The sequence below is a fragment of the Zunongwangia pacifica genome, from assembly GCF_023499215.1.
GTDB classification, from domain to species: Bacteria; Bacteroidota; Bacteroidia; order Flavobacteriales; family Flavobacteriaceae; genus Zunongwangia; species Zunongwangia pacifica.
Genome location: NZ_JAKHSK010000022.1, coordinates 1 through 57,671, shown reverse-complemented (window position 1 = coordinate 57,671; position 57,671 = coordinate 1). Strand labels below are relative to the sequence as shown.

The 57,671-nt window shown below is 36.7% G+C and carries 37 protein-coding genes and 1 pseudogene (1 of these 38 running past the window's edge); 10 read left to right on the top strand and 28 right to left on the bottom strand.

The genetic code is table 11. The features are described 5' to 3' along the window. Positions 1-708 carry the 5' portion of a glycerophosphodiester phosphodiesterase family protein gene (locus L1967_RS14675; RefSeq protein WP_249602257.1) on the bottom strand. Its footprint begins 162 nt before the window's first position, so only the first 708 of its 870 coding nucleotides appear in the window; it begins with the start codon at positions 706-708; the stop codon falls past the left edge of the window. A 476-nt stretch (positions 709-1,184) separates the two neighbouring features. On the opposite strand from L1967_RS14675, the gene L1967_RS14670 reads away from it, so the two are divergent. The 3 genes from L1967_RS14670 to L1967_RS14660 all read left to right on the top strand — a co-directional run bounded on the left by L1967_RS14670 (position 1,185) and on the right by L1967_RS14660 (position 4,871). Further along, the gene (locus L1967_RS14670; RefSeq protein ID WP_249602256.1) at positions 1,185-1,376 is read left to right on the top strand and encodes a hypothetical protein; all 192 of its coding nucleotides are present in this window, start codon (positions 1,185-1,187) and stop codon (positions 1,374-1,376) included. Positions 1,377-1,793: 417 nt separating this feature from the next. Next, on the top strand, positions 1,794-4,238 hold the full coding sequence (locus tag L1967_RS14665; RefSeq protein WP_249602255.1) for a DUF4114 domain-containing protein: 2,445 nt from the start codon (positions 1,794-1,796) through the stop codon (positions 4,236-4,238). Between the two features lie 99 nt (positions 4,239-4,337). After that, the gene (locus L1967_RS14660) at positions 4,338-4,871 is read left to right on the top strand and encodes a YfiT family bacillithiol transferase (protein ID WP_249602254.1); all 534 of its coding nucleotides are present in this window, start codon (positions 4,338-4,340) and stop codon (positions 4,869-4,871) included. Between the two features lie 76 nt (positions 4,872-4,947). Here the strand turns inward: L1967_RS14660 and L1967_RS14655 are convergent, their stop codons facing one another. Continuing rightward, complete coding sequence (locus L1967_RS14655; RefSeq protein WP_249602253.1) at positions 4,948-7,008, bottom strand: tetratricopeptide repeat protein; 2,061 nt, start codon at positions 7,006-7,008, stop codon at positions 4,948-4,950. A gap of 149 nt (positions 7,009-7,157) precedes the next feature. Between L1967_RS14655 and L1967_RS14650 the strand changes: the two genes are divergently transcribed. Together L1967_RS14650 and L1967_RS14645 are read left to right on the top strand one after the other, a co-directional pair. After that, the gene (locus L1967_RS14650; protein WP_249602252.1) at positions 7,158-8,405 is read left to right on the top strand and encodes an oligosaccharide flippase family protein; all 1,248 of its coding nucleotides are present in this window, start codon (positions 7,158-7,160) and stop codon (positions 8,403-8,405) included. 160 nt (positions 8,406-8,565) lie between these two features. Continuing rightward, positions 8,566-9,765 (top strand): glycosyltransferase, encoded by a 1,200-nt coding sequence (locus L1967_RS14645; protein WP_249602251.1) that lies wholly within the window; start codon positions 8,566-8,568, stop codon positions 9,763-9,765. A 10-nt stretch (positions 9,766-9,775) separates the two neighbouring features. Here the strand turns inward: L1967_RS14645 and L1967_RS14640 are convergent, their stop codons facing one another. The 3 genes from L1967_RS14640 to L1967_RS14630 are packed head-to-tail and all read right to left on the bottom strand — an operon-like array spanning position 9,776 to position 15,634. After that, on the bottom strand, positions 9,776-11,329 hold the full coding sequence (locus tag L1967_RS14640; RefSeq protein WP_249602250.1) for a cellulase family glycosylhydrolase: 1,554 nt from the start codon (positions 11,327-11,329) through the stop codon (positions 9,776-9,778). After that, positions 11,319-12,545 carry a hypothetical protein gene (locus L1967_RS14635; RefSeq protein ID WP_249602249.1) on the bottom strand — a complete coding sequence of 409 codons (1,227 nt, stop codon included), beginning with the start codon at positions 12,543-12,545 and terminating at the stop codon, positions 11,319-11,321. Before L1967_RS14635 ends, L1967_RS14640 begins: the two co-directional genes overlap by 11 nt. Continuing rightward, positions 12,545-15,634, bottom strand: coding sequence for a hypothetical protein (locus tag L1967_RS14630; protein ID WP_249602248.1), 3,090 nt, complete (start codon positions 15,632-15,634; stop codon positions 12,545-12,547). The genes L1967_RS14635 and L1967_RS14630 overlap by 1 nt, the downstream gene beginning before the upstream one ends. A 176-nt stretch (positions 15,635-15,810) precedes the next feature. On the opposite strand from L1967_RS14630, the gene L1967_RS14625 reads away from it, so the two are divergent. After that, entirely contained in the window at positions 15,811-17,010 is a 1,200-nt protein-coding gene (locus L1967_RS14625) for a response regulator (RefSeq protein WP_249602247.1), read from the top strand. Positions 17,011-17,121: 111 nt separating this feature from the next. Here the strand turns inward: L1967_RS14625 and L1967_RS14620 are convergent, their stop codons facing one another. Then, complete coding sequence (locus tag L1967_RS14620; RefSeq protein ID WP_249602246.1) at positions 17,122-17,880, bottom strand: endonuclease/exonuclease/phosphatase family protein; 759 nt, start codon at positions 17,878-17,880, stop codon at positions 17,122-17,124. A 208-nt stretch (positions 17,881-18,088) separates the two neighbouring features. Here L1967_RS14620 and L1967_RS14615 point away from each other — a divergent pair, with 208 nt between their 5' ends. Further along, positions 18,089-18,964, top strand: coding sequence for a DUF808 domain-containing protein (locus L1967_RS14615; protein WP_249602245.1), 876 nt, complete (start codon positions 18,089-18,091; stop codon positions 18,962-18,964). Positions 18,965-19,073: 109 nt separating this feature from the next. After that, entirely contained in the window at positions 19,074-19,283 is a 210-nt protein-coding gene (locus tag L1967_RS14610) for a hypothetical protein (protein WP_249602244.1), read from the top strand. 419 nt (positions 19,284-19,702) lie between these two features. Here the strand turns inward: L1967_RS14610 and L1967_RS14605 are convergent, their stop codons facing one another. The 19 genes from L1967_RS14605 to L1967_RS14515 form a co-directional block, all read right to left on the bottom strand. Then, positions 19,703-21,658, bottom strand: coding sequence for a cellulase family glycosylhydrolase (locus tag L1967_RS14605; protein ID WP_249602243.1), 1,956 nt, complete (start codon positions 21,656-21,658; stop codon positions 19,703-19,705). A 960-nt stretch (positions 21,659-22,618) separates the two neighbouring features. After that, positions 22,619-24,841, bottom strand: a complete 2,223-nt coding sequence (locus L1967_RS14600) for a tetratricopeptide repeat-containing hybrid sensor histidine kinase/response regulator (protein WP_249602242.1) — start codon at positions 24,839-24,841, stop codon at positions 22,619-22,621. 656 nt (positions 24,842-25,497) lie between these two features. Then, on the bottom strand, positions 25,498-26,583 hold the full coding sequence (locus L1967_RS14595) for a mechanosensitive ion channel family protein (RefSeq protein ID WP_249602241.1): 1,086 nt from the start codon (positions 26,581-26,583) through the stop codon (positions 25,498-25,500). 651 nt (positions 26,584-27,234) lie between these two features. After that, positions 27,235-28,791: a glycoside hydrolase family 43 protein gene (locus tag L1967_RS14590; protein ID WP_249602240.1), complete on the bottom strand. Its 1,557-nt coding sequence runs from the start codon at positions 28,789-28,791 to the stop codon at positions 27,235-27,237. Between the two features lie 31 nt (positions 28,792-28,822). Then, positions 28,823-29,224 (bottom strand): alpha-glucosidase domain-containing protein, encoded by a 402-nt coding sequence (locus L1967_RS14585; RefSeq protein ID WP_249602239.1) that lies wholly within the window; start codon positions 29,222-29,224, stop codon positions 28,823-28,825. Between the two features lie 10 nt (positions 29,225-29,234). After that, complete coding sequence (locus L1967_RS14580; RefSeq protein ID WP_249602238.1) at positions 29,235-31,154, bottom strand: glycoside hydrolase family 97 protein; 1,920 nt, start codon at positions 31,152-31,154, stop codon at positions 29,235-29,237. 15 nt (positions 31,155-31,169) lie between these two features. Beyond that, on the bottom strand, positions 31,170-32,531 hold the full coding sequence (locus tag L1967_RS14575) for a glycoside hydrolase family 43 protein (RefSeq protein WP_249602237.1): 1,362 nt from the start codon (positions 32,529-32,531) through the stop codon (positions 31,170-31,172). Between the two features lie 7 nt (positions 32,532-32,538). Next, positions 32,539-34,473, bottom strand: a complete 1,935-nt coding sequence (locus tag L1967_RS14570; RefSeq protein ID WP_249602236.1) for a glycoside hydrolase family 97 protein — start codon at positions 34,471-34,473, stop codon at positions 32,539-32,541. A 12-nt stretch (positions 34,474-34,485) separates the two neighbouring features. Beyond that, complete coding sequence (locus L1967_RS22290) at positions 34,486-35,490, bottom strand: family 43 glycosylhydrolase (RefSeq protein ID WP_262917450.1); 1,005 nt, start codon at positions 35,488-35,490, stop codon at positions 34,486-34,488. Then, entirely contained in the window at positions 35,453-35,806 is a 354-nt protein-coding gene (locus L1967_RS22285) for a family 43 glycosylhydrolase (protein WP_262917449.1), read from the bottom strand. Before L1967_RS22285 ends, L1967_RS22290 begins: the two co-directional genes overlap by 38 nt. Before the next feature lie 12 nt (positions 35,807-35,818). After that, positions 35,819-37,567 (bottom strand): glycoside hydrolase family 43 protein, encoded by a 1,749-nt coding sequence (locus tag L1967_RS14555; RefSeq protein WP_249602235.1) that lies wholly within the window; start codon positions 37,565-37,567, stop codon positions 35,819-35,821. A gap of 54 nt (positions 37,568-37,621) precedes the next feature. Beyond that, positions 37,622-38,779 carry an alpha/beta hydrolase-fold protein gene (locus tag L1967_RS14550; RefSeq protein ID WP_249602234.1) on the bottom strand — a complete coding sequence of 386 codons (1,158 nt, stop codon included), beginning with the start codon at positions 38,777-38,779 and terminating at the stop codon, positions 37,622-37,624. Between the two features lie 14 nt (positions 38,780-38,793). Next, on the bottom strand, positions 38,794-39,906 hold the full coding sequence (locus L1967_RS14545) for an alpha/beta hydrolase-fold protein (RefSeq protein ID WP_249602233.1): 1,113 nt from the start codon (positions 39,904-39,906) through the stop codon (positions 38,794-38,796). Positions 39,907-39,916: 10 nt separating this feature from the next. Continuing rightward, positions 39,917-42,604, bottom strand: coding sequence for an alpha/beta hydrolase-fold protein (locus L1967_RS14540; RefSeq protein WP_249602232.1), 2,688 nt, complete (start codon positions 42,602-42,604; stop codon positions 39,917-39,919). A gap of 1 nt (position 42,605) precedes the next feature. Further along, positions 42,606-45,218 (bottom strand): xylan 1,4-beta-xylosidase, encoded by a 2,613-nt coding sequence (gene xyl3A, locus L1967_RS14535; protein ID WP_249602231.1) that lies wholly within the window; start codon positions 45,216-45,218, stop codon positions 42,606-42,608. Then, complete coding sequence (locus L1967_RS14530; RefSeq protein ID WP_249602230.1) at positions 45,211-47,673, bottom strand: glycoside hydrolase family 95 protein; 2,463 nt, start codon at positions 47,671-47,673, stop codon at positions 45,211-45,213. Before L1967_RS14530 ends, xyl3A begins: the two co-directional genes overlap by 8 nt. 429 nt (positions 47,674-48,102) lie before the next feature. Further along, complete coding sequence (locus L1967_RS14525; RefSeq protein ID WP_249602229.1) at positions 48,103-49,569, bottom strand: RagB/SusD family nutrient uptake outer membrane protein; 1,467 nt, start codon at positions 49,567-49,569, stop codon at positions 48,103-48,105. A gap of 11 nt (positions 49,570-49,580) precedes the next feature. Continuing rightward, positions 49,581-52,613, bottom strand: coding sequence for a SusC/RagA family TonB-linked outer membrane protein (locus L1967_RS14520; protein ID WP_249602228.1), 3,033 nt, complete (start codon positions 52,611-52,613; stop codon positions 49,581-49,583). Positions 52,614-53,196: 583 nt separating this feature from the next. Further along, positions 53,197-53,448 carry a DUF983 domain-containing protein gene (locus tag L1967_RS14515; protein ID WP_249602227.1) on the bottom strand — a complete coding sequence of 84 codons (252 nt, stop codon included), beginning with the start codon at positions 53,446-53,448 and terminating at the stop codon, positions 53,197-53,199. Between the two features lie 187 nt (positions 53,449-53,635). On the opposite strand from L1967_RS14515, the gene L1967_RS14510 reads away from it, so the two are divergent. After that, entirely contained in the window at positions 53,636-54,514 is an 879-nt protein-coding gene (locus L1967_RS14510) for an AraC family transcriptional regulator (RefSeq protein ID WP_249602226.1), read from the top strand. A 38-nt stretch (positions 54,515-54,552) separates the two neighbouring features. Here L1967_RS14510 and L1967_RS14505 read toward each other — a convergent pair whose 3' ends face one another. Next, the gene (locus L1967_RS14505; RefSeq protein WP_249602225.1) at positions 54,553-54,930 is read right to left on the bottom strand and encodes a winged helix-turn-helix transcriptional regulator; all 378 of its coding nucleotides are present in this window, start codon (positions 54,928-54,930) and stop codon (positions 54,553-54,555) included. Positions 54,931-55,012: 82 nt separating this feature from the next. Here L1967_RS14505 and L1967_RS14500 point away from each other — a divergent pair, with 82 nt between their 5' ends. Next, positions 55,013-55,840, top strand: coding sequence for an alpha/beta hydrolase (locus L1967_RS14500; RefSeq protein ID WP_249602224.1), 828 nt, complete (start codon positions 55,013-55,015; stop codon positions 55,838-55,840). A gap of 69 nt (positions 55,841-55,909) precedes the next feature. Here the strand turns inward: L1967_RS14500 and L1967_RS14495 are convergent, their stop codons facing one another. Next, on the bottom strand, positions 55,910-57,019 hold the full coding sequence (locus L1967_RS14495; protein WP_249602223.1) for a GAF domain-containing protein: 1,110 nt from the start codon (positions 57,017-57,019) through the stop codon (positions 55,910-55,912). A 539-nt stretch (positions 57,020-57,558) separates the two neighbouring features. Beyond that, a pseudogene (locus tag L1967_RS14490) lies at positions 57,559-57,671 on the bottom strand (IS5 family transposase); the annotation flags it as partial.

The window sequence follows — 57,671 nt, the reverse complement described above, 5'->3', positions numbered from 1 at the left end:
CTTCTTATAATTCTGCTGTACTTTTTTAATAAAAGTAGGATTTCGATCACGCTCTGAATTTCCTAAGTGAACAATATCCGGATTTACATTTAGCATTGCTCTTTTAATAGCTCTACGATTCATACTCACCTTTGTCATTCGCATAGCAGAAGGTAAAAATTTATTGATTCTTCTCATTACATAATACCTGCTTTCATAAAACACCACAGAATTTACTGCATCGTACTCTTCAATAACTTCAAGTACTTTTTTCAAGTCTCTGGTTTTTAATTTAAGATCTAAATCGAGCAAAATTTTGTTCTTGCTCAACACCAAAACTTCAGCAAGGCTTGGGACAGAAAAAGGTGTTTCGTTCCCCTGTTTATCAACTAGATTAAATTCGCAAATCTCTGCATAAGTAAGTTTTCTTATTTTTCCTGTTCCGGTGGTCGTTCTATCGATAGTTTCATCGTGCATAAGAATAGGAATGCCATCTTTAGTTATTTGAACGTCGATTTCTACCATATCGATATGATGATCGATGGCATCTTGAACTGAAGGAATAGAATTTTCTGGATAATTAATATGCATTCCTCGATGTGCAGCGACCAGTATTATCGATGGCGAAGGATTAAAAAGACCTTCTCTTGCGTAGTCGAAAGCACTAAGATCCTGCGCTTTACTACATTCAAAAATTAAAAATACTATGAATAAAATTTTGTATCTCATTATCCATAAAAATTACTTAGATACTATCAATACTGTAAAACACCCCTTAAAGGGCTTTATCACCAAACCTAGCTTTTTAAACTACCTTAAATTATGACCAATGTCATTTATCTGTTCACTATTTTTTCTTTTCTTCATGGTCTTAAAAAAGCAGGAAGAACTAACTTCTTCCCGCTTTTGTTAATGCACTAAACTCTTAGATATGAAGAAAAGTTTTTTGTCAAAACAAAAATATTCGAAAGCATAGCATTATAAGTTATACGAAAGTTACCAAATGTTAAGTCAATATTAGGCTTGCTGCCCTTTTTTACTGCTTCCAGAAGCATGATTTAATAGGAAAAAAAAATTCACTTAAAAGCTTATAAAATCTGCTTTTATATAGTAACATTGCGCCGAAAAAATTTCGGCCTCAGGCTACAATAAAAGTATGCAAACAAGCATTAACCTTACAGAGTATTATATAAAAAAAATGAAAAATGAATAACAAGACATTTAATCTAGAAATACTGGAACCTATAGACTTCGAAAATCCTTTTATCATCGAAAGTCTTATTAAAGAAAGAATGTTAAGTCACCTGGATGGTGAATACCATATTCAATCTGTAGATCTTTCTTTAAATAGACGCGACAACTATGTACTTATCGTAGTGGTTAACCTTATAGATTAGCTTATTTAATAGAAAAGGCCTGTACTTTGTAAACTACCTCAGTAAAACCTATGGGGCATTTAATCTCGATTATCGAGTAAAGTACAGGCCTTAAAAAATAATAGTTCGTTTTTAACCCTGCCTTTACCATCTATTTTTTATTGATTATCCGTAATTTTTAATAATTCGTTTTTTCGTCATTCCGTTCCGATAGCAATTGTAGATAAGTTCACCTGCCGGACGGGCAGGTTCCGGGTGACCATTCACTATTATGATCTATTACAGACATTCAAAATTTTTTAATATAGTTCCCTATTCTTCCAACTACAATTCATCCAAAATATTACGTCATTCACCGATAGCAAAAAATAGCCTGTCGATTTAAGGAATATAAAAGCCTAAAGCTGATCTATTTTCGTTGTATAAATCAGCCAGGTTATGAAGCCAAAATTACTTTTAATTAGTCTTTTAGTTTCCTTTTTTGCTACTGCCCAAAACTATCAGTTTTTAGGAACTTATGATAGCCAGGGAGTACCAGATTATTTAGATGGCCGTGATGACATAAGTACAGAGACCATGCAAATGATTATGGATGCCTTACCTGAAAGTTATCCGGTACCAGAATATAATCCGCATTACATTACAGCAGGTTATGACACCAATCTAATATTAGATAAAGACGCTACTGTTTGGGTGACTTTTGTAAAAGAAGGTGCCGGCTACAAAAATATACTGGGATTTTACACCTATAATATTAATGAGCCAAAAGGGTCTAAACCTGAGCCAAAGGACATTACGATCATCTTCCCTAACGTTTCTGAAGCTGGTTCTGGCGGTGGACTTTATGCCGGTGATCGGGTAAAAATAGGAGACTTTAAAGCAGGTACCGGGATTGGCTGGGTATTGCTGGCCAACGGATGGAAAGGTTACGTTACCGCCGGGCAATGGCAGTTATTTTCAGATCCCGACTATAACCCTGAAGCCGATCCAGATTTAAGACATCACAATGTATTACTAGCCGATCCAGAAAATGAAAGAGTAATTCTTGGCTTTGAAGATATTAGACGTGATTACGCCAGTTGTGATCAGGATTTTAATGATGCGCTCTTTTATGTAACCGCCAATCCTTACGATGCGATAAGAACTGCAAATTTTGTAGACATTAAATCGGCTACAGATGTAAGTTCTGCCAACGTGGGTGGTTTGGAAAGCAATGGAAATTTAGCCTCGTTAATCGCTAAAAGAAATTTTAACCGAATTAAAGAAAACAATTTTAAAGATCATAAACGTAAACAATCAAAATATAAAGCTCAGGGCCAATTCATGAAAAACTCACTGGTGAATCTGGAATCCCTACTACCAGAAACCGGGATGTTTGGTTCTGAGCAATCTTATGAGTCTAGCCCAGAAGATCTTCTTTCGATTACCAATGCGAAAGAGATTTTCTCGGTAGATTATTACCAGGGTGATAAACGTGTCGCTGCCGCTTTAGCAACCTTAACCGATAATGGCATTTACGATCATTCTAAAGTAATTTGTGACCGACTAAACAGCTCTAGTTTAGAAGATATTAGAACGATAAAATTAGCAGGACACGAGATTATTATGATCAAAATGCTTAGGGCAAGCGGGCAAGTAGAATATGCACTTAATTTTTCTGTTCAGCTTAATGGATCTGGCGGAAATAAATTATATAGCTTCTGGAATATTGGTGATTATCCAAAAGGAAATTATGCAAACTTCCAAATTTGGGGAGGCGCTATGGGACAGGTGAGCACTTTAGCTAAGCACGTTATCGACACGTTTAAAACTGCAAATGGTTTAAGTTTTAATACAGAAGAAAGCGATATTCCCAGTGTTTTTGTAAAAAAAGGAATTTATAAAAACGGACAATTATATCTACGCCTTAAAAATAATTCTGCTGCTACAGGTATTCATGTTCAGGGAAAAATTCGTTCTACCGAAGTTGCTCCGGAAACCGAATTCAGTAAAAACATCTCTTTAGCTTCAGATTATGAAGAAGAATTGGTTGTAAATGCAGGAAGTTTATTTGATGTTGGGTTAGAAATTCAGGGCAATAATTCGCCAAAAGCAGACGCACTTTATTTAGCCGATGGTCCCTGGGGAATTGATTATGCCGATACTGAAACACGAATTAATACTTTTAGTAAAGAAGAGGCTAATTTGGATAGTTTCAGTAGTAATTCTTATCAAATCGAGAGAAATGTAGCTATAAATGGTGAGCTCTATGGAACTTTAAATGTTTTCAGAAACATTTTGGCCGGAGATCAACAATTTTATACTGATGGTTTTGAAGCCTTAGAATTTACTACAAAAAGCAATCTTCCGATTGAAGTCATTTTAGTAACCGAAGGCTTAACAGACTGGAATAAAAGATATCGTTACGCCATAAACACCAATGAAGAAGGAAAAATGTACAACCTAAGATTATCAGATTTTCGCAATGATGCTGAGAGTTTTAAAGGCGAAGCGTTAAAAGGAATAGTATTTTCAGTACAGGGGAATTATAGTTCTTTTCAGCAATTTAATGTAAACATCGAAAATGTTCAGTTTACCAATTTTAGGGAAATTCCTTCACAGGAAAATCCAATTGCAGTAGTCGACACTCCTGTAAAGAAAGCCTATAATTATCCCAATCCTTTTAGGAATAATACAAGTCTTGTGTTACCTAAATCAGGAAAAAAAGCAAAAGTGATGATCTTTGATATGGTGGGTAAAGTGGTACATAACAAAGAATATGAAATGGAGAACGGAAAAATAGAAATCCCGATACAATTAAAAAGTGTACCTCCGGGAATCTACAATAGCATAATTATCGTAGATAATAAAGATAAATCCCAAATAGGATTAGTGGTAAACTAATGATTGGTTAGTTGGTTAGGTTAGTTATGAGTGAAAATGCCGGGAGTGGTTACCCGGCATTTTCTTTTTTATTACATTCGTTCTTTAATCATTTATCATATGAATATCGAGCAACTAAAATATCCAATCGGTACTTTTCAAAATCCTCCGGAAATTACTCCAGACCAGCTTAAGACCTGGACAAAAAACATTGCTGACTTGCCGGTCAAAATAAAGAATCTCACCAAAGATCTTTCTGAAGAATTATCCTGGCAGTATCGACCTGAAGGCTGGACGATAAAACAAGTGATCCACCATCTGGCCGATAGCCACATGAACAGTATTATCAGGTTTAAAATTGCTTTAACTGAAGAAGATCCGTCGATTAGAGGCTATGATGAAACGGCCTGGGCAGAACTGGATGATTATTCGTGTGATATTCACCTAAGCTTGATATTATTGGAAGGTTTGCATCATCGTTGGGTAACATTGATCGAGAATTTTACCGAAAATGAATTCCAAAAAACCTTTTATCATCCTGAAAGGAAGAAAAAGTTCACCCTAAAAACCGCTGTTGGGATGTATGCCTGGCATTCTAATCATCACCTGGCGCATATCGAACAGGCGATTAAGTTTAAGGGGAAATTTGAGTAAGATAGAATAGAAAAGAGGTCTTAAAATATCGAAATTAGATATTTTAAGACCTCTTTTTATTTGCTCATTTCAGAACTTACCTTGTCTCAAAAACCGGTTTATTTAAAAAGATCCATTTGAATCGAAATCCAATTTCAGTAAAGGTAAATCCCGCAGCAGTAGCTGAAGCAATGTTACTTCGGGTGCCGTAGAAATTCGCTAAACAGCGTTCTGAAAATTTATAGCCAAATTTACCCTGAATGCGATAGGTGGACTGCTTAGGATCGTCTTCGATAAACTGGTAACCGGTTGCAGCGGTTAACCCGTAAAACAAGCTTTTGGCCTCTACCACGTTTTCATCCATCAGGAAATCTATAAAAACCTCAACCGCATTAAATCGCGACGGACTAAAATAGATCGTGGGTACCTGATTCTTAAAACTCAAAAACTGATAGTTTACGCCGCCTTTTAACACCGGCTTCGACAAGAAATTATAATACAACGAGGTAAACAACAAATTCCTGCTATTTTCATCACTCTGCGAACTGTAATAATACTGCGTAAACCAACCCAAATTAAAATTAGTGCCCATATTATAATTCATATAATAATTGTTCACCACGATTTCACGATCCAAAAGATCGGCATTAAAGTTTTGTACTTCGCGGTTATATCCAACTTCTAAATCCTGTAATTTATAAGGCTTAATTTTGAAAAAAGCTTTCGCCAGAAACTGGTTATAATTATTGCTGAAAGAATTAGCCGAATTAATCCCACCCAAAACATGAAAACTTGCTTTTGGATGAAATTTATAACTTCCGCCTAAACTGAAATTATTCGATGAAGCTTCATTTCCAGTAATGCTATTTCGGGTTTTACGATAATTGTAATTCGCGTTAAAACTCAACTTTGTACTAACGGGAAATTCAATATTGGTGTTTGTAGCGTAAGCTTTGTTATCCCCATTATCAAACGTATAGTTCAACGTTTCTTCTAAAGTCGGGGTAAAACTTCGGTCCAATTTCCCTAAAAAACTGGTCGCATCTTTTTGATTGGGAAACACCTTTAAAGTTTGATAGCCTGCATCGTAAGCATTTTCGGTTTCACCATTGGCAAAATAGGCATTGGCAATTCCCAAATTTCCATCGAAAGAAGCGGTATCTTTTTCTAAAATTTGCTGATAATCGGCGATGCTTTCTTTAAAATCACTTCTATACATGCCTAAAGTGGCGCGCAATGATAACACCCAATTCTCTTCGCCGTATTCTTTTATTAATTCTGAAATATAAGCTTCAGCATTTTTAAAATCTTTATTCCAAACTAAAGTTTGAGCATATCGCTCTCTCGAAGCCTGTATCGATGTGGAATCCCCCAGAACTTCAGCTTTTTCAATTGCTTTTTCAGCAAACGCCTGGGCTTCTTTTTCATTTTCAGCAATATGGGCTGCAAGTGACATGCCGTTTAAAGCTACGATACTGTCTTTAGCATTTTTAGCCAATTCTAAATACACATTTTTAGCTTCGTCGGTTTCTTTGGTAATCAGATAAATATTGGCTTTGTTAAGCAAGCTTTCCCGGTCACCAGAAAAATCTTCTAAATTCTCATTTAATAAACCAATCGCCGGTTCGTACTCCTGATTTTGCATTTTTTGATAGGCAAATCCCAGACGAATATATTTTTTAGACACCATAGCGTTAGGATTACCTGGCGAAGTTGCTAAAGCACGATTTACATAAAGTAATGCATTATCATATTCCTTTAAATTAGAAAGGGTGTTGGCAAAGCCCAAAAGTGCCGCGAAATTTTCAGGATATTTTTTCACAAGATCGCTGTAATAGGCTTTGGCTTTATTAAAATGACTTCCCCATAAAAGCGATTCGGCATAATTCAATTCGATTTCTATATCATTGGGATAGTTCTCTAACAAATCGGTAAAGATGGTAGTTGCTTTTTGTGGTTCGCCATTTAGCCCCACTGCCCTACCGTAACACAAGTTAGCTGTTTTATTATCGGGGTACTCTTTAAGGATGCCTTCAAAAAAAGTTTCTGCTTTCGCAAAATCGCCTTGTTCAAGATATCCAAAACCTTCTTGCATATCTTGTGCAGATAATAACTGAATTCCGAAAAACAATAAAAATAATAGGTTAAGTTTTTTCATGGGTACTAGGTTAATTTTTGTAGTTGCAAGTTAAGCCTGTTTTGGTCTTCATTCATCTACATAAAACTTCCGCTCAACGAAATAGAATCCCTTTTCAATGAAATCTCCTGGATATTTGTGCCGACATCTAATCTAAAACCGAACTAAAAATGACTTTACCACAACTAAAGATAAGAAAAATAACACCCGAACAGTTCTTTATGCTTAGTGCAATGGGTGTTAATTTAGGAAATTACCTATACAACTTATTATTAGGTAGAATTTTAGGTCCCGAGCAGTTTGCTAATGCAGCGATATTAATCACCTTTTTGCTGGTACTGTCTTTTATAGCCATGACATTTCAATTAACCGTTGCAAAGTTTACCGCTGGTTATGAAACTGAAAAGCAACTTCATTTTTTGAACTACGTAAAAAAAGCCAGTCTTATTATCGGCATCATGTCCTCACTTGCGGTGGTTTTGTTTGCGGGGAAGCTACAGCAAATCTTTAATACCGATAGTAAATGGATGTTCATCATTTTTGGTGTTGGGATTCCGCTTTACTTTTTAATGAGTGTAAACAGGGGATTCTATCAGGGAAGCAAAAGCTTCTATAAACTTTCAGCCACCTACCAAACCGAAATGTTTAGCCGATTAATCATCACTTTACTTTTGGTAACGCTTTTGGCTAATGGATCGTCTGTTTTGATCGCATTGGGAATTTTGATCTCTTTTGTTTTTGGATTAATCCCCTTTAAAAAAAGTGGCAACTTTTTCACTAAAGTAACCTTAGAACAATCTGATCGTAAAAGTCTGGTACATTTTATTGCCATAACCGCTTTTTACGAGCTTACACAAATTATCATTAACAACAGTGATATTTTATTGGTGAAGCATTATTTTGATTCTTACGATGCCGGTTTATATGCGTCGCTAGCTTTAATAGGAAGGTTAGTGTATTTTGTTGCCTGGATGTTTGTAATGATCTTATTGCCAACCGTAGTGCAAAAAAAGAAAAACGGCGAAAATACGTTACCGGTGCTTTTTAAATATGTTGGTTTTGTGAGCCTTTTAGCGGTAAGCATCATTACGGTAACCTATTTTGTGCCCGAGTTAATTATAGATATCATGTTTGGGGAAGCCTACACCAGTATTGCGCCATTATTATGGAAATATGCTATGGCTACCTCTTTATTTGCGATCTCTAACGTATTTGTATATTATTTCTTATCGATCGATAAATACATGCCGGTTGCTTTATCTGGAGTATTTGGTTTAGGGCAGGTTGGATTAATTGTTTTCTTCCATAATTCCTTAAATCAGGTGGTTATTGTGCAGATTATTATTATGACCGTATTGCTTTTTATCCAACTTGCATATTTCTTTTACCAACACAAAAAGAAAGCTCACCTACAGTAATTTACCATTTATCGAAGAAGAAAAAATAAAGATCACTTTTAATAGATATTTGAATCAGAAATCAATGAATTAAAACCCTCAATAAGGGATTAAAAAATGAACGAGGAAATCCTCGAATAACTAACTCCTCTCAAAAAGAGATTATAAAACCAAATTTACCATGAAACTAGCAATTGTAACAGCATTTCCGCCAAGTAAAGTAACCTTAACGGAGTATGGATATCATTTGGTAAAGCATTTTGCTTTAAAAGATGAGGTTGATGAGATCGTATTGATTACAGATCATACAGAAGAAGAAAAGCAAATTGATTTTGATGCAAATTGCAAGATCACCGTAAAAGACTGCTGGAAGTTTAACAGCTATGCCAATATTGTAAATATTTACAAGGCCATTTCAGCTGAAAAACCAGATGCTATTTTATTCAATCTTCAGTTTATGAAGTTTGGGGACAAAAAAGCAGCCGCAGCATTGGGTTTAATGCTTCCTATGATCTTTAAAATAAAAAGAATACCTACAATCGTTTTATTGCATAATATTTTGGAAACCGTAGATCTTGAAAAAGCCGGATTTACTCAGAATAAATTAATGCAAAAAGTGTACAACTTTATAGGTACATCACTTACCAGATTAGTTTTACAGGCAGATCTTGTAGCGGTAACCATTAGCAAATACGAATATATTCTGAAATCAAAATATAAAAAGAAAAATGTAATGTTAATTCCGCATGGTGCTTTTGAAACACCTGAAGAACCGAGCTATGATTTACCTGAAGGACCAAAAAAGATCATGACTTTTGGCAAATTTGGAACCTATAAAAAAGTAGAGATCTTAATTGAAGCGATCGAGAAGCTAAGAAAAACGTCTAAGCAGGAAATGGAGATCGTTATTGCAGGAACCGATAGCCCAAACACTCCTGGCTATATTGAAAGCATAAAAGAAAAATATAAAAATGTTCCTAATCTTACATTTACCGGTTACGTTGAAGAAAAAGATGTACCGGTGATCTTCGGAGAAAGCGCGGTAGTTGTATTTCCCTACACCTCAACTACCGGCAGCTCCGGAGTATTACATCAGGCCGGCAGTTACGGGAAAGCAGTAGTACTTCCAGACCTTGGTGATTTAGGAATCTTAGTAAGGGAAGAAGGCTATAGAGGACAGTTTTTTACACCATCTAATGCCGATTCTCTTGCAAAAGCAATAGATGCTATTATCTCTAACGATGGGTATAGAGTAGAGCTGGGCAAACGAAATTATAAAGCCAGTTGTTCTTTACCTATGGAAAAAATTGCAGATATGTACTTAGAGCAATTTCATAGAATTAAAAACAAAAATTTTAAAAACGGAATGAGCGTAGTTTAATAGATTGGTGTTAGTGAGTTATATATTTAAAAGCAGGCTTGGGTTCTCCCTTCTGGTCTAAAAAGCCAAAGAATCTTTGCCTGCTTTTTCTCCATGGTAATCTCCCCACCACCGCTGCGGGAACTTCCTCGAAATCATATAAAGTCCAAGACATAAATGCAAGCTTTTCCTTTTTAAAGAAGTCTTGCATTTTTTTATGATAATCGGCCTGATCTTCTTCATCATTTCCAAAAGGATTCCATAGCCCGTGATAAGAGCTCATCCCAAATTCCTGCATCACCAGCGATTTATTGGGAATTTCTTTTTCAAGATTGCTGAAATCTGAAGCTAATTTTTCAAGGTCTTTATAAAAATGAAAAGACACAAAATCTACGTTATCCTGAAGGTTTACCGCAGCTTCTGGCGACGACCAGCCAATCGTAATTAGATGATTTGGATCGTATTTTTTAATCTCATCGGCGACGTGAGACAACCACTGCAATACCAAATCTTTACCACGACTATCAAAATCAAGGTCGGGTTCATTTTTCAAATCCCAGGCCAAAATTGCCGGATGATCTTTAAAAGCCGAAACGATCTTTTGGGCATGGCGATGCGTTAAAGTCCAGTCTAACACCGAATAATCACCATAAAAATCAAACAAAGTAACGACGACTTTCAATTGATTTTCTTCAGCCAGATCTACCACCGTTTTTAGCTTTTCTAATTTCTGCGGAAGCACTTCGGCTTTGCCAAAATCTTCATACTGAATAAAGATCCGAATACTGTTTAAACCGGCGTTTTTTATAATTTTAAAATCCTTGGCAATCGTATCTTTACTGAAGTTTTCTCCAAACATATCCCAAGGCGAATCCTTTGGATAATAATTAATCCCTTTTATTTGAAATTCGTTGTCTTGAACATAAATTTTATCGCCTTTTACCTCAGCAAGTTTGCTGGTAATCACCGAATCTTTTTGTGTTGTGGCCGATTGTCTCACCATATGCCGTATGCGCCAAAATCCGTCTTCTAAAAGCATCATTACCCTGTACGAAGAGGTATCCTGGTGTGTAAGTAGTTTTTGATCCTGTTCATAGACTTCCTGATATTCGATCACTTCATCATCAGTGATCACGACCAGCTGCCCATCGGCGCTATAAAACTCTAATCTTGGATGGTGATTTAAGGTGGTCGCTTCTAAATGAATGTCATTTTCTTTATTAAACGCAATGGTTTTAAAAAGGTTTACGCGAGAGCTATCGGTGTAATAATCCTCGATTCCGTAGGGATTATTGGTTTTATACGCTACGTGCTTTACATACCAGGCGTTTAAATAATCCTGCTGGATTTCACCCAAAGTCTGTTGCTCCATTGGCCTGCCGGGATTGTCTAAACTCTCCCACTCGATATCTGGTAAATACACATCTTTGCTCAACACTTCGGTATGCAACATCCCGGTACGCTCGGCTCCTGTATTTAACCACGCCAAAACCGAACTTAACCCAAAAAGCACCAATGCATTTAATGCCACAAAAGTGACGATCAAACCAGCCCGGTAGATATTTTTATTCATCTTATTCTTCATAATTCAATACGTCTGTGGTTTTACTTTTACCCAAAGCTTCGATTTTAAAACTATAGGTGTTTTCAGGATAAAAACTTTTGGTTAATTGGAAAGTCACAAAACCATCATTTGAAGTTTCCTGCTTTACTTCTACCAATTTATTTTGATGATAAATATGTAATTTCACCACCGCCCCATCGGGGATCAATTGCTGCATAAAACTTTGCAGTGGTCCTACTTTAACCCTGCGATTACCATTAGAAAACTCAACTTCAAAATCTTTTAAAGCCTGTCTAAAGCTAATTTCAATGATATTACTTTCGGCCAAACCGGTTACATATCCTTTTATTTTCCAAGTATCAGGATGATCGGGATGGATTATTTTTGCGGTGGCCACCCCTTCAATAGAACTTCCTCGTGTGGTTAGTATCGTTCCGGCTTCATTTTCGATATAAAATGAAACCAATGTCCCGTCACTAATCGTATTTCCCCATTCGTCTTTAATTTCTGAAGTGGTAAATTCGGCAATCTGGTTACCATCGGCAAAATCATGATTTCTAAACGATGAGATCTGAAAATCGGTAGCGTTTGAAGGGAACACGTTCGTCGTTAACTCGATAGAATTTACACCCAAAACCGTTGAAGAAACGTTGATATTTCCGGTTTTTCGATAAGCGGTAATATTTTTCCAGGCCATCAGTTTATCCGTAAAAATTTCTACGGAATCAATTGCTTCGTAAAACTGTGTATGCAACATCACACTCGTGCTATCTGGCAAAGGATTATCCATCGCATCCATAGGCACCACTACTAACATCGGATAATCGCGATCACCCGCCTGAATACTCCGTGGGCCAAAATAACTTTCGATTACCGTTTTTGAGGCTACTTTTGGTAAAATCTCGAAACTTCCGGTTTTTAATTGTTCGTCATTTTTCAGTAAAATCCAGTTTAACTCTCCGCTTTTGGAGCTTAAAAATTCAGGAATAGAAAAAACACCTCCATTTTCTACAATTTCAGGTTTCAAAATGGTTTTCGAATAAGAATGGTGCACATACAGTTTGTAATCTTCGCCTACATTCGAAAAATGAAGCTGAATCTCATCACCGGCAGTATATTGATTTTGGACATTTAGAACTTCAATGTTTTCAATTTCAACTTCAGCATAAAAATATCCAAAAGAAGAGCCTAAAACGACCAAAATCAGCAATATGACGATCTTAATTTTCAGCTTCATTATTTTGGATTTCCAACGTAGTTATTCAACTCTAATTTCATAAAATGATAGCCTTTTCCTTCAAGAGTCTGCATTTGCTGTTGGGGATGCGCTTCCTTTCGACCGGGAATTACTTTTATGGCGATTTCCTTATTGGGTAAACCGTTTACATAGATATTTTCCATCGAAGAATTAATCACTTTCACCTCCTGGAGGTTCGGTAAATCGTAATCAAAATATTGTTTTCGCTGTACTCGAACTCCTTCTCGCATAAAATCCTGGTTTACCCAAATAAGCTCCTTATTTTTATCATAATACGAAAAAATTAGTTCTGGGATGGTTACTTCCTGTATACCATAGTTAAAAAGCGTTCCCGAAATTTTATCTTTTTCAATATTCAGATCTGCCAGGGCAACGTACTTATACAAATCGGTATTCGCTACATTTCCCGCACATTGTAAATTAAATTTTGTTGGTGGCTCTGGCAATTCTACCGGTGTAAATTCATCTGGATTAAAAGTTTCCGGGATTTTATCATCTTTTCCCAACCAGGCAATTCCCTCGAAATCTACTCTAAAACTGGTAATTTCTTTTGGAAGCAATTTGTGGCTCATCACGTATTTTGCACTATAGCCGGCAAGTTCTTTATTTTCATCGTTATAAAGCGTCCCTTTTATCACCACATCTGCGGGTACATTATCTACATTCTGGATCTCCCCAATAATCGCATAACGCTCCCCTTTCTTTACCAATTTTGCTGAAAGCACCTCTAAAACCGGCTGTTTTAATACATCCTGATGATAGGTTTGCTGCGTGGTAATTCTTCGTCGACCGTGATTATAAAACTGGGTGACGTTATCTGAAAATAACTGATCTGGCGGAATATCTAAATCGTAAGTGTTGGGTTTTATAAACCACGATCCACCAATTTTCACCACATCATGTTCGTAGGTTTTATCGATCTTTTCCAGCGGTGTGATCCACTCGGTATGCGCTAAAATCTTCGCGCGATCTTTAGATTCGCTTAAAATTTCCAACCCGATAGAATCCATTTTGGCGTAGGAACTTAGAATCCCATCGGTCACCGAAACTTCAAGCATATATTGGGCAATCGTGACCTTACTTTCGGGGTCTAAATACGAATGTGCCCTTTCAAATTCTTTAAAATCGAGTGCATCATAATACGAACGCACCACATTTTCAGCACTAATTTGTGTGGCATTTTTAATATAAAACAGATAAATTCCGTAGAAAATAACACCGCATAAAATTACCGCCCAAATATGACTGATCTTGATAAGCCTCCAACTGAAGCCGTTGTAATTGGTTTTAAATCTTAGAAAATCGGGTTTCTCGGGAATTTTAATTTTCAGTGTTTGAAACCAGATCAGTTGGATATTAATAAAAAAGGCGATCAAAACGGTTAATATTGGAATCACACCCCACATGATTTTTAGAAAAACAGGCACATCTTCTTTAGGCAGAATTTTACTAAGTGGCGGGACATTTAATTTCTCCCAAACCATGATTCCGTTTTCTAACTGCTGAAGGCGCTGCCAACCCGAAAAATATAAAATAGGATCGTAAAACTTATCGTTCGAAAATATGTATTTTAAGTTATATTTCTCTGGAACGGTTAAAAACTGTTGTAATGAGCCAATCCCTTCTACGCCACGGAATTTTGAGTTTTCCAATCGCTCTATCGCCCTGGTCGTTAATTCGGGTAAACGGCGAGCGCTATGATAATTTCCGTCAACAGTCAATGCATTTGTTTGTGCCGAAAGCCATGCCATCTGGTCACCAAATCCCAAGGTTAAAAACCGCCAGTGATCATGCTGATCCTGGTTAAGGAAATTGGTAATGGGTAAGGTTTTTATTTTTTGCGGTTGCATGGGCCTAAAATAGCCCAGGGTAATCGTAAAAATAGTCATGGCTAAAAACATCCCTACCAAAATAGCCCCCAAAACACGATGATATACTGCCCCTAATTTCTCCTGAATTTTCCATCGTAAATCACCTTCAGCAAAACGATAGCCAAATTCCCCGAATATCGGCAGCGCCATGATCGATGCCCAGAGGGTAAATCGGTCCAACGTTAAAATATTAAAAGCGGTATCACCCAGCATCATTTTAGGGATTGGCGTGGTCCCGCCCGTTCCTAAAATGGTTAATAGCGTAAACGAAAGACCAAAAAAGATATAGCGTTTTGAATAATATCGATAAAAAATATAAGGTAACAGAAATAACAAAATTCCCCACGGAATGGTAAAGAATACCAATCCAGATGAGGTTACCTCTAGAAAATTATCCCTACTACCATGCGGGATAGGCACTTGTGTGATTGGATTTTTCTTTGAATTTATCCAATAGGGCAAGATACAGGTCACGATGATCACTAGCGATATTCCACCAAAAAGCACAATACGTTTAAAAGCTTCAAAAAAAGATTTCAGAAAAACTTTAAAAGTAACTTCTTTAATATGATTTACTCTTTCGCGGGAATTATCCATTACCGCCATCCCGATCAATGGAAAAATAAAAAAGACCATCCCAAAAATAGGAGTGACATGATGGGACGTCACTGTTACTGCTAATAAAGAGATCGCCCGTACCAGCGAACCAAGTTTACCGGTTTTAATCCACATATAAATCTCGGGCATACAATGCATCAACACCGAAACCCCAACGATACTAGGTAACTGCCCAAAAATATGCAATGTTTCTACGAAAGAGGAAGAGAAAACCGCTAAAAGCGCCGCGTATCCAGCTGCTTTGCGATCGGCAAGCATCATTAAAGAAAACCTATAGATACCGGTAATAAAAAGAATGATCGCTATAATCCCAACCGTGAACAAACCAAATTTGAGTCCGCCAATATAACTTAGCAATCCCATAGCCTGATGCACCAACGGCGGATATCCCATTACGGTAAACCCGGTATACCACTCGTAATTCCACGGTTCCCACCAACTATTGGCGTAATGGTCTGCAAAGAATAAATGAATTAAGGCATCGTAAGTATTTTCTATAGTAAAGAAAATCGCCGTTCCGTGAAAAAGAACGCCAATAATAAGGGCTACTATTAAATATTTATTAGTTTTTTCCTTCATTCGATATATACCTCCTATAAAACTACAATAAATATAAAAGAATGTTTAACTGATAAGCTATCCATTTATCGATACAATTTCACCATTCATCTAACTAAAAATGAAGCTTCATCTAATTAAAAAGCTAACACACTCTAAATCAATCTATTTTTGACCTGAATAAACATTCTAAGACCATGAAAATTTTAGCCATCGACGACCAACAATTAGTGCTTCTTCCGTTAAAGAGACGTTTAAGTGAATTGGGATATGAAGTACAAACCGAAACAGATGCTTTAAAGGCAAAATCTATTTTTGACAATTTTCAACCAGATTTGGTAATTGTAGATATCAATATGCCTATAATTTCTGGTATCGAAATTATACGATATATACGCGGAACTAAAAAAAGTCAAACTCCAATTATGGTATTATCAGGTAATACTGATGATAATCTTATCGTTGAAAGTTTTGATCTTGGTGTTGAAGATTACATGAAAAAACCACTTAGTTTAGATGAAGTTTCTGCACGGGTAAAAAGACTGATCGGTGCTACAACTTCAAATAAGCAAGAGGTTTCCCAAAATACTATTATTCAGAAAAGATGCGTTGGTGTAGTAATACCCTGCTATAACGAGGAAGATCGTTTATCTAGCAAAGAATTTACCGATTTTGTAGAAAAACACTCTGGTTATCATCTTTGTTTTGTTAACGATGGAAGTAAAGACAATACTTTACATATTTTAAAGGAATTACGAAAAGGAAGGGAAGATTATATCACTGTATATGACTGTGAGCAAAATGGCGGAAAAGCTGAAGCCGTAAGATTAGGAATGTTGCACATGGCCAATTATACCGATTTGGATTATATAGGATTTTTAGATGCCGATTTATCTACAGATCTTACCGATTTTGATGACTTGGTAAAAACCATAGAAACCTCAAACTTTAAAATTGTAAGTGGTAGCCGAATCTCGAGAATGGGTGCGAATATCGCGAAAGAATCTGCCAGACAAATAATTAGTTTGACGATTAATTACATTATCAGAAAAATTCTGAAAATGAATTTTAAAGACACTCAATGTGGTGCAAAAATAATGGATAAAGAAGTGATAAAAATTGCCTTTCAGGAGCGTTTCATTACAAAATGGCTTTTTGATGTTGAAATTTTTATGAGAATGAAAAAGCATTTTGGGGCTAAAAAAGCAGATGGCTTTATCTGTGAGCAGCCTTTAAAAAGATGGATTCATGCTGATGGCTCTAAATTATCGATGAAGGATTCGGTTAAAATCGTATTTCAGCTTGGGCATATTGCTGTTCATTACAATCAAAAAAAAAATATAAAAACGAATAAAAACTATAATTACGCTTTAGAATCAGGAAAAGTTAACGGTTAGAATACTGTACTATTTTTAATTCCATATTTTATTATGTACTCCAAACCACGCCAATAATTGGCGTGGTTTTTTTAGTTTAAAGTGTGTAATTAGACCTATTTTTTCAGGAAATTAATTAGAGAGCAAAAACCTGGCTTTTACAGGAAAATGATCTGATGCAAATGCTTCTTTCAATACTTGGTGTTCCAATACTTCAATAGTATCGCCTTTGTATAAAATATAGTCGATGGTGCTTTCTGGTTGCTGTGCCGAAGAGGTAAAATCACAAGTCTGGGTACAGGAAGCGCTAAAGACCTCAAATAAATACTTCATAGATTGGCTTTTAGGCACCGTATTAAAATCTCCGGTAAGGATCACAGGTCTATTTTCTTCAGCTAGTATCTTACGAAGATCTAAAACCTGAGCAAAATTATTGGAAGCATCGGTATAATCTAAATGTGTATTTGCCATTTTGATCGTGAGCTTATCATTAATATGAATATTGACCATTGAAAGTGTTCTTGGCTCAGCATTCTTAGGATTCGGCAATTTTCTGGTAATGGTATCTGATATAGGAAATTTTGATAAAATGGCAGTTCCGTAAGCACCACCCTGAAAATCGATGGATTTTGAAAAATACCAGTATTCAAAACCAGCTTTTTCGGCCAGCACTTTCGCCATGTGCAATTTTTTACCAGAACGTTCGGTATAAACACCTACTTCCTGTAAACCTACAATATCGGCATTACTGTTCTTTATAATTGCGGCAATGGTATCCAGATTAATAACCTTGGGCTGTGAAGGTGGGTTAGCATGATGAATATTATAACTTAACACCACAACTTCACTATTTGCCTTTTCCTGCGCCTTCATATTGTAAATTGTACCCAAAAAAAGAAGGAATAAAGAAGTTAATTTTATAGTACAACATCGCATAATTTTAAAAATATATTTCCTGATTACTTTTTTTACTGTACTACAAATATGCACGTTAGACCGCAAAATTATATGCACTAAACATTAAATATTTTTTTGAACTCCCTTTTTGAATACAGCAGAAAAGAAATAAATCTTATCTTCCCGAAAATTTTACAATCTTATGGCCTCTGGATTTTTCGCTTTATTAGATGATATCGCAGCTTTAATGGATGATGTTGCAGTAATGAGTAAAGTTGCTGGTAAAAAGACTGCCGGACTCTTAGGTGACGACCTTGCAGTAAATGCTGAAAAAGCTTCTGGTTTTGTATCCTCCAGAGAATTGCCCGTATTATGGAAAATCACTAAAGGCTCTTTACTGAACAAACTTATTATCCTGCCTCTAGGCTTTTTGCTGAGTGCTTTTTTACCATCGGTAATTCATATTATTTTATTGATCGGAGGGCTTTATCTGGCTTACGAGGGTGCCGAAAAAATATACGAGTTTTTCTTTCCGCATAAAGAACATAAGAAAATTGATACGACTGAAAAATTATCGAAAGAAGAAATTTTAGCCCGTGAAAAAGAAAAGGTAAAATCGGCTATTTTAACCGACTTTATTTTATCGGTAGAAATTGTAATTGTTGCGCTTGGCACGGTTGAAGAAGCGGAACTGCCTACAAAAATCGTTGTGGTTTCAATGATCGCGATTCTAGCGACCATAGGTGTTTACGGTATCGTTGCTCTTATTGTAAGAATGGACGATTTTGGCACCAAACTTATAAATCTTAATGAAGAAGAGGATAGTTTTTCTGATAAGGTTGGTAAGTTTTTGGTAAGTGCGCTGCCAAAAGTGATTAAAGGACTTTCGGTAATTGGCACTATTGCGCTTATGTTGGTTTCAGGAGGGATTTTTGTTCATAACCTGGATTTCCTACATGGTATTTTTCCACAAATCCCCGCTATGATTACCGAATTCTGCGTAGGTTTAATTGTTGGATTTATTGTATTAATCGTGGTTAAGGGTATTAGTAAGATCATAAAAAGCTTTAAAAAATAGCCCACTTAAAACTAGTGAACCCGGAGGCTGAGTGACATCTTTACAAAAGATTTTATTCAGAAATACCACTCATTGATTTTAAAAGCATGAGGTATAAAATGATTAAAATATGGCCGAATTTTTAATTATCTCTTTTTTTATTGCCTTTTTCGTGGCCTATATTTATTTTGGCTATTATCAGGATTATAAAAAGAATCCCACTGAATTTATAAGAAGTATTATCGGAATGCCTTTAGGAATGTTAGCGAGTACTTTGGGGTTTAAGTCTATCGATAAAAAACTTAAGAACTGGGCTAATAAAAAAATTGGTTATCCGTAATTAGTAATAATTTGTTGTTTTCGTCATTCTGTTCCTATAACTATCGGAATTGATCCGGAATCCCATACTATACTGAAAAACAAAATCTTGAAAATGAGATCCTGAATCAAGCCCGCCTGCCGGACGGGCAGGTTCAGGATGACAATAACTTATTATAATCATTCTGGACATTCCATAAATAAAAAGTAAGCTCCATTAGGGCAAGCCCATGAGCCATTTATTAGAAAATTATTTTTATTTGCAGGCATCCTAGTTTTATTCATGTGGTAGCTATATGAAAGTATCCACAATTTTGTTTAAATTAATTTTAATACATTGTTTTTGACATACATGATCCCTTAAGAAACAAACAACCCCTCGCAGGTGGTAAAAAACCTTTGAGGGGTTGTAATTTAGACGATCAGTCTAACTCCTAAGTATTACTTCACAATAATTTTTTTGGACTTAGAGATATTTTTTCCCGTCACTTTAAGAAAATAAATCCCTTTACTCAAGCCGGTCTGTAATATTTTCTGTTCAGGATCATCATATTTTTTTTCGAATACTTTATTACCCTGAATGTCGAATATGGTAATAGAATAGTCTTTCACTTTTGAGTTGTCCATACTCATATTAAAATCCCCGTTAATTGACGGATTAGGATAAACAAAAAACGAATCTATAAAATCATCTTCCGGGACGTTATTCGTGACCGTAATATTGGTTGCAGCACTAGTATTTTGCAATAAGTTGAATTTAAACTTTTGGCAGGCGGTTCCTAAATAATCAAAGAGTCTTAAACCTACCGATCCATCCATATTACAATTATTTACATCCCAACTACTGTTAGGGTCCAGTTTGGATTCTACCCTTTTATATCCGTCTCCCAGGTCTATTACTCGCCAGGCCTGGGCATCATTAGAATAATTATCCCACAAATGTATGGTAGTTCCCGGCTGTATATCGCCATTTTGTAAGTCGATAACTCTATTTGAAGAGCTTGCCGCAGATACAAATCGCCAGTAACCATTACCGGCATCTTTAGCGATCCATTTTTGAGCTTGTTCTCCGTTACGCTCCCAAGGCCTTACAACAGCACCATTAGCATCTTCTCCATTCTTCAGGTCAAGTACTCTTAGCGGAGTGGTCTTAAATTCTATTTCATATACTCCATTATTAATTAAGCCTGAATTATCAGAACAGGCGAGACTGGGAACGTCATTATTTGCATATTCAGAGAACCAGTGTTTTACCGGCGCAGCACACGCCTGCCAGTCTCCACCATAAGCAATCCCTCCGTTAGGGTCTCCATGATCCAATAAATTATCAGGAGCAAGGACGTTCCATGATGCATTTCCAGAGTTAAATAAGATAAGATTTAGATTAGCCCCAAAGCCTTGTCCTCCGGCTGTTCCTGTATTAGCCACTCCAAAAGTATCATAACCTTCGGGAGCCCAATCTGTTTCTGTTACAGCAATAGGTGCTATATCTGCAATAGGCTTCACGTTGATATCCCAGGCGGCCTGAAAAGCATTGTAATTTCTTACGCCACCCCAGTAACCGGGATAAATATGTACCGCATAACCAATGTTTCCTCCTGTAATAGGATAATCTACATATCCCTGATAGTGAGATTGCCAGCCAGATCCTGGAATCCATAACACATTATTAGCGCCGTTGCTTCTAATGTTATTTACGATGGGCTGAAAAAAATTCTTTAAGGCTTCAAAATGAGCAGATCCGGTACTTCCCCACTGTCCATTTGTTCCTAATATCTCTACTGGTTCATTAGCCAGCTCGAACATTACATTTTCTACATTTTTAAGAGATGGATGATTAGACAAAAAATTCCAGATAGTTTTTAAATAATTATGGTAATTATCATTCACTGCTATTCTCGTAGGACACACTCCCGGTGGTCTTAAAATCACATACATTCCTCTCTCCCTCGCATGGTTTATTAGCGGTATAATTACTTCATCTGTATACTGTACCAAACGATCAAAATTAAATCTGGAAATATCGTTTTCCGGTATGGGCGGCCCCGGATTATTGGTCCAGTACGGATCAATGTGTAATCTTATGTAATTAAGATGCCAACCATCTGAAGTATCGGTTAATTTATTCATTACTGCCTTATTATAGGCAAGCGCTCCAGCTACATCATAATTGTCCCAGGTACAGTATTGAGAGTTAGAACCATACTGGCATCCGTTAAACCAGGGGCTGGGAGTAATCGCCACCCCATGCAGTACAACATTATTACCACAATTATCAACAAGATTTCGTCCAGAAACATGTAAGGGTGGTAATGGCATTCCGGGCCATGCGGCATTAGCCAAGACGGATGACAGCATAAGACAGCATCCTACAATAAATTTGTTTAAATTTTTCATAAAATAATTAGATTTGGGTGATTAATAAAGTTTTTAAATTTCGAATTTCGTAGTCATTGTTTTTGGGTTTTAATCAAAACCAAAAAGCTCGTAGAGCTTCTTCGTTTCTGTTTTAGCTAAATTTCAATTATCAGGATACATATAACATAGAATTGAAATTGACTATCCGTAATTAGTAATAATTTGTTGTTTTCGTCATTCTGTTCCGATAACTATCGGAATTAATCCGGAATCTCATACTATACTGAAAACAAAATCTTGAAAATGAGATCCTGAATCAAATCCATATAAAGAACGAACTGATTCATGTAACAACAACCTCATTATAATCTATTGCGAACGATCAAAATCAATTTAAAACAGTTTCAAGTAAGTCTATAAACATTACTAACTGTCATAATTACTAATTAAAGCCTGTAGGGGAGCATTTATCTGTTTTTGAAATAAATCCTTATAACGGAGTATAAGAATTTATAAAAAGAATAGCACTAAAATTGAATTCTCACTATTCTAAATTCGATATAAATAATTAAATATCAAAATTTTACAGCTTATATTTTGTCATATTAACTATATCCCTATTAAAAATATAATTCATTTGTATTATAAAATAATATAGCTAAACCGAATTAATTTCTTGCTCTAACGGTTTAGCTTATAAAAATAAATATTAAGTGCATTTAAATCCTTAAAATCAAATTTTGAAAAGTGGGTATTTTATCTTTAAATTTATGTGATCGCTATTCTAAAATTAGCTGATGTAATGAAGCGATTAATAATCCAAAAGATTCATTTAATTTACAGTATTTAATCATTTAAATTTCAATATGTATTTAAAAAAGTAAAACACTTAATTTATTAAAAAAAGCATATAAAAAACTAGCCAGGATTTTGGGAATTACTCTAATAGGTTAAACACAGTTATGTGAACCTATGCAATAATGAAAAATATCTTAGTAATTATTTTAGGTATTTCACTAACAAGTCGTATAAATCTTTGGTTTTATAGGGTTTAGAGAGAAAATCGTTAATATCGTAACCTTTTATTTTATCCCTTAACTCCTGCCCCTCTGTAGCCGATAGGATAATAATCTTAATTTCTTTATTAAACGATCTAATCATAGAACTTGCTTCCAGTCCGTTAAGTTTGGGCATATTAAGATCCATAAATACAAGATCAAAAGATTCGGTTTTTAGCATTTCTAAAGCTTCAACGGCATCATCTGCCGACTTTGCTGTAATCCCGTACCTTTCAATATACTTTCTCGTGACCAATTGGTTGATATGGTTATCATCAATAATTAGTATTTTTTTCCCGGCAAACATAGACTTATCAGTATTTAACGAAGGGGCTGGGGAAGCCACTTCTAATTGATCGGCGATTTCCAACTTCAGTTCAAAATAAAAATTAGATCCTTCGCCCGTTTTACTTCTTAATTGAATTTCAGAATTCATTTCTTTCAACAATTTGGTTACAATATTTAAACCAAGCCCTGTCCCTGCAAACGTACTGGTTTTTATTAAGTTACCATATTCTTTAAAAATTTCTTTTTGTTCCTCTTCAGAAATACCAATACCATTATCCTTCACCTGAAATTTAAGCTTCAACCATTTTTCTTCTTTTTGAATAAGATCAACAAGTATTTTTATTTCGCCATCATTGGTGAACTTTAAAGCATTTCCGGCAAGGTTAATTAATATTTGAGATAATTTTATTTTATCGCCTAATAAGATTTTAGGTATTTCTTTATCAATTTTAATCGTTAATTTATTATTGTTTTTTTGCCTTATAAAATTCAACGATATATTTATATCCTCTAAAAGTTCTTGTAAGTTAAATGGTACCCTCTCCAGCTTTATAAAACTTCCAGATTCGATTTTATTTAACGTAAGCACATCGTTTACCAGATTAAGCAGGTAAGTGGCTGAAAATTTTAAAGACTGAAGTTCTTTTTTATGGGAAGATAGTTCTGGATCCAAGAATAAATCATTGGATAGGCCAATGATTCCATATAACGGGGTTCTAAGTTCGTGACTAATGGTAGAAAGGAATTTGGTTTTAACCCTCGCCATTTCTTCAGATTTTTCCTTGGCATCAAGATACTCCTCATTTTTATTTTGAAGTTTTAACATAAGGGCCGTTCTTTTCTTCCTTTCAAAAATAAAAAATAGCAATACCAATAACAGTAACACTAATAAAACTGCGGAAGCAATTAGCAAAATTTTATTCTTTTCTGCTCTTGCTGAAATAATGGTATTCTGAAGCTCTTTATTTTTAATCTGCTGTTCTACATTTTCAATTTCTATGCGGTCCTGTATAGCTTTATTAGATTCTTCTAACACGCTTTTCACCTTATTTTCAAATAAGGTATCTAGAATTTTAAAACTTTCGTAGGCTTCTTTGTAATTTCCCAATTCGGCCTGGCTACTCAAATATCCCGAGTAGGCACTTAACAGTTTTTGCGAACCTTTATTGTCTTTCGCAAGTTCTATGGCAAGTTTAAAATTTTTCTCTGCCTCTTTAAAATTCCCCTTCTCGAAGGCATATTCTGCATCTAAATAATAGAAATCTGCATCGTATGATTGGGATTCATCTGGATAACGAATGTTATAAACTTTTGCTGAATCTATAAATTTTTTGGCCAAATCTGGCTTATCTAGTTCAAGCAAATAAGCCTCTGCAATATTAAGACTACTGGTAATTAAGCGGTAGTTATCTTTGGTTTGCTGGGCTAAGTCTATCACCTCTTCATTTAATCGTATAAAATCTTCATATTTTTTTTCTTTTAAATAAATATTGGCAAGATCAATTTTTGCAGCGTTAATGATGAGGGTATCATTCATTGCTTCTGCCATTTTTATATTTTCATTTATGTAATATCTGGCTTCTTCTAGATTTTGCATATTTAAGTATGCATTCCCTATATAACTTCTGGCAATCGCAAGCCGTAAAGAATCGCCAATCTTTTTGGCTAAATTTAAATTTCTATGGCTATACAAAACTACAGCCGAATAATTACTATTCTCGATTTCTTTGTAAGCCTTTTTTTGATTCCTTTCTAAATAAGCAATGATTTCCTGTCTTGTAGAATCTGAAGAAATGGTAGTGGAGTCCTCAATTTTTTGGGCATATATTGAAGAGGTAAACATCCAGAAAATAAGCATTGCAGGTAGAAACTTCATTAGGGCTTAAAGATTTATTCTCAATCTGTTAAAGTAATATTTTTAATACAAAAAAAAGAAAATTAGGAGTATATAGCTTTAGATCATAGAATCAATTTTCCAGTAAAAGAACTTGCTTTTAAATTAAAAAAGGATGTATATTCTAATATTCTTTTAAAGATAAATAAATGATTATCAATATTTTTTAAAAATCATTTAAATTTTACATCAAGATTTCCTTAGCCAATTTAGAGTTTTATTACAAAACAACTCTATTTTCATACGGAAGAACTACATATTTATCGGATAAATAACCTACTTAATTAGTATTATAAGCCAATAAGAGTATTCGTACCGCTTTTAAGTAATATTGAATGTCTTGAATGGATCATAATAAGCCATTGTCATCCTAAAAATTTCGTTTTTCAGTATAGTATGAGATTCAGGATCAATTATTCCGATAGTTATCGGAACAGAATGAAGAAAACAACAAATTATTACTAATTACGAATAAGTAATACAATGAAAATTTATTTCAGAATGCTATCAATATAAAATTGGTCAATTCGACACAGCTTTTTTGTGAAGATTTCAATTATGCTTCAGGATTTTCATATCTAGAATAGCTTTTTGAAGCTGAAATGGTAAACTCCCTTAGGGCAATCCCTTGAGAAATATTAGGTTTTATTATTCTTAAAAACCAACGTTCGATGAGGAAAAGGAATTTCAATACCTTCTGCATCAAATCGCTTTTTAATGCTCTCATAAAGTTCACACTTCATTACAAAAGCAGATGCAAAATCCCAAGCCCAGGCCCAGGCACGAATGGTAACCGAAGAATCACCTAAATTGGTTACCCTCACAATCACAAGAGGTACTCCATTTCTCAAATCCTGATTCGACCGATTATCAAAAATATTTGGATGAGACTCACACTCTTCTTTCATTATTTTTTTTGCAAGGTCAATATCACTGTCGTAAGAAATACCTATCTCTATCCATTGGCAGATTTTCTTTTCTTCCAGATCGTAATTCGTTAATTTCTCTTTATTAATTATTGCATTGGGAATTACGATCATTTTATTTTGATAGTTTCTAATGACGGTATGTCGAAGGGTAATATCAGTAACCGTTCCAACCAATGTATCGGTAATTTTAATTACATCTCCAACTCTAAATGGTTTGAAGGAAATAATAAATAAACCACTAACAAGATTTGCCAAAGCCTCCTGTGATGCAACTCCAATAATCACCGCAATAATACCAGCACCCCCAATAGCAGTTTTGGCAATACCCCGTAAACCGGGAAACGCAAGTGAAGCTAAAATAAGACCCAAAAAATAAACTGCAAAAACACTTAAATACCTTAAAAATCTGTAACTGGTGGGATCACTCCCTTGCGAAGTGATTTTCTTTATTGTTCTATTAAACAATGCTTCTACGATACTAGCAGTTAATATGGTAACGATAAGAACTATACCAAGATAGAGGGTCGTTTCAAAATTTTTTGTAGCTACCTTATATTTCTCTTTTGGTATAAATATGAAACTAAAAGCTATGATACCAAGTAAAACCCATAAAGTTTTTAATACACGGGTTACTAATCTTATCGTAGTAGGGTCTTCCTTTCCAAATTTTTTCTTTGCTTTTCTAATCAACCAGCGATTAAGCAAATTTGTAAAAAATAAAAGCAATAGCACTACTGCGATTACAATAACAGCATAGATAAAAGTATCCTGATAGTTATTCCAGAATTCGGTCATATTATTTGTATTAGTACATTCTTAAATTAACTATATTTTTTAAAGGTAAATTACCTAAGGACAAGCAAATGATCCATTTATTAGAAAATTATTTTCTATTTTGAGGCATCCCGATAGCTATCGGAACACTTAATCTCGATTATCGAGTAAACAAAAACATCATATTTGTCTAAATTTAAACAAAATAATATTTCTTGTTGAATTTAAGGACGATTTAAGTAAAGTACCTCGGGGCAAGCCCACAAGGCATTCGTTGAAAACAAATTTTTAATTTCGAGGCAAGCCTCGGGGTATTATACCCTTTGGCAGTGCCAATAAAGAGGATACTATGAACCCTGACTGGGACTAAAAAATTAAGACTGATTGAACTTACAAAGAATATTATTGAAAAAGCCGCCAAAAGGAAAAACCGCTTTACGCCTTCTTTGAAATATAAAATTGGGATAATCACTGGAATCTTGAAGCTGATAGATGATCGAATAAATCAATACTGCATATTTTCAATTGAGGTATAAATTGAAAATATGCAGATCGAATAAAATAGCAACTATTTTTATTGCATTAATTCAAATCGAAAGACTAAATGACCAATTTGAATCGCTACATATCAAATCTGATAATTCATATTTCTTAATGAATGATGCATTAAAATCATTTAAGTTCATCTTCAATCCTAAAATAATCAAAATCGGCATAACCACCAGAAGTTTTGGTAGCATAGTTAAACAGTGCATATCGATACCCCATAAACTGTCCAAGGGTGTATTGCATTTTTAAAGGCTCTCCTATTTCCTTCCAATTTTTACCGTTTTCAGAATAATAAAAACGTGCAATGTCTTTTCGATCTTTAAAATCGCAGGTAATTTTAAAGCAAATCTCATCTCCTTCGTATGGAATTTCTTCTATTATTTTTCCATCACTACCTTTTACCATCCGAATACTTTTCTTTCCATTTTCGAGCTTCACCGCTACATAACCATATTTGTCCTGAAGCACCCCAAACCCGGCAATATCACCATCTTTTAATCCAGCAAGATCCAACGAAGTTTCACCGGTACTCTCGGGGCCAATGGTACGCTGCGTTAGCGTATTTCTTGTGGTCACAAAAGAAGTATCAATCCTGCCAGTGGTAAGCCTTAAATAACCTTTGCGTGCATCCAGGCTCCATAAATCATTTTGCGGATTATGATTCCATTGCCAAACCAGCGGTAATTTTTTATCATTCTTGTTTCTGGTGAAATCATCGGAGTTTACAATATCAGGGATAAGACTTTTGTTAATAGGAAGGTCAAGCTCCATGGGCACTTTACCATCTTCACCTAATATAGGCCAACCATCCTGCCATGTAACCGGAACAAGGTAAGGAATTCGTCCTACCGCTGCATTATCCCGAAATAAATAAGCATACCAGTCGCCTGTAGGAGTGTCTATTAAACCTCCTTGTGCTACACCTTTATCCTGCAAAGCCAGCTTTCCTTCATAAGGTCCCATAATATGATCTGCACGATGAATAACCACCGTGCGCATACTCCCCTGAGGCCAGGTGATATTAAATAAATAATATTTATCGTTTATTTTAAACAATTGCGATCCCTCTGCTTTCAACATAATATTATCGCCGGCGGGGGCACTCGCATTTTCAATCAAAACCTTATCGCTACCCGGAACCGGACCAGAAAAGTCATCTTTTAACTGAACGATTCTAAGCTGACCGGCAGCATAAATCATGTAAATCTTCCCATCATCATCAAAAAACAGCGTATTATCATGAAAACTCGGCTGAAAAGAATGCTTCTCCCATTCTCCATTTTCTATATCATTTGTAGTGTAGATATACGTTTTTCCTGTAGTCCCTGAAAATGTTGAAACGTAGTAGGTGCTATCATGATATCTTAAGCTACTGGCCCAGGAACCTCTTCCATAGGCATTCTCTCCATTTTCCATATTCAATGCATCAGTATCATCCAGGATATCATACGCATAGTTTACAATTTCCCAGTTCGTAAGGTCTTTGGATTTCATAATTGGGACTCCCGGACTCATGTGCATCGTGGTGCTACTCATATAATAATTGTCTCCAACCCTAATCAAGGAAACGTCTGGTACATCAGCATGGATTATAGGATTAATTGCTTTTTGCTGTGTAAAAACCTGAAGAGAAAAAAGTAAACAACTAATTAGAACACTAAATTTTCTTACTATCATCATTGGTTATTTTTTATCATTTTTATTTGAAATTCTAGCTACATGTATTTTTAAGAATGCTACTTTCTTCCATCTTCCGACTACCTGCGGTTTCCTGAAGAAAAATTTCACCGTTTTGACCCCGATAGGTAATCTGTCCGTTTTTTCTATTGATAGATGTCGAAAGTTTTTTTGTTTCTAAAACGATAAGAGAATCGGTTTCTGAAACTTCAAAAAAGAGTGTTTCAACTTTATTGATGAGTATAAGTTCTGTATCTTTTTCGATGGGATTTTTAATCCATTGCACCCTTACAGAAGCTTCCGTAAGCGGAATAAGATATAGAACACCGTTATCCAATTTTAATTCCACTCGGTCGTCCAGAACTTCCGTGTGCTGTATAGACTGAGCGGAAGCCAAAAGCGGAAAAAAAAGTATTATTAAAAACCTCAATTTCATGCGGGCAAATTTATAGGGGTTCAAAAACAGCAATAAATCCTCCTCTTCTTAAAAGTTTTACTTTTAGCCTATCTTCAGAAGTCACTTTTTCTTCACTAATTTTAAATACCTTGTCATGCGCCCCATCCTGAACCAGCTTCAGCTGATATTCGATTCCTGGTTTTAAAAATTCCAGAGAGATTGTGTTTTCGGTTTCCCAGAGTTCTGAACTAATGCCCGCCAGATACCAGTTTTCGCCTTTACGTCTGGCCAGCGCCGCATTTTTTCCCGGGTAACCATAAATAAATTTGGTGTCATCCCAGGCTGCGGGTAATTTTTTAAGAATATCAATAACCTTATCCGGAAGGGAATAATATCCCTCTGGCCTGTCTGCCATATGTTGTAATCCAGATTCGAACAATATACCTAAAGCCAGTTCATGTCCATAAGAAGTAATGTGCGGAAACTGGGAATTGGTAAAGGTCACCGGGGTATAATCCATCGGGCCAACTACATTTCTGGTAAATGGTAAGATAGTATTGTGCTGCGGGGCAGCCATGGTAAATGTAGGAACATTATTGTACCATTCGGCACCCCGAACCGCTTCATAAGTCATCAGGTTTGGATAAGTTCTGCTCCAACCCCTGGGAACCAGACTACCATGAAAATATACCAGTAAATCAAAATCGGCAGCATCTTCAACAATATCGAGGTAATAATTGATCATATTTTGCTTTTCACTTTCAAAAAAGTCAACTTTTACCCCTGCGATCCCCAGTTTATGAAGCTTGGTAAATTCTTCAACCCGATTTTCATGAGTAAGCATCCGGTCTTTGGGGGTTGCAGGAACCCAGGTATGATCACCACCCGAATTATACCAGATAAGTGGTTTAATCCCTATTTTATTGATGTAGCTTACGGCATCCTCCAGATTACCGCCATTTCCCATAGCGTCCCATTCCCAATCCAGGAGCGTATATTTCCAACCCATTTTTTCGGCCAGATCAGCAAATTTTATAACAGTTTGATAATCTTTAGTACCATGGTTACTGGACCAGTAATTCCAGGAAACCACTCCCGGTTCAATCCAATCGGCATCCTTTAGTTTTACAGGATCAGACACATCGGTAACCAAAGTTGATTCGGTTACTGTTGCCAAATTACCAATCATAATAACACGCCAGGGAGATTCCCATGGCGTAGTAATATCTGGATTTGATTTTCCGGTTCCACGGCCATCGTCAGGATTGGGGAAAACCAGATCGTAAGTATTTGCATTTTCTTCATTGCTTAGTTTTGTACCGGCATACGTGCGATTAAGGTTAGCTTCGTGGATAAGATACCAGCCTATAGTATCACGATCGTGAAAAAGCGCTGGATATCCCCATTCTCCCTGTAAACTATCTCCCTGCATTTGCTGATATAATCCCTCATTAGCAGGATTCCATTTCTCCAGCCAGCGTGTGGCCTCTGTGGGTATGGAATAGGAAGTAAATTCATTATTTATACTAAAATCTCCTTCTTTCTCCGGAAACTCATAACGAAAAGCCAGGCCATCATTATAAACCCTCAGCACGATATTCATTTTTTTACCATTATCATTACGGAAGTAAAAAGTTACTTCGCTGCCAGAATTACCAGGCGAAGATTTCTTACCATGAATAAGATGGTAGGCTTCAGAAATACTTCTGATTTTTCCGCTTTTCTGAAGTTTAAGGTTAGAAGAAAAATTCGTATCGCTTCTTGCCAGTCCCAAATTAATCTTAGGAATCAACGCCTCTTCCGAAGAAGATTTATGATAAAAAACTTTAAAATACCAGTTTTCTGAAATCTCACCCGGTTGGTGCAACGCAACACTGATAAGCCCGTTTGGCGATGAAACAACAAGCTTCTGCGCAGAAAGCCCAGTAAAAAATGTTAGAAAAACCAGTGTATAGAAAAGTTCTTTCATAACAATGAATTATACTTATTTTGAAAACATCCAGTAATCGAAAAACATAAGCTGTGTTGGAGCTTTACCCTTTACTACAAAAAACAAATCATGTACGCCGGTGATCTCTTTCACTCTAGTAGTAACCAGTTTCCAACGATCATCCCCACCGGTTAATGGAACATCTAAGGTGGCCAGAAGCTTACCATCTTTGGCATCTGCACGCACTTCCATCAAAACATTGCTATTATGCACACTTCCAATACGGGCAGTAATGGAACTTGCAGAAATTTCCCCAAAATCAACCGCTTTAACCTGAATATAGGCCCCATCCTTCATTGCCGTTACAAAGTTACCGACCACTTCATTTGATTTCGCTTTAAAACCTTCAGACCAGGCAATGGTTTCAGCTTCATTTTTACGATACGGATTCAGATTTTTCAAAGCTTCCTCTATCCCGCTGGTCATGTTCATCTGCTCAATGGTACCGTCGTCGTTAAATTTTAATTCCTGTACACAAACCGAACGGTTGAATCCGCTACCGCCTGGCAAACCGGCGTTATGATAAAAGAAATAAATTTTGCCTTTATAATCTACAATTCCGGGATGATTAGTAAAACTGCCTCCTTGTGTAGGCATTAATTTGCCCTGATATTTCCAGGGACCGGTTATACTTTTACTGGTAGAATATCCAATATGCTCGGGGATAGGACCAGCTGCAAAAAACAAATAATAAATATCATTATGTTTATAAACCCAGGGACCTTCTTCATAAGTAGTGGGTCGTCGATCGTTCTTTTCGCCTTCCCTTTCCCCAAAAGCTTCAATCGTATTTGGTATTTGTTGGATTTCTCCTTCCGTAGAGATCATGTCATCATTGAGTTTCACAAAATAACACACGGGATTTCCCCAAAACATGTAAGCCTGCCCATCATCATCAATAAAAACGGCAGGGTCTATATCTGCATTACTCTCAGAAACCAACGGCTTGCCAAGAGGATCAATAAACAGTCCATACGGACTGTTGGCCACAGCAACCCCAATCCCGTTTTGATTGTTACGATCGGTTATAGGCACGTACAGGTAAAATTTACCATCCCTTTCTATAGCGGCCGGCGCCCAGGCATTCTTAAGGCCCCAGTCGAAATCGGTATATTCCAAGACCGCTCCATGATCGGTCCAGTTTACCATATCGTCCGTGGTATATAATCGCCAGTCGTCCATCGTGAACCAGGTTGAATTATCCTCGTCATGACTGGTATACAGATACAATTTATCACCATACACCATTGGAGCAGGATCTGCCGTATAAGATGTTTGAATAATAGGATTTTGCGCATTCAGGAATGAAATTCCCAAAAAAATAAGCAAAATCGATAAATTGAAAAAGTGCCTCATATAGTGCCTAATTTTTAATTACAAATCCGCCATTAGGCTGAATATCTACAGAAACCTTACCGCTAGAAGGAATCTTTATTTCTTTGAAATAGGTTTCTTTTGTCTTATCGTCAGAAAATAAAGTCACGGTTTTTCCAGCAAGCATGGGAAGTTCCAGTTTTAGTTTCTTCACGCTTTTTTCAGCATTAACCCCGGCCACATACCAACTTTGATCATGACGTCTTGCCAAAACTGAAAATTTCCCAGGGTAGCCGTCAATAAAAACGGTTTCATCCCAGGTAGTTGGTAATTCTTTTAAAAAATCCAGTTCGAATTCTGGAACATCTTCCAGGTTATTGGGAGTTAAGGCAAACATTTGCACGGGATTCTGAAACAAAACTCCCGTCGCCAACTGGAAAGCATCGGTAGTTAATCGCTCCTGGCCTTCTTTATTCCCTTTATTAAGATATTTATTAAGTAATATGCCGCCAAATTCCATACTGGCAACGGCATTTCTGCTAAATGGATGCATAGAAGCATAGAACGCTTCTTTGTTTCTTACATCCTGAGAGAAAATAAGCATTTCTGAAGCAAGAACAGCTTCGCTTCCTACAAAATTAGGATACATTTTCTCCCATCCTCTGGGAAGAGTCGCTCCATGAAAAATAACCATTAATCCGTAATCATTAGCATCTGAAAGTATGTTTTCATAAAGCTTCATGGTTTCCTGTTTGTCCCCTCCAAAAAAGTCGACTTTTAGTCCTTTAACTCCCACTTTTTTCAGCCATTTCATTTCCTTTTTTCGGGCTATGGACGTATTCATTTTGTTAAGCGGCGTCATAAAAGCGTCATTAGCGACTCCGTTAGAATTATACCACAGAAAAACATCTACACCTTTAGATTTGGCATAATCAATAAGTTCTTCCATTTTTTCATAACCTATCCGTTCATCCCACCAGGCATCGATAAGAATATATTCAAAATCCATTGCCGCAGCCAGATCGATATATTTTACCTGATCCTCATAATTCATACTGTTATCCTGCCAAACGATCCAGCTCCATGTTCCCTTTCCATATTTATAATCCTGAGAAGGCTCGTACAATTGATCTACTGCATCATAAGGAATAGTCGTCTCCACAACAGGCTTTAAAGTTTCCCCAACCGTAATGGTTCTCCAGGGTGTATATCCCGGCAAGCCTATCTGAGCGCCCGTGCTACCAAAACCGTTATTTTGGGCAGGATCTGGATATGCTACGCTGTAAATTCCATCTTTAAAACTGCTTAAATGCGAGGCCGTATAAAGACTGCTAACACCGGTTTCTGAAAGTAAAACCCATCCATTTTCCCCAATCTTAAAAAGGCTTGGAAAAACATAACCAGTTTCAGATGTATTGCTTTCAAGCTGGGCATCGGCTGAATAGCCACTTTCGTAGCTAGGCGCCGTTCTGGCAAAGCCTCCCATAGATTGCATCATTGGCGACAAAAATGAAGTACTCCCTGCCGGAAAATTATATCCTGTTAACTCTTTTTCCACTACACAGGCCCGGGTATCGCCCCATTTAGGTAATTGATACCTAAAGGCGATATCATTATCGCTTACCTGAAAATACATAGCAATTTCTTGTTCTTTAGCATTCGAAAAAGAAACGTTAAGCGTATTGGCCTTATAGGAAACCTGAGATTGTTTTATCTTTTCCAACGTATATTCTGAACTGGTCGTGCCTTTAGAAGACGCTAGCCATTTGATTGCTGAAGTGAAATCACCCTCGTTTGTCACCAATCCAAGCGGAGATTTTCCCAACATGGTCTTTTTATTGTAAATCACGCTGTAAAATGGTTTTCCGTTTTCGACCTCTACCGTAACTTCCAGTTTACCGTCTGGACTATTGATTGATGCTTTTTCCTGTGCAACGATCAAAGTAGTTAAAAACATACACCAAATCAGGCTAAATATTTTCATAGTATTCATTATTTATTTTTGAAATTCCCAGTAATCCAGATGAAATAGTTCCCCACTTTCTCCTTTAAAAACAAAGAAAATATCATGAACACCGTGAACTCTTTCTACTTCTGAAGTATAAATTTTATAATTTTCCCCTTTTTTATCGATTTTGCTGGTTCCTATCAATTGTCCTTCTTTAGAATCAAGGCGGATTTCTATAATTCCTCCTGAAAAAGGCTTTGCAGAAATATTGAATGTTGAGGCTCCATCTTTAAAATCTGCTCCCTGCACCATCATATAATCTCCATTATTAATGTGGGTGACATAGATCATATCCTGTTCTTTTCGGGTTTTAATACCTTCACTCCAAGCAATTGTTTCTGCTTCTGTTCTCTGGAAAGGGTTCAGGTTTTCTATTTGATCAGGGGCCTTATCATTCCAGTAAGGAATTGTCTGAATGGTTCCATCTTCATTATATTTCATTTCAGCAGCATCTACAGAACGTCTTTCGTAAAAGGTTGAGGTCTTGCTTTTAAGAATATCATAACTGTGACCAAAAGCGTAGGATTTCCCTTTATATTCGATAATCCCGGGATGATTTCCTCGTGTTTTTTCGGTAGCATCCATAATCATTCCTTTGTATTCCCAAGGACCTTCGGGGGAATTGCTCATGGCATAGCCTAAACCTTCTGGACAACAGGTAGAAGCGTACCCCAGATAATAATAGTCATCATGCTTCCACACCCATGGGCCTTCCTGGTAATTCTCTGGTTTAGAATCGATTTTTATAACATCTCCTTCAATAGAGGTCATATCTTCATTCAGTTTTACATAATAAACATCTGGATTTCCACAATATAGATATGCCTGCCCGTCGTCATCGATAAACGGAGAAGGATCTATATCATTCCAGATATGGTCGGTATCAATTAGTCTTTTCCCCAGGGGATCTTTAAATGGACCGTAAGGACTATCGGAAACTAAAACCCCAATACCGCTACCGTGCATAGGGCAATAAAGGTAGAAATTTACCATCTCTTTCAATACACTGCACAGCCCATGCCCCATTATCCTGCGGCGCCCAGCTAAAATCTTTTAGGGAAGCCACCGCTCCATGTTCGGTCCAATTTACCATATCTGTTGAGGTGTACAGCAGCCAATCCAACATTTTAAAGCCTTCTGCATCATCTTCATCGTGTGAGGTGTACAGGAAAATAGTATCATTATACACCATTGGTGCAGGATCTGCGGTATATTTGGTTTGAATAATTGGTTTTTGAGCTGTGACTGTATTAACCAAAATGATGGCTAATACAGTCACAGCTTTATTTAAAATTCTTAAAATTTTCAATTTAATATAAGATTAATTTGGTGTAGCATCATTGGCAGAAGTGGCATAAAGCCCCACCATCGCACCTGTAAAACCTCCTGCCACATTTGTAGAAAGAATATCCCCGGATACTTTCCCACCAAGGTTTTCGTAATTCTCTCCATCAAGCGCATAGCTAAATTCGTACTCATCTCCGTTAGCCTGTACTTTTAGAGAAACAGGATTATCCAGATCAATTTTCTTGCTTGCTATAATTTTAGATTCACCGTTTTCGGTTCTTTCCAAAAGCAGGTAATAATCCTTGTCTTTTCGGGTAATCCCGAAGGCATAATTAAAACGCTCATTCTGGTAACAGGTAATTCCGGCCATATCTTCGGCAGACTTAGGTTTGTACTTCATCTTAGTCATAAAGCTAAAGTTTTTATGCATCTGGCGATGGAACAAGGTAGACGTTGGAGCGAGTTCATTAATATCTGTCGCGAAAGGTTCCAGCTGAAGTCCGTCTTTAGTTTTTTTCATAAACGCCTCTCTGGGTCCTCGTAGGCCTATCCATCGATAATCCAGGGTATCTGCCTGGAAATCGTCTGTAAAAGTAAAATTACCATTAGGGAAAAATCCATCTTTCCCAGTGTGATTCTCTACCCCTGCTGGCATTTCAAGTTTTGGTTCCATAGGTACCAGTCCGTTTTCAAAAACCGGGAATTTTCCAGACCAGTCCACAGGTAAAATAAAAGTTTCTCTTCCGGTAGTTACCTGCCCGGCTTCATTTGGGCGAATGGCAAGAAAAACACCGTAATATTTATCATTTGGCCCTTTAACAATATCGGCATGCCCAGCCCAGTCTACCATATTCTCACGGTCCTTAGGAAAATAACGCTGAGTTAAAATAGGATTACTTGGTGCAGGCTCATAAGGCCCTTTTGGGTTGTCACTTACAAAAACAACTTCGCTATGCCAGCCACCGGTACCACCTTCAGCACACATTAAATAGTAAAGTCCGTCTTTTTTATAGACATGTGGTGCTTCGATCCAGATGGGTTTATCTTCAAGATCTACCCCTCCGTTTACGATAACCTTATCGGTTCCTTCAATAATCTGATCTTTTTCTACATCGTATTCCCAGATTTTAATCACTCGATGTCCCTGATAAAGTGCTTTTTCTGGCGCATCGTTGTGTACCACATAAGCTTTACCGTCATCATCAAAGAAAATAGATGGATCGATCCCGGCAAAATTTAGTTTATAAGGTTCGCTCCAGCCCTTCTTAGGATCTTTGGTTTTTACCACGATATTTCCTGCTCCACCAGCAAATGCAGTAGTAATCATATAAAAAGTATCGTTATTTTCGTTGTAAGTTATTCCCGGTGCATAAACTCCCTGACTTATTCCGGTATCGTGAACGTCCAACTGGGAAGTTCGGTCTAATACGTGCCCAATCTGTGTCCAGTTTACCAGATCATTAGAATGGAAAATCGGTACACCGGGGAACATGGCAAAAGAGGAACAAACCATATAATAATCATCTCCTTTGCGGGTAATGGCAGGATCTGGATAGGTTCCCTGAAGTATCGGGTTATAGAATTCTCCTTCTCTTAGTGGGTATTTCTTATAAACCTCATCCTCGCCTTTGTAAGTAGCACTTAAAAAAACCGGTTCGTTAGTTGCTAGTTTGGGTTGTGGTTCATGATCATTTTTATTTCCTGAAAATGAGAACAGCAGTAACGTCATTAAAATAAGTGCGGGGCTGTACTTGTAAAATGGTGATTTAAATGGTTTTTTCATTCTATCGAGTTCTTGTATTAATTTTAATTATAAACTTTTGTACTTGTATTTCTTCTATTTAAATAATAATTGAGCATACTGATGTAAACATCTGCGCCAGGTAAGCCATTCGTGTGCCGTTTCTGGTGACTCATAAAAAGTATAGTTGATCCCTTTCTTTTCTGCCATTTCCCTAAAATCGCCTACAGTCTTAAAAAACACTTCGGGCTCCCTGGTTCCAAGACCAAGCCAAAGCACTTTCAGTTTTTCATTGACCTCATTGGCATCGTTAAAAGCACCGTGCAGAAATGTTTCGGGATCAATTTTTTCTTTTCCAGGATAATTTGATGTTCCGCTGAAACCACCGTAGTAGGCAAACAGATCCAAATTATTCATTATGATTCTCATCGTTTGATTAGCACCCATGGAAAGTCCGGCAATGGCGCGATCTTCCCTACTGGATTTTGTCCTGAATTTTTTATCGATATTAGGAATAACCTCTTCGATAAGGACTTCTTCAAAAGAAGACTTTGGATAGCCATTCTTAGCATTTTGCATTGCTTCCGGTTTGTAGGCATAGCCATTATCCATAACCACAATCATCTTTTTGGCTTTACCAGAAGCAATAAGATTGTCCAGAATTAGATTAGTATGTCCCTGGGAAGCCCATCCGGTTTCATCTTCATAGCTACCATGCTGAAGATAAAGTACCGGATAGCGTTCTTCTGAATTTTCAAAATATCCGGGTGGCAGGTACACAAAATTGCGACGCCAATCCTTAGTGATTTCAGAAAAATAAATATTTTCAGTAATACTACCATGTGCTACATCTTTCATAGCATAAAACTCCCTATCATGAGCGGGAATTTCAATACCACTGCCCCATCGACCCGCCCCGTAATAATATTTTGAACCGGGATCTGGAACCGACGCGCCATCGATATTTAGCTGATAATAATGAAAACCTTCATCCTGCGGAGCTGATTCTCCTGTCCAAACACCTTCTTCGTTCTTTTCGAGGTCATATTTTACCCCGCCAATATCAAGTTGCACTTTATTGGCCTGCGGAGCTTCAATGCGGACTCTTACGCGACCTTCAGAGTTTACCTGTGGGAATTCCCTGCCCGGCTGATTCACCAATGAAGCTTGAAAATCTTCCTTTACCTTATCATCAGTTTGCGCTGAAACCGAAAAAGAAAAAATAGCAAGCAAAATGACTATTATGAGTTGCATTGGGTTCATATCTTTTAGTTGAATAATAAAGGGGCCAGTTCATGCAGGCTGCGTCGCCAGGTCTGGAATTCGTGAGCTGTACCTTCAGAAATATAGCTAACCGCATTGAATCCGGCAGCTTTAAGATCTTCTACCGACTTTTTAACTGCTTCGGGACGTTCCTTGCTTCCGCAGCTGATAAAAACAAGTTTCAGATCTTTATGATTTTGTAAATCTTCAGGTGAATATGTACCGCCACTTAAAAGGGCATAATGGGAAAATACTTCTGGTTTGTTCAAAGTGATCATTTTGGTTTCCATGCCGCCCATAGAAAGACCAGCCATGGCGCGATGTTCTTCATCGGCTATGGTACGGAAGTTTTGATCTACATAAGGAATAAGTTCATCTACCAAAACGGTTTGAAAATATTTAATATCAAAGTCTTTTAATCCACCCCATTTAATTTCGTTGGTCATTCCGTACGTCATTACGATTAGGAAAGGTGCTGTTTTCCCTTCAGCAATAAGGTTATCCATGATAAGATTGGCGTGTCCCTGATTGCTCCATGCGGTCTCATCTTCACCCCAGCCATGCTGTAGGTATAAAACTGGATATTTTTTATCTGGATGTTCGTGATATCCGGGAGGAGTATATACAAAAGCGCGACGTGAAGTATTGGTGCTTGGCGATGGAAAAAGGATTTGCTGAACACGACCGTGAGGAACATTTTTTAAAGCGTAAAATTCCTGATCGCTTGCCGGAATTTCAATACCACTTTCCCAACGAACCGAGCCATAATAATTCTTTGCGCCTGGATCGTTAAAGGTACCTCCGTCTACATTTACGTGATAATAATGGAAACCTTCGTCCATAGGTCCTGCCGTAGTTCCCATCCATACTCCTTCTTCGTTTTTTTCGAGTTTGGTACCTCCCTGGCCGCCTAATCCCAAGCTCACCCGAACACTGTCGGCTGCGGGAGCTACAATTCTGAAACGGGCATAGCCCTGAGAGTTTACCTGAGGATATTCCTGCCCAGGCTGATTTTTAGAAGAAGGCTTAAAGTCTTCTTTAATTTCCTGCTGCGGTTTTTGTGAGAACCCGGAATAGCAAAGCAGGATAGCCACAAAAACTAAAATCTGATGTTTCATAATTTGCTTATTAATTGTTAAATAAAAGAGGGGCAAACATATATAAATCGTGTCTCCATACCGGCCAGGCATGACCGCCAGGATATTCATTGTAGGTATAATCGATATTCATTTTATCGAATTTTGACATCATTTTTTTACCATTTTTATAGGCGATATCCTCTTTTCCTCCTTCGGAAATATAAAAATGATCAAGATCCTTATTGATCTTATCTGCGTTTTCACTCATATAGCTATACTGCACCTCGGCAATCTCGTTATTGTTGCCAATCCAACCTGAACTGAAAACACCAAGTGATGAAAAATGATCGGTGTTTGGGATGCCTGCATAAAGTGTCTGGATACCACCCATCGATAAACCGGCCAATGCTCTGCTGTCTGCATCGTCGATCACGCGATATTCTTCCTGAACATGAGGGATCAATCCCTTAAGTAATTCATTTTCGAACATTTTCAATCCGTTTTCATCAAAGGCTGAAACCGGCATATTCCCGTCTGGCATGATTACCAGCATAGGTTTTGCTTTTCCTTCTGCAATAAGATTATCAAGAATCAGGTTGGTTTTTCCCTGCTGTGCCCAGCCACGTTCGTCTTCACCACCGCCGTGATATAAATAAAGGGCAGGATATTCTTTATCGGTATTTTTATCATAACCCGGTGGGGTGTAAACATAAAAAGTTCTCCAGCTGTTTAATACCGGTGAGAAATACTGCTCCATTCTAACATCGCCATGAGGAACATTTTTTAAAGCATAATACTCATCCCCGGCAAACGGAACTTCTATCCCGCTGGCCATTCTTCCCATTCCGTAAAAAGTTTCACTATTAGGATCGGCTACGGGAACATCATCAATAAGAATAGAGTAATAATGAAAGCCTTCAGTAAGGGAATCTGTTGTAACTTTCCAGATTCCATCTTTATTTTTATCCATATCATATTTACGCCCCAAATCTACTTTCACGTCTCTGGCTTCTGGAGCTTTTACCTGAAAAACTGCACGCCCATTAGGTAAAATCTGCGGATATTGCGCATTGCCTACATTGGTGGAAGCGGGTTTTCCTAACAGACTGTAATCGTTGAATTTTGATTGATCTACGGGCTTAAATATCATTTTAGCAAACATGTAAAGTCCGTTTTTCCATACTTTAAAATCGTGTACGCCCGGTTCGATATAATAAATATGGGGCACTTCATTTTTCACCAAATATTCATGGGTTCTCTCGCTAAAGCGCAATAAGTTATCGTTGTTACCACACGAAATCCATAAAAGATTTAATTTTTCGCGGGCTTTGTCTGGATCGGGAACCAGTTCTTTTGGCGTTTTGGTATTTGGTGCAGAAGAAAAAGCGCCTACCCACGAAAAAGTATCGAGGTTACCAAGTCCGAAATTTAAAGTTTGTCCGCCACCCATGGAAAGACCAGCTATCGCCCGGTTTTCCCGATCTTTCTTCACAGGAAAATTCTTTTCTACATAAGGAATGAGGTCTTTTAGCAAATCTTTTTCAAAAGTGGCAAAAGCAGCAACTTTGGTACTATCGAATATATTTCCAACGGCGCGGTCGTCTTTCATTGCCCTTCCGTTAGGCATCACCACAATCATAGGCTCAGCTTTTCCGTCAGCATACAAATTATCGAGAATCACCTGCGGATTCCCGCCACGTAGCCATTCTTTTTCATCGCCACCAATACCGTGCAATAAATAAAGCACCGGATACTTCTTATTTTCTGAATAATTAGGCGGAGTATAAATCAGTGCTTTTCGCGTAGTTCCAACGGTTTTCGATTTATAACTGATACTGTCCAGCTTTCCGTGGGCAATATTGTCTCTTTTCTGGTCAAAACCTTTTGGCGCTTCTTTTTCCAATCCTTCAAAACCTTTGGCATCCAGCATTTTTTCGGCATAACGCCTTCCCAGCTTTCTATAACCTTCAGCCGTAAAATGCAGATGGTCGTTCACGGCGGTACAGCCTTCAGAAGAAACTATATAAGCATTAGGAATAACTTCAGGAAGCTTGGCTATAATGTCGTTCATACTGGCGCATGAGCCTCCTTCTTCTTTGCTAACCATTTCACCGGCGAGTAAAGGTGTTTTTTGGGGATCTAGTTTTAGATCTTTAATCAGATTATCATAAACTCCTTTTACTTTTTGTGGCCAGAGTGTATCACCGGTATTCGATTCACCCTGATGCAACAGGATTCCTTTAATCACCCCTCTTTTTTGACCAATTTTAGCCATTTCGACAAGTCTTTTATAGGGGTTACCGTCGTATTCCTTAACCATATTCTTAAGCCATCCCGGTGCCGAATCTACATACGACTTATAATTTTCTTTATCGAAAAGCTCGATTTTACAACCGCCAACGGCAACATTTATGATTCCCACTTTAATATTATCTGGAAGGTTTTCTACCATCTCCCTACCAAAATAATCTGTGGGAGTCAACCCGGTGTTACATCTACAAAGTGGCGGTTTGGCCGTATACCATTCTCCTTTTTTACGATCCAGATCTGGGCAGTCTACTGCCGATAAAACTTTAAAGCGCTCGCTAATAGCTACGGTATCCTGAGGTTCAATTTTGGCGTGACCCTCCATATTAGACTGGCCAAAAGCCAGATAAATATGAAAATTGGGATCCTGTGCCCTGGCACTAAACGCCAGAAGCAGCAGAGAAAAAAGTAAAAATATTCTGGTTTTCATATTAGTGAATTTTTAATTCTGTTTTTTTAAGCTGTTTGTCATCTGAAGAATTTCCGTAGAAAATATCATAAACGCCCGGCATTACTTTCATGGTTCGCGCTTTCTTATCGTAAAATTCAAAAGAATTTGATGGCAGGTTGATCGTTACATTTTTTGTTTCATTTGGCTTTAGATTTACCCTTTTAAATCCTTTTAAAGTTTTAATAGGACCTTCTTCAAGACCTTGTTTATGGACATATACCTGTACTATTTCTATACCTTCAGTTTTCCCTTCATTACTAACCGGAATGGTAATATTAACCGAAGTAGAAGTATCTATTTCGGTTTTCTCAAGCTGGCCGTTGCCAATTTTGAAACTGGTATAACTAAGACCATGTCCAAAAGGAAAAAGTGGTTCTTCTTTCATAAACCTATAGGTACGCCCGTTCATGGAATAATCTTCAAAATCTGGAAGTTGAGTGGTATCTTTATAAAAAGTTACGGGTAATTTTCCTGAAGGATTATAATCCCCAAAAAGCACATCGGCTACCGCCTGCCCACCAGATTCCCCGCCGTACCATGACTGTAAAATAGCATCGCAAGTGGTGGTTTCTGGCACCAGACCAATCGCCGAACCAGAGTTATTTACAAATACCACCTTTTTCCCTGCCTCTTTTAACGCTTTTAAACAATTTCGTTGTACCGAAGGAAGTGCTATGTCTGTACGGTCACCACCTTTAAATCCTGGATAGGAAACTGGCATTTCTTCTCCTTCAAGTTTGGTTGAAAGTCCGCCAACAAAGATTACGGTTTCAATGCCCTCTAATTTTTTAAGAAGATCCTTATAATTTACGGGAATTTCTTTTCCAAAATTGAATTCTAAATTCGCCTGCCAGTTATTAAGCTGTGCATAATGAATTTCGATTGTATACTTTTTTCCTTTTTCAACTTTATACGGAAGTTTAGAAGGCAATGTGCGCCAGTTATTGTAGGTACGTAGGGACTCTCCGTTTACAAAAAGTTCAAAATGACCTGTAGCACCGAAATTGAAAACAATTTCCTGATCTTTTTCGGGAATGTATTCTGTCATAAACTTCCCGGAAAAACCTTCAAGTTTAACCCCAGATGCAAATTCGTGCTGCCCCGCGGTGGTAAGTTTTATGGGATTTACAATTTGCTGGGTAGCCACTACTTCCCCGCTATAATCTGGAGTATTCCAATAGGTAGCTTTAAATCCCGGTTTTCCCTCATAAGAAATTTTAGAAAAATAACTTTGTGTAACCTTATCTTCTACCAGGTCGCAGGCTTTATCGTAAACAATGTTATTTTCCCCAACTTTTGAAGCAATTCCGTCCAATATCGTTATCGTTCTCACCGGTGTACCGTTATAATTTCCCCAAAGCATGGGTGCATCATCGGCATTTGGTCCTATCACCGCGATTTTTTCCTGAGTTTTGCTAAGCGGAAGTATACTATTTTTATTTTGAAGAAGCGTCATAGATTCTCTGGCCATTTTTAAAGCCAGCTGACGGTGTTCTTCGTTATTGATTATCGATGCAGGAATCTGGGCATAAGGAACAATCTCATCGGGATCCATTTCACCAAGTTCAAAACGGCCAATCAACACTCTTTTTACACTCCTGTTGATATCTTCTTCTTTTACCAGACCTTTTTCTACAGCTTCTGGTAATAATTTATAATTATGATTATCCCACTGGCATTCTACATCTGTACCGGCCAGAACAGCTTTTGCTGCGGCGTGCACCGCATCTGATGATACATTGTGTGAGGTATAAAAATCCTGTATGGCACCACAATCTGAAACCACAAGATGTTCAAAACCCCATTTTTCCCGTAGTATCTGCTGAAGTAGCTGATCACTGCCACAACAGGGCTCATCGTCTAAACGCTGATACGCGCACATTACCTGGCGTACATTGGCATCCTGTACCAGCACTTTAAAAGCCGGCAGATAGGTTTCCCAGAGATCTCGTTGGGATACGTTATTAAGGTTAAGTTCATGGCGGCTCCACTCTGGCCCCGAATGGACCGCATAATGTTTGGCACAAGCCAGTAATTTCTTGTATTTCGCATCTTCTGGCCCCTGTAATCCTTTCACGACCTGAACTCCCATTCTTGAAGTCAGGTATGGATCTTCGCCATAAGTTTCCTGCCCGCGTCCCCAACGCGGGTCTCTAAAAATGTTGACATTGGGTGTCCACACCGAAAGGCTCAGGAAACGTTTATTTTCTTCTCCGTTACGTAAGGCTTCGTGGTATTTAGCACGGGCTTCATCTGAAGTTGCATCAAAAACCTGATACACCAGTTCATCATCAAAAGATGCTGCCATCCCTACCGGCTCGGGAAAAACGGTAACATCATCGTTATTCGCAAAACCATGTAAAGCTTCACTCCACCAGTTAAACTTTTTAATCCCTAAACGGGGAATTGCTTCAGAAACATCAAACATCAAAGAGGCTTTCTCTTCTAATGTTAATCGGCTTACTAAATCTTCAGCACGTTCTTCCGGACTTAAATCAGGGTTCTGATAGGGCTTTTGCTGTGCAAAAGCCAACATCCCAACAAGCATAAAAGCTACAAAGACAAAGCTATTTTTTATTCTAATATTATTCATTCCTCGCAAGCTTTATGATATATTCTTTTCCTGCTTCTGTCTCCAGATCATACTCATAGACCGGTTGTAATTCAGGAACTTTTATAGTTGCTTCTGAAGAGATGAGTGGCTCTTTAGTCTGGGGAAGTTTAAAAAGCGGATTAGGATTTACACCGGTAGCTTTTTTTAATCCATCACCTGAAAGCGGATAATAGGAACGTAATCTACAATTTCCACCAATGGCTGAAATGATGTTCACTTTAACCGGTTTGTTCTCTTCCCAGGCGATATCGATTTCAAAATTACCCCGGGCTTTTAAGCCTTTTACTTCTCCTTTATTCCATGTAGAAGGAAGCGCAGGTAAAATATGAACCGCGCCATCCTGGCTTTGTAACAGCATTTCGGCAATTCCTGCAGTACACCCAAAATTTCCATCGATCTGAAATGGCGGATGCGCATCGAAAAGATTTGGATACGTTCCTCCTTGCTCCCCATGGCCTGCCTGCCTGCTTGGCGTTAACTGATCGTGAATAAGTGCCAGCGCATGGTCTCCGTCCAAAAGACGTGCCCATAAATTCACCTTCCAGCCCATAGACCATCCGGTAGATTCGTCACCCCGGGCCAGCAAAGAATTTTTTGCGGCTACAAATAATTTTGGAGTACGATAAGGAGAAATAAGATTAGAAGGAAAAAGTCCGTATAAATGCGAAACATGACGATGTTTATCATCCTGCCGATCCCAGTCTTTCATCCATTCCTGTAATTGTCCCCACCTGCCAATTTGCATAGGGGGAAGATTTGGAATCGTATTTTTAATACTGTCGGTAAATTTTTTATCATTATTTAAAATCAGGGAAGCTTCCAGAATATTTGAAAAAACATCATACACTATCTGGTTTCCCATGGTAGTGCCTGCGGCCAGACTTGTACCTTCAGGATGTCCATTTTCGGGAGAATTAGAAGGATTTACCACCATCCATTTATTAACGGGCTCCTGTTGTAGGATATCTTTGTAAAATAACGCCGCGCCCTTTAAAATAGGATATACTTCTTTTAAAAATTCGGTATCACCGGTAAACAAATAATGTTGCCATAAGTGCTGACTCAGCCAACCTCCACCGTGTGGCCATAATCCATAGAAAGGCGGATCTACAACTCCAGAAATTCTCCAGATATCAGTATTGTGGTGCATGTTCCAGCCCCGGGCATGATACATTTTTTCAGCGGACTCTTTCCCTGTTTCAGAAATATCATTAACTAAACCAAAAAGGGGTTTATGCATTTCTGAAAGGTTAGTCACCTCAGCAGGCCAGTAATTCATTTCGGTATTGATATTTACCGTGTACTTACTGTCCCAGGGTGCGTTGATTTCTTTATTCCAGATCCCCTGAAGATTGGCAGGTTGTGTTCCCGGTATAGAGCTGGAAATTAAAAGATAGCGCCCAAACTGAAAATATAGCGATATAAGCTGCGGATCGTGATTTTCATTAAATTCCTGAAGCCGAATGTTGGTTGGTTTCTTTATAGCTTCTGAAGTTCCCAAATCGAGTTGTACCCTGTTAAAATAGTTCTGATACTTTGAAATGTGGGTGTTTAGAGACTTATCAAATTCATTTTTATACACCGAGTTTAATAATCTAACGGCCTTGCTTTCTGTATCTTCCGAAAGATCTTTATAGTTTTTAAAATTAGTAGCGATCGAAATGTAGATTACGGCACGGTTAGCTCCTGTGATTTTTAAGCTACTATCTGTGGCTACAATTTTCCCCCCTTCGATTTTAGGTTTTGCGATTGCCAGAAATTTTACTTTCCCCTTTTTATTTTCTTGATCTGAGGAAGTCCCGGAAAGCCATACCTCATCATTTTTAATCTGAATAACATGACTTTTTTGTGGACTTTTTAAGCTCATTTCAAAAGAAATACTTCCAGGTTTACTTGCAGTAAGCTCCACCATAATCACATCGTCTGTAAAAGAAGAGATGATACGTCGCTTATATTCAACATCACCAATTTCGTAAGTAACAGTACTGAGGGCTTTGCTGATATCTAATTCGCGATGATAGTCCTGAACAGCTTCTGAATTTGGGAATGTCAAAATTAGATCGCCTACCGTCTGGTAGCTCATTCCGCTGTTATTATCTTTTCGTGAGAGATATTTATCTGCTAGTTGTTGTCCTTTTAGATATTCTTCCTGAAAAATAGCCTGCCTTATCTCCTGCAATTGTTCTTTACTTAGAGGGACCACATTATTTCCCGGCTCGCCGGCCCAAACGGTTTCTTCGTTTAATTGAATGGTCTCAATACCTGTTCTGCCATAAATCATTGCTCCCAGACGACCATTCCCTACTGGCAATGCCTCCTCCCAAACTTTCGCAGGCTCATCGTAATTTAAAGTCATTAAAGTATCCTGAAAAGAATATCCGTTGGATATTCCCAACAGCAATAAAATACTTAAAATTTGACAAAATCTCTTCATAACTTTTTTAGTTATCACCAGAGCATCCAGTGATCATGTCATAACGTAAACCATGCATCATTTTAGGGGGTAAGATTGGGTAAAACTCTGCAAAAATTTAGAAAGCAATTTACTTGAATATATACTAGGTATCTTTCCCTGCATGTAACAAAAACTTTCAATTGCGTTACATTTTAGAGCTATTCAACAGAATAGTTTGCAATTCACTAGATAACAAATAGATGTAAATCTAGTTATTAAAAAAATAGGCTTATTTTTTTACTTATATTGTAATTATCACTATGCTCTCTGCCAAAAGAAAAAGATCAGAATGTCTATTAAAAAGAAAATTAAAAACAGGTAGCCTCTCGAATTTAATTAAGAAGAAGCTACCTTATTTTAAACTTTACGTTAAATAGACTTTGCTAGTTTTAATCATTGGAATTTTGATTAATATCCAGGATTTTGATCCCCATTATTTATGCTATCATTCGTATTCAATTCGACTTCTGGAATAGGAAAAAGATTATGAATTCCTTCCTGATAGCCGTATTTTCCCAATTCTTGTTCTGCAAGGCCCCATCTTACCAGATCGGGAAAACGTACTTGCTCTCCTGCCAATTCTACTCTTCGCTCGTGGACTATGGCTTTAAATACTTGATCTTTACTAAGTCCGTTTTGTAATAATGGCATATCAACGCGATCTCGAACCTCATTAATATATCCAATTGCCTGAGCCTGATTCCCTAACTCGTTACTAGCTTCTGCCATCATCAATAGAACATCGGCATATCGAATTACATTCATATTGATCCCAGATTGAAGGTTTTCACTGGTTCTTTTATAATAATTCTGATATTTTCTCCAACCTGCAGGTCGGTCCAGGCTAATTTCTGTAATAACGCCACCGGCATAAGTATCCCCAACAATATAGAAGCTTTCATCAAAACGTGGGTCGTTTTCTTCAAATTCAGCTCTTAATTCATCTGATGGATAGGCATTAAACCAATCGAACATTCCGTAAGACTGACCTCTTAAACTAGATTCATTTCCACCTCGTGCATTTACTGTAGAATTCCAAAAAGCACCATTTGGCATAGACTCGTCATACTCTACCGCAAAAATAGATTCAGGACCATGTTCTGTTTCTTCTTTAAAATTATCATAATAATTTTCAGCCAGGGCATATTTTCCATACACATTTTCAAAAGCCTCCATTGCCTCTTCATAATTTTCCCGATATAAATACACTTTCCCTAAAAGTGCATACGCCGCACCACGGGTTGCTCTTCCGTTTTCTTCTTCAGCTTTAGGTAACAACACCTGGGAAGCATCTTTTAAATCAGCTATAATCTGTGCATACACTTCTTCAGAAGCCGTTCTAGGAACCCCTTTATTTTCCTCTGGAACAGAGGTAATTAATGGCACATCTCCATACCTTGTCACTAAATTGAAATAATATAGCGCTCGAAGAAATTTTGCCTCGCCTATATATTTATCTTTCATTTCCTGACTTAAAAGGGAATTCAGGATTTCATTAATTCTATCTGTATTGTCAATTACAAAATTGGCTTTATTAATTCCTCTAAATTCACTATCCCAAAACTCTTCAATCAATTCTGAACCGGCATCAAAAGAAAAATTAAGGAATATGGTTTTATTAGCTTCCTGCTGAATGTTAGCTGCATTATCATGTGCCATATTATCCATCATATAGTAATAATTTCTACTATATGAACCTATTGTTTGCAAATTGGCATAGATAGCATTCACCGATGCTTTCACCTGTGCTTCACTCTTAAAAAATGTTTCAGGAGAAAGTTGATTAGGGTCCGTCTGTTCTAATTGGTCTGTATCACAAGAAATCCAAAATAAAACAGAAATAAAAATTGCTGTAATTTTATATGTTTTCATCATTATTTTAATTTTTAAAATGCAACTTGAACACCAATTTGAACAGATTTTGGCTGAGGATAATTTCCCCGGTCTACACCAAGCTCAAAGTTGTCTCTTGCTGCCCCATTATTTAATGAAATCCTTCCAATTTCTGGATCGAGGCCAGAATAATCTGTTAAGGTCAATAAATTTTGCCCACTTAAATACACTCTAAATTTTGAAAACTTGTCATTGAAAAATTCTGAAGGAAAAGAATATCCTATTACTAAATTTCTTAATCTGGTGTACGAGCCGTCTTCAACATATCGATCTGATGCATAGGTGTTTTGAGTTGCGCCTAATGCTCTAGGTATAGAATTGGAAGTTCCCGGGCCTGTCCATCTGTTTAATACCTCTGTACCGGCATTAAATGGCCTTGTCATTCCTTCTAAATCGTAAATATTGGTATTAAACACATCATTCCCTATAGAACCATTTACAAATAAATTAAGATCAAAGTTTTTATAATTTGCACTAAAATTGAAACCAAATGTAAAATCCGGATAAGGATTTCCTATTTTCATTTTGTCGTCTGAATTTATCTGACCATCATTATTTAGATCTACATAACGCACATCGCCGGGTTGGATAGCTACCTGATCTGGATTAGCCGTTAATACTGCATCTATTTCCTCTTGTGTTTGATATATTCCGTCAGTTTTATATCCATAAAAATAAAATAACGGTTCTCCTACAGATATTCTTGAGACATCTTCTCCTTCTACATTTCCTCCAGATATACTTTCAACACCTCCAAGGGACACCACTTCATTTTTACTAGTCCCTAAATTAAGGTTAGCAGACCATGTAAAATCACCATCATAATGGTTATACCCTAAATTGGCTTCTAGACCATGAGTTTTAACCGATCCAACATTCTCTGTAATCACCGGATCGTTAAAACCTAAAGAGTATGCTAATGGGCGATCGATTAGTACATCATCACTCTTATTATTATAATATTCTATAGAAAGTGTAAATTGGTTATTATTAATTCCAACATCCAAACCTATATTTCTCATTTCGGTTTCTTCCCATTTTAAATCAGCATTCCCCAAACCATTTAAAGTAGTCCCTTGCTCCGGATTACCGGCTATTGGATAAATAAAATCGGTTAATAGATTAGAACTATATCGATAATCTCCTATATTGTCGTTCCCGGTAGTTCCCCAACTACCTCTAAGTTTTAGGTTATTGAATATCGAGCCATCCATAAAACTTTCTCTACCCAGATTCCATCCTCCAGAGACCGAAGTAAACCATCCCCATCTGTTACTTTCCCCAAATCTTGAAGATGCATCCCTTCTTAGCGAGAATGCCAGCAGATATTTCTTATCATAATTATAGTTTAATCGTCCTAAATAACCAATACGTACATATTTTGAAGAGCTAGAACCAAGATCTGCTCCTTCTAAGGATAATTGCTCTACCTTATCTGAAACATTATTTCTACTACTCGCATTAATAGATTCATTTTTTATCGTTTGCTGCTCTGACAGTAAGAGGAATTCAATATTATGATTTTCCAAAAAAGAATCTTTATAGGTTAAACTATTGGTATAGGTTAAGGATTGATATATCCCTGTATTCTTAGTTATCTGCGCATACGGAGTACTATTTGTAGCAGTTTCGTCATCACTATAAGATGGTATAAAGTTGGTATTTTTAAAGTTACTATAATCCAGACCTACCTGAGATTTAAAAGTAACCTTATCAAAAAATTCATATTCTGCGAAAAGACTTCCTATGATGTTTACAGAACGGTTACTCGCATTACCTAATGTTTGAACCCTTACAGGGTTTTCAGCGTCTGTTCCATCAATAGAGCTACTGGGCCCCTGAAAGCCTCCTAAATTATCTGGATTATAAACAGGTAGATAAGGAGCAATTTTAATAGCATGTTCTATAATGGAACGTCCTCCACTATCCCTTTCCGGGTTCTGTTCATCAAAAGAAACACCTAATGTTTCCCCTATAGTTAAATTACCAAAAGTGAAATTACTGTTAGCTCTAAAATTGAATCTTTCATATTCGGTTTCAATAATTGCACCTTCCTGCCCCAGATAACCTCCGGAAAACCGATAGTTACTATTTTCGTTCCCTCCAGAAAGTGCTACATTATAGCTCTGCATAAGGCCGGTTCTAAAAATTTCATCCTGCCAGTCTGTATCATTATTGATGAAATCTGCATATTGAGGATCTGAAACCCTAGGAGGCGTAGCACCTATTTCGCCCAAATATTGAATATACTGTTGTGTGTTTAATAAGTCGTAACGGGAAGTCACAAAATTAACGCCCGAATAGGCATCGAAGCTAAGTGATGCTTTTTGAGAGCCTCTACCTTTCTTGGTAGTAATTAAGACCACTCCATTAGAACCTTTAGAACCATATACCGCAGTGGTTGCAGCATCTTTCAACACCTGAATATTCTCGATATCATTTGGATTTAGATCGCCCATACCAGAAGAAATAATACCATCAATAACATATAAAGGTGTATTGTTATTAGGCGTTCCCAGGCCTCTAATACTAATTACAGGAGAATTCCCCGGGGCTCCACTATTTACAACATTTACTCCTGGAGCTCTACCCTGTAAAGCCTGGTCGGCAGTGGTTACTGGAACACTGGCAATCTCTTCAGAATCAATAGACGAAATTGCCCCTGTAACTTCTGAACGATTTTGAGTACCATATCCTACTACTACAACGTCCTCTAACGATTGCGTATCAGATTCCATAGTAACATTAATTTCTGTCCTGGAATCCAGCGGAATTTCCTGAGTTTTAAAACTTAAGTAACTAAATACAAGTACAGATCCTGTAGGTACATCTTCGAGTACATATCTACCATCAAAATCTGTTGTAACTCCTTTTGTTGTGCCCTTAACAATAACATTTACACCAGGTAGTGGTCCTGCACTGTCCTCAACAATTCCTGATACCGTTACATTGCCATCTTGTGCTAAAGATAACTGACAAAAAAACAGCAAAATCAGGAAATTAAATCGTAATAAATATTTCCCCATAATAAAAAATTTAAATTATTCTAATCCACGAAATCGGTTGCTCGGAAAAGTTAAAAATCATAGCTTTCAATTTTTAACTAATAGTTTTATTGACTACAAGTTTAATTTTTTAAAATCAATTCATCAAATTTTTTAACTGTTTTTTTAATTTTCAATATTTTAAAATATATTTTTTGTCGAAAAATCAAATTAATAATAAGTGAGATAAATTACATTTAATTTTAGGGTATCCCTTTAAAAACAACCGGTTGTGTATAAAAGAAGTTGAAATGCGTAAGAATTAAGTACGTTGAAATCAACAACCTCACAGCAAGCCCATGAGGTAATTATTAAAAAAATCATTTTTTATTTCGATGCATCCCTATCTCGTCAATATAGCCATCGGGACCGGAGCATTTAATCTGTAGATAAAAACCCAATGATAGGATATTTAATTTATACAGATCAATAAATGATTTTACAATGGAAAGGCTCATAAGAATGAACTTCACCAAATATACTTTCAACACCCAACACTATTGTACTCTATGGACCACAATCCATAATTACAACATAAAAAAAGGAATATTAAGGAAACGGAAGACTAAGTTTGTTTATAAAAAATATAAATCCAGATGGTTCTTGAAATTTTGAAATTGAACCTACTTAATAATAAGGCTATTGCTGCAATGATTAAAAAATTTGTCATCAGCGAAAGACCTAAAAGAAAATAACCAATAATAAACCAGGTAAAGCCTTCAGCTACGGTTAAAGCATAGCTAACATACATAGCCCCATAAAAGAACCCTGTCTCTTTAACAAACTGAAAACCACAAGATGGACAAGTTTTATTCATTTTTGGAATCGAGAGATTGATTAAAGCATTTTCTTTATCAAATATGCTCCCTTTTTCGCAATTAGGACATCGATTATTGAGTATAGTTAAAATCTTCATCATTGTAATTATTGGGTTACAAATGTACATGCACTTAAAATCTTAGTGATTACCTGTTTTCTCCTTTTTTTTATACTTTTAAGACATTATGCAAACACCAAAAATATTGTCTATCCCAAAATTCAAGGAAGACCTAAATAAAAAAGATTTCTATTTTAACGATTTTAGACAACATCTTGAAAAAAACAAAGAATTAATATTATCGCCCCATGGCCATGATTTTTATTTATGTGTTGTATTTACCGCAGGAAAAGGAACTCATGAAATAGACTTTAAAAGTTATGAGATTAGGCCAGGCAGCATATTTTTTATGCGCCCGGGACAAATACATTCCTGGAAATTTACGATGCCTCCTGAAGGTTATATTTTCTTCCATTCAAAAAATCTGTTCAACCTGCTTTTGCCTAACGACCAGATTAACGATTATCCATTTTATATATCTTACCATAATCCCCCCAATTTATTATTAAATAAAAAAGAACTGGCCTCGACTATAGATCAACTTCAGTTTTTAAAAGATGAGTATAATTCAGATAAATATTTCAGTTTTAGAAAAATCGCCTATATCATTTCTATTATTTACATAGATCTATCCAGATACTACTTATCTAAATATACCAGTTTGGATAATAGCAATTCTAGGTACTTTAATATCATTTATAAATTGGAAGCTGAAATTGCCGAAAATTATAGAAGCAATAAATCGGTCGATTTTTATGCCGATCGGCTTCATCTAAGCAAACGACATTTAGACCGTATTACCCATCAAATATTGGGTAAAAGTGTGAAAGCGATAATTTCAGAATATGTGGTATTGAAAGCAAAGGCGGCTATACTTCAAAACGATTTAAGCCTTCTTTACCTCTCAGAAGACTTAGGGTTTAAAAGTTTAAGTCATTTTTCTAAATTTTTTAAAAACCATGTTGGGGTTTCCCCTAATCGTTTTAAAGAAGGCTATAGATTATGATAACGTATTTGTTAAAATTTAATCTTCAAATAGCAAAATTATGAAATAGAACACGTTGAAATCTCCTTGCCATCTGCGTATAGCTTTCCCCAATCGCAAAGATGTTCAAGAATGGGGACTAAATCCAAACCTTTATTGGTTAAAACATACTGAACTCCCAAAGGAATCGTATTTGGAATTTTTTGTTTTACCAAAATGGCATGCGTCTCCAATTCTTTTAATTGTCTTGCTAAAACTGTTTCTGAAATATTAGGTAATTCCTGCTGTATTAAATGAAACCGATCATTTCCCTTAGAAATGGAATAAACAATCTGAGATTTCCAACGGCCACTTATCATTGCGATTGCAGAATTTAACTCACATACCTGGAATAAAAATTGTTCATTCTCAAAATTAGTAGATTCTTTTTTTCTCATGACCGACAATTTAAAGCCTAACAATTTTGTTAGTTATTGTTTCTAAAATGACCTTTCAGGACCTTTGGTAAAAATACTAAAAATGAAAACCACCATTTTGCTAACTGTAGCTATGATACTATCGCAATCGATTTTAGGACAGGAAATTCTAAAAATAGAATCGAAATATCTGGGCAAAACGGTTCCTGTACATGTTCAAAAACCTGCTCATTACCAACAATCAAAACGCTATCCTTTGGTTTTTATGCTTCATGGATATAGCGAAAATTATAAACAATGGGAAGAAACAGCGAATCTGAAAAAATTAGCGACCGACTATCAAATGATATTAATATGTCCTGAAGGCTATGTAAATTTCTATTTAAATAGCCCAAAACTGGCAGATTTTCAATATGAAGATTTCTTTTTTAAAGAACTTGTTCCTAAAATTGAGAAAAAGTATAACATTGACGATAAGAATATTTTCATTACCGGTTTGAGTATGGGAGGTTACGGAGCATTAAGTTTATTTATAAAAAACTCCCATTTTTTCAATAGTGCGGCTTCAACGAGTGGAGCGCTTGAATTTGACTATGAAAATCTGAAAGAAATTAGCTTAAGATTCTTTGATAGCCAGCGAATTATAAACGATTTGGAGATTACACTAGGTTCTCCAAAAGAAAATAATTGGAAAAAATTCAGTATATCCTATTTATTAAAAAATACTCCCAATTTTAAAAAAGGCTTTTTTATTGACTGCGGTATAGAAGACCCTTTGCTTCCCAATACCATAAAAATTAAAAATATGGCATTATCTAAAAAATTACCTATTCGATTTTCTATCCAATCGGGGAACCACTCTACCGAATATTGGTCGAAATCCATTGAGTATCATTTTGTTTATTTCCAACAACATTTAATAAAGAAGTAAACTACATAAGGGCAGGCCCTTTCCAGTTTGACTATTCTATAATCATGATTGAATACCAAGAGATCATCACTATGTTCTATTATGATGATCAGCAACCTTTAATTGATAGAATTGATCAATCTTTCTGGTAAATACATCAAGTTCTTTAATCACAATATCAATCATATCTGCATACTCCCGTAAATCGGTTTCACTTAATTCATCATGGTTCCGCAGGGTATTATTTAGGGCTAATAAGGTCGTTAAGGGTTTACGGATCACGTGAGAGATATCAAAGGTAATTTGCTCTAAAATTGTTTCGTATTCCATAATACCAGAAACATCCATCAATGTCCCAAACCAAACTACCGCCCCATCATCCATGCGCTTTGGGGTCGCCCTAACTTTATACCATTTTGTTTTATCACCGGTTAACAGTATTCTAAAACTATATTTGTAAGAACTTAAGGAAGTAACTGATCTCCTCATGCTTTTTCTAAACCCATCTACGTCTTCAGAATGGATATAGTTTAAAAAACTTATTGGATTCGCTTTCATATTTTCATACGTAAGGTCTGGATGAATTTCTTTTATCCCTTTACTTATAAAATCAAAACTAATCTCAAAATCCTTTTGAATTCTTAATTGAAAGATGACTCCCGGCGTATTATCGAGAATTTGCTTTAATCGGGTAGCATTAAGTTCTATATTTTTTTGTTGATCTAAAAGTGCTTTACGAGTGTTTAAATAATTGGTCGCTTTTCTTGCCAATATCTGTAAAGCCTGCTTTTGGTTATCGTTTAGGCTATTAGGCTTTCGATCGATCACACAAAGGGCGCCAAGCACATTACCAGAAGCACTTTTAATAGGAGCACCTGCATAATAAGATATATAAGGATTTCCTTCAACCAAAGGGCTATGTTTAAAACGGGGATCGTTATTCGCATCTTTAATTTCAAATAAAGAGGATTTTCCATCTAATAGGTAATGGCAAAAACCATCTGACCGTAAAGTTTCTTTAAGCTCTATACCATAAACAGATTTAAACCATTGGCGATCCTTATCTATAAGGCTAACCAACGATATAGGCATACCACAAATCAATGATGCAAGCTGAGTTAGCTCATCGAAATTTTCCTCTGGATTGGTATCTAGTATTTCATGATCATATAAATCATTAAGGCGAGAAGATTCATCCATAACCAAATTTAAAGCGTTAGAATATTAGCAATTTCTTTTTAGAAAACCCGAAAGCTTATCATTTTCAGCAAGTATTTAACGATATAGCCCATTACTATATGATATAAGACACTAAAAATATAAGCTTTGAAAAGATATTTTATTCTAGCAAAATTAGATAATTCAAATTTTACTTAATAAAATTTTATTAGTGTTTTTCGCACAAATCCACTTAATTTTTAAAAATTATGAAATAAAAATCAAATTCTTCGAAGTCATCAAAATACTAATTTAATCTCAAAAAGAAAAGTCAAAAATACTGTATTTAACATTTCAGATGGGTTAAACAAGCTACCTGGCCTATCCCATGAGGCATTTATTAGAAAATTATTTTTTATTTCGAGGCATCCCGATAGCTATCAGGATGGGATTGGAGCATTTAATATCTATTATGGAGTAAAAATATATCACTATATAATTTCAGTTTTAAATATCCACTAAAAATTCTCTCCTAAAATTGATTTAAACCCTAAAGAGACGGCTTTATATTTTGAACTCGTTTAAACTTTTTCCTTTTTGAAGGGTTTGAACTTTTTCAAGGCTAATACAATAAAAGCAAGATAGTTAAACCCTTTCCAGCTTGCCACGGTAGTATCAAACCTGTTTAGTAACG

Excerpts from the sequence above, each read along its gene's own strand:
- L1967_RS14550 (WP_249602234.1), bottom strand. The coding sequence starts at position 38,779 with ATGCAACTCATAATAGTCATTTTGCTTGCTATTTTTTCTTTTTCGGTT.
- L1967_RS14660 (WP_249602254.1), top strand. The coding sequence starts at position 4,338 with ATGAATATCGAGCAACTAAAATATCCAATCGGTACTTTTCAAAATCCT.
- L1967_RS14595 (WP_249602241.1), bottom strand. The coding sequence starts at position 26,583 with ATGACCGAATTCTGGAATAACTATCAGGATACTTTTATCTATGCTGTT.
- L1967_RS14610 (WP_249602244.1), top strand. The coding sequence starts at position 19,074 with ATGGCCGAATTTTTAATTATCTCTTTTTTTATTGCCTTTTTCGTGGCC.
- L1967_RS14650 (WP_249602252.1), top strand. The coding sequence starts at position 7,158 with ATGACTTTACCACAACTAAAGATAAGAAAAATAACACCCGAACAGTTC.
- L1967_RS14625 (WP_249602247.1), top strand. The coding sequence starts at position 15,811 with ATGAAAATTTTAGCCATCGACGACCAACAATTAGTGCTTCTTCCGTTA.
- L1967_RS14510 (WP_249602226.1), top strand. The coding sequence starts at position 53,636 with ATGCAAACACCAAAAATATTGTCTATCCCAAAATTCAAGGAAGACCTA.
- L1967_RS14600 (WP_249602242.1), bottom strand. The coding sequence starts at position 24,841 with ATGAAGTTTCTACCTGCAATGCTTATTTTCTGGATGTTTACCTCTTCA.
- L1967_RS14665 (WP_249602255.1), top strand. The coding sequence starts at position 1,794 with ATGAAGCCAAAATTACTTTTAATTAGTCTTTTAGTTTCCTTTTTTGCT.
- L1967_RS14585 (WP_249602239.1), bottom strand. The coding sequence starts at position 29,224 with ATGAAATTGAGGTTTTTAATAATACTTTTTTTTCCGCTTTTGGCTTCC.
- L1967_RS14555 (WP_249602235.1), bottom strand. The coding sequence starts at position 37,567 with ATGAAAAAACCATTTAAATCACCATTTTACAAGTACAGCCCCGCACTT.
- L1967_RS14605 (WP_249602243.1), bottom strand. The coding sequence starts at position 21,658 with ATGAAAAATTTAAACAAATTTATTGTAGGATGCTGTCTTATGCTGTCA.
- xyl3A (WP_249602231.1), bottom strand. The coding sequence starts at position 45,218 with ATGAATAATATTAGAATAAAAAATAGCTTTGTCTTTGTAGCTTTTATG.
- L1967_RS14590 (WP_249602240.1), bottom strand. The coding sequence starts at position 28,791 with ATGATGATAGTAAGAAAATTTAGTGTTCTAATTAGTTGTTTACTTTTT.
- L1967_RS14630 (WP_249602248.1), bottom strand. The coding sequence starts at position 15,634 with ATGAAGGAAAAAACTAATAAATATTTAATAGTAGCCCTTATTATTGGC.
- L1967_RS14545 (WP_249602233.1), bottom strand. The coding sequence starts at position 39,906 with ATGAAACATCAGATTTTAGTTTTTGTGGCTATCCTGCTTTGCTATTCC.
- L1967_RS14525 (WP_249602229.1), bottom strand. The coding sequence starts at position 49,569 with ATGATGAAAACATATAAAATTACAGCAATTTTTATTTCTGTTTTATTT.
- L1967_RS14645 (WP_249602251.1), top strand. The coding sequence starts at position 8,566 with ATGAAACTAGCAATTGTAACAGCATTTCCGCCAAGTAAAGTAACCTTA.
- L1967_RS14520 (WP_249602228.1), bottom strand. The coding sequence starts at position 52,613 with ATGGGGAAATATTTATTACGATTTAATTTCCTGATTTTGCTGTTTTTT.
- L1967_RS14615 (WP_249602245.1), top strand. The coding sequence starts at position 18,089 with ATGGCCTCTGGATTTTTCGCTTTATTAGATGATATCGCAGCTTTAATG.
- L1967_RS14640 (WP_249602250.1), bottom strand. The coding sequence starts at position 11,329 with ATGAAGAATAAGATGAATAAAAATATCTACCGGGCTGGTTTGATCGTC.
- L1967_RS14540 (WP_249602232.1), bottom strand. The coding sequence starts at position 42,604 with ATGAAAACCAGAATATTTTTACTTTTTTCTCTGCTGCTTCTGGCGTTT.
- L1967_RS14495 (WP_249602223.1), bottom strand. The coding sequence starts at position 57,019 with ATGGATGAATCTTCTCGCCTTAATGATTTATATGATCATGAAATACTA.
- L1967_RS14655 (WP_249602253.1), bottom strand. The coding sequence starts at position 7,008 with ATGAAAAAACTTAACCTATTATTTTTATTGTTTTTCGGAATTCAGTTA.
- L1967_RS14570 (WP_249602236.1), bottom strand. The coding sequence starts at position 34,473 with ATGAAAATATTTAGCCTGATTTGGTGTATGTTTTTAACTACTTTGATC.
- L1967_RS14580 (WP_249602238.1), bottom strand. The coding sequence starts at position 31,154 with ATGAAAGAACTTTTCTATACACTGGTTTTTCTAACATTTTTTACTGGG.
- L1967_RS14575 (WP_249602237.1), bottom strand. The coding sequence starts at position 32,531 with ATGAGGCACTTTTTCAATTTATCGATTTTGCTTATTTTTTTGGGAATT.
- L1967_RS14635 (WP_249602249.1), bottom strand. The coding sequence starts at position 12,545 with ATGAAGCTGAAAATTAAGATCGTCATATTGCTGATTTTGGTCGTTTTA.
- L1967_RS14670 (WP_249602256.1), top strand. The coding sequence starts at position 1,185 with ATGAATAACAAGACATTTAATCTAGAAATACTGGAACCTATAGACTTC.
- L1967_RS14500 (WP_249602224.1), top strand. The coding sequence starts at position 55,013 with ATGAAAACCACCATTTTGCTAACTGTAGCTATGATACTATCGCAATCG.
- L1967_RS14515 (WP_249602227.1), bottom strand. The coding sequence starts at position 53,448 with ATGAATAAAACTTGTCCATCTTGTGGTTTTCAGTTTGTTAAAGAGACA.
- L1967_RS22290 (WP_262917450.1), bottom strand. The coding sequence starts at position 35,490 with ATGGTAAATTTCTACCTTTATTGCCCTATGCACGGTAGCGGTATTGGG.
- L1967_RS14505 (WP_249602225.1), bottom strand. The coding sequence starts at position 54,930 with ATGAGAAAAAAAGAATCTACTAATTTTGAGAATGAACAATTTTTATTC.
- L1967_RS14530 (WP_249602230.1), bottom strand. The coding sequence starts at position 47,673 with ATGAAGAGATTTTGTCAAATTTTAAGTATTTTATTGCTGTTGGGAATA.